The 57,360-nt window shown below is 72.5% G+C and carries 49 protein-coding genes and 2 riboswitches (1 of these 51 only partly in view); of the genes, 31 read left to right on the forward strand and 18 right to left on the reverse strand.

Going from position 1 to position 57,360, the window contains the following annotated elements:
- A partial coding sequence (locus tag ACZ6CZ_RS32810) for a maltotransferase domain-containing protein (RefSeq protein ID WP_469028567.1) occupies positions 1-782 on the reverse strand: 782 nt, incomplete at its 3' end.
- Between the two features lie 466 nt (positions 783-1,248).
- Between ACZ6CZ_RS32810 and ACZ6CZ_RS32815 the strand changes: the two genes are divergently transcribed.
- A complete protein-coding gene (locus tag ACZ6CZ_RS32815) occupies positions 1,249-3,879 on the forward strand; it encodes a glycosyltransferase family 1 protein (RefSeq protein WP_469028569.1) in 2,631 nt (876 codons plus the stop codon).
- Positions 3,880-3,921: 42 nt separating this feature from the next.
- Here ACZ6CZ_RS32815 and ACZ6CZ_RS32820 read toward each other — a convergent pair whose 3' ends face one another.
- From ACZ6CZ_RS32820 to glgX, 6 genes are all read right to left on the reverse strand, one after another.
- Positions 3,922-4,443 carry a DUF1990 domain-containing protein gene (locus tag ACZ6CZ_RS32820; RefSeq protein WP_469028573.1) on the reverse strand — a complete coding sequence of 174 codons (522 nt, stop codon included), beginning with the start codon at positions 4,441-4,443 and terminating at the stop codon, positions 3,922-3,924.
- Between the two features lie 80 nt (positions 4,444-4,523).
- Positions 4,524-6,185 (reverse strand): M4 family metallopeptidase, encoded by a 1,662-nt coding sequence (locus ACZ6CZ_RS32825; RefSeq protein ID WP_469028575.1) that lies wholly within the window; start codon positions 6,183-6,185, stop codon positions 4,524-4,526.
- A gap of 248 nt (positions 6,186-6,433) precedes the next feature.
- Complete coding sequence (locus tag ACZ6CZ_RS32830) at positions 6,434-8,482, reverse strand: M4 family metallopeptidase (protein ID WP_469028577.1); 2,049 nt, start codon at positions 8,480-8,482, stop codon at positions 6,434-6,436.
- Between the two features lie 457 nt (positions 8,483-8,939).
- Complete coding sequence (locus ACZ6CZ_RS32835) at positions 8,940-10,814, reverse strand: ABC transporter ATP-binding protein (RefSeq protein WP_469028580.1); 1,875 nt, start codon at positions 10,812-10,814, stop codon at positions 8,940-8,942.
- Positions 10,811-12,592 carry an ABC transporter ATP-binding protein gene (locus ACZ6CZ_RS32840; protein ID WP_469028583.1) on the reverse strand — a complete coding sequence of 594 codons (1,782 nt, stop codon included), beginning with the start codon at positions 12,590-12,592 and terminating at the stop codon, positions 10,811-10,813. Before ACZ6CZ_RS32840 ends, ACZ6CZ_RS32835 begins: the two co-directional genes overlap by 4 nt.
- A gap of 176 nt (positions 12,593-12,768) precedes the next feature.
- The gene (gene glgX / locus ACZ6CZ_RS32845) at positions 12,769-15,015 is read right to left on the reverse strand and encodes a glycogen debranching protein GlgX (protein WP_469028585.1); all 2,247 of its coding nucleotides are present in this window, start codon (positions 15,013-15,015) and stop codon (positions 12,769-12,771) included.
- Positions 15,016-15,193: 178 nt separating this feature from the next.
- Here glgX and ACZ6CZ_RS32850 point away from each other — a divergent pair, with 178 nt between their 5' ends.
- The 8 genes from ACZ6CZ_RS32850 to ACZ6CZ_RS32885 all read left to right on the forward strand — a co-directional run bounded on the left by ACZ6CZ_RS32850 (position 15,194) and on the right by ACZ6CZ_RS32885 (position 22,959).
- On the forward strand, positions 15,194-16,426 hold the full coding sequence (locus ACZ6CZ_RS32850; RefSeq protein WP_469028588.1) for a L,D-transpeptidase: 1,233 nt from the start codon (positions 15,194-15,196) through the stop codon (positions 16,424-16,426).
- Between the two features lie 177 nt (positions 16,427-16,603).
- A complete protein-coding gene (locus tag ACZ6CZ_RS32855) occupies positions 16,604-17,842 on the forward strand; it encodes a L,D-transpeptidase (RefSeq protein WP_469028590.1) in 1,239 nt (412 codons plus the stop codon).
- A 180-nt stretch (positions 17,843-18,022) separates the two neighbouring features.
- A complete protein-coding gene (locus ACZ6CZ_RS32860; RefSeq protein WP_469028592.1) occupies positions 18,023-18,790 on the forward strand; it encodes an enoyl-CoA hydratase/isomerase family protein in 768 nt (255 codons plus the stop codon).
- Positions 18,791-18,961: 171 nt separating this feature from the next.
- A complete protein-coding gene (locus ACZ6CZ_RS32865) occupies positions 18,962-19,570 on the forward strand; it encodes an ATP-binding protein (protein WP_469028595.1) in 609 nt (202 codons plus the stop codon).
- Positions 19,571-19,680: 110 nt separating this feature from the next.
- Entirely contained in the window at positions 19,681-20,523 is an 843-nt protein-coding gene (locus ACZ6CZ_RS32870) for a polysaccharide deacetylase family protein (RefSeq protein WP_469028597.1), read from the forward strand.
- Complete coding sequence (locus ACZ6CZ_RS32875; protein ID WP_469028600.1) at positions 20,523-21,710, forward strand: YVTN family beta-propeller repeat protein; 1,188 nt, start codon at positions 20,523-20,525, stop codon at positions 21,708-21,710. The genes ACZ6CZ_RS32870 and ACZ6CZ_RS32875 overlap by 1 nt, the downstream gene beginning before the upstream one ends.
- 169 nt (positions 21,711-21,879) lie before the next feature.
- Positions 21,880-22,092, forward strand: a complete 213-nt coding sequence (locus ACZ6CZ_RS32880) for an EF-hand domain-containing protein (protein ID WP_469028602.1) — start codon at positions 21,880-21,882, stop codon at positions 22,090-22,092.
- Between the two features lie 150 nt (positions 22,093-22,242).
- Complete coding sequence (locus ACZ6CZ_RS32885) at positions 22,243-22,959, forward strand: NADPH-dependent F420 reductase (RefSeq protein WP_469028605.1); 717 nt, start codon at positions 22,243-22,245, stop codon at positions 22,957-22,959.
- Between the two features lie 69 nt (positions 22,960-23,028).
- On the opposite strand, the gene ACZ6CZ_RS32890 is transcribed toward ACZ6CZ_RS32885, so the two are convergent.
- From ACZ6CZ_RS32890 to gcvT, 6 genes are all read right to left on the reverse strand, one after another.
- Complete coding sequence (locus ACZ6CZ_RS32890; RefSeq protein ID WP_469028607.1) at positions 23,029-23,583, reverse strand: glycoside hydrolase family 25 protein; 555 nt, start codon at positions 23,581-23,583, stop codon at positions 23,029-23,031.
- Between the two features lie 59 nt (positions 23,584-23,642).
- The gene (locus tag ACZ6CZ_RS32895; protein ID WP_469028610.1) at positions 23,643-24,674 is read right to left on the reverse strand and encodes a phosphatidylinositol-specific phospholipase C domain-containing protein; all 1,032 of its coding nucleotides are present in this window, start codon (positions 24,672-24,674) and stop codon (positions 23,643-23,645) included.
- A gap of 218 nt (positions 24,675-24,892) precedes the next feature.
- Entirely contained in the window at positions 24,893-26,260 is a 1,368-nt protein-coding gene (locus tag ACZ6CZ_RS32900) for an L-serine ammonia-lyase (protein ID WP_469028613.1), read from the reverse strand.
- Positions 26,261-26,392: 132 nt separating this feature from the next.
- Complete coding sequence (gene glyA, locus ACZ6CZ_RS32905) at positions 26,393-27,658, reverse strand: serine hydroxymethyltransferase (protein WP_469028617.1); 1,266 nt, start codon at positions 27,656-27,658, stop codon at positions 26,393-26,395.
- 14 nt (positions 27,659-27,672) lie between these two features.
- Positions 27,673-28,050 (reverse strand): glycine cleavage system protein GcvH, encoded by a 378-nt coding sequence (gcvH, locus tag ACZ6CZ_RS32910; protein WP_469028619.1) that lies wholly within the window; start codon positions 28,048-28,050, stop codon positions 27,673-27,675.
- 118 nt (positions 28,051-28,168) lie between these two features.
- On the reverse strand, positions 28,169-29,287 hold the full coding sequence (gene gcvT, locus ACZ6CZ_RS32915) for a glycine cleavage system aminomethyltransferase GcvT (RefSeq protein WP_469028622.1): 1,119 nt from the start codon (positions 29,285-29,287) through the stop codon (positions 28,169-28,171).
- Between the two features lie 74 nt (positions 29,288-29,361).
- A riboswitch (glycine riboswitch) is annotated at positions 29,362-29,475 on the reverse strand.
- Positions 29,476-29,572: riboswitch (glycine riboswitch) on the reverse strand.
- 171 nt (positions 29,573-29,743) lie between these two features.
- On the opposite strand from gcvT, the gene ACZ6CZ_RS32920 reads away from it, so the two are divergent.
- From ACZ6CZ_RS32920 to ACZ6CZ_RS32965, 10 genes are all read left to right on the forward strand, one after another.
- Positions 29,744-30,418: an AAA family ATPase gene (locus tag ACZ6CZ_RS32920; protein ID WP_469028625.1), complete on the forward strand. Its 675-nt coding sequence runs from the start codon at positions 29,744-29,746 to the stop codon at positions 30,416-30,418.
- 124 nt (positions 30,419-30,542) lie between these two features.
- Complete coding sequence (locus ACZ6CZ_RS32925; protein ID WP_469028628.1) at positions 30,543-31,334, forward strand: enhanced serine sensitivity protein SseB; 792 nt, start codon at positions 30,543-30,545, stop codon at positions 31,332-31,334.
- Between the two features lie 160 nt (positions 31,335-31,494).
- On the forward strand, positions 31,495-32,253 hold the full coding sequence (locus ACZ6CZ_RS32930) for an enhanced serine sensitivity protein SseB C-terminal domain-containing protein (protein ID WP_469028721.1): 759 nt from the start codon (positions 31,495-31,497) through the stop codon (positions 32,251-32,253).
- A 362-nt stretch (positions 32,254-32,615) separates the two neighbouring features.
- Entirely contained in the window at positions 32,616-33,614 is a 999-nt protein-coding gene (locus tag ACZ6CZ_RS32935; protein WP_469028630.1) for an ABC transporter permease, read from the forward strand.
- Positions 33,615-33,671: 57 nt separating this feature from the next.
- Positions 33,672-35,420, forward strand: coding sequence for an ABC transporter substrate-binding protein (locus tag ACZ6CZ_RS32940; protein WP_469028632.1), 1,749 nt, complete (start codon positions 33,672-33,674; stop codon positions 35,418-35,420).
- Positions 35,421-35,492: 72 nt separating this feature from the next.
- Complete coding sequence (locus ACZ6CZ_RS32945) at positions 35,493-36,500, forward strand: ABC transporter permease (protein ID WP_469028635.1); 1,008 nt, start codon at positions 35,493-35,495, stop codon at positions 36,498-36,500.
- On the forward strand, positions 36,497-37,591 hold the full coding sequence (locus tag ACZ6CZ_RS32950) for an ABC transporter ATP-binding protein (RefSeq protein ID WP_469028639.1): 1,095 nt from the start codon (positions 36,497-36,499) through the stop codon (positions 37,589-37,591). The genes ACZ6CZ_RS32945 and ACZ6CZ_RS32950 overlap by 4 nt, the downstream gene beginning before the upstream one ends.
- A complete protein-coding gene (locus ACZ6CZ_RS32955) occupies positions 37,588-39,159 on the forward strand; it encodes an ABC transporter ATP-binding protein (protein ID WP_469028641.1) in 1,572 nt (523 codons plus the stop codon). Before ACZ6CZ_RS32950 ends, ACZ6CZ_RS32955 begins: the two co-directional genes overlap by 4 nt.
- A 100-nt stretch (positions 39,160-39,259) precedes the next feature.
- Positions 39,260-40,651 (forward strand): M1 family metallopeptidase, encoded by a 1,392-nt coding sequence (locus ACZ6CZ_RS32960; protein WP_469028644.1) that lies wholly within the window; start codon positions 39,260-39,262, stop codon positions 40,649-40,651.
- Between the two features lie 47 nt (positions 40,652-40,698).
- Positions 40,699-41,358: a trimeric intracellular cation channel family protein gene (locus tag ACZ6CZ_RS32965; RefSeq protein WP_469028646.1), complete on the forward strand. Its 660-nt coding sequence runs from the start codon at positions 40,699-40,701 to the stop codon at positions 41,356-41,358.
- Here ACZ6CZ_RS32965 and ACZ6CZ_RS32970 read toward each other — a convergent pair.
- Positions 41,267-42,505, reverse strand: coding sequence for an alpha/beta hydrolase (locus ACZ6CZ_RS32970; RefSeq protein ID WP_469028649.1), 1,239 nt, complete (start codon positions 42,503-42,505; stop codon positions 41,267-41,269). The two genes, ACZ6CZ_RS32965 and ACZ6CZ_RS32970, sit on opposite strands and share 92 nt — an antisense overlap.
- Positions 42,506-42,658: 153 nt before the next feature.
- On the opposite strand from ACZ6CZ_RS32970, the gene ACZ6CZ_RS32975 reads away from it, so the two are divergent.
- A complete protein-coding gene (locus ACZ6CZ_RS32975; RefSeq protein WP_469028651.1) occupies positions 42,659-43,522 on the forward strand; it encodes a thioesterase family protein in 864 nt (287 codons plus the stop codon).
- Between the two features lie 100 nt (positions 43,523-43,622).
- Here the strand turns inward: ACZ6CZ_RS32975 and ACZ6CZ_RS32980 are convergent, their stop codons facing one another.
- A complete protein-coding gene (locus ACZ6CZ_RS32980) occupies positions 43,623-44,249 on the reverse strand; it encodes a TetR family transcriptional regulator (protein WP_469028654.1) in 627 nt (208 codons plus the stop codon).
- Positions 44,250-44,420: 171 nt separating this feature from the next.
- On the opposite strand from ACZ6CZ_RS32980, the gene ACZ6CZ_RS32985 reads away from it, so the two are divergent.
- From ACZ6CZ_RS32985 to ACZ6CZ_RS32995, 3 genes are all read left to right on the forward strand, one after another.
- Positions 44,421-44,588 carry a hypothetical protein gene (locus tag ACZ6CZ_RS32985; protein ID WP_469028656.1) on the forward strand — a complete coding sequence of 56 codons (168 nt, stop codon included), beginning with the start codon at positions 44,421-44,423 and terminating at the stop codon, positions 44,586-44,588.
- A 34-nt stretch (positions 44,589-44,622) separates the two neighbouring features.
- Positions 44,623-44,892: a DUF4190 domain-containing protein gene (locus ACZ6CZ_RS32990; RefSeq protein ID WP_469028723.1), complete on the forward strand. Its 270-nt coding sequence runs from the start codon at positions 44,623-44,625 to the stop codon at positions 44,890-44,892.
- Between the two features lie 92 nt (positions 44,893-44,984).
- The gene (locus ACZ6CZ_RS32995) at positions 44,985-46,148 is read left to right on the forward strand and encodes a cysteine desulfurase family protein (RefSeq protein ID WP_469028659.1); all 1,164 of its coding nucleotides are present in this window, start codon (positions 44,985-44,987) and stop codon (positions 46,146-46,148) included.
- Between the two features lie 29 nt (positions 46,149-46,177).
- Here the strand turns inward: ACZ6CZ_RS32995 and ACZ6CZ_RS33000 are convergent, their stop codons facing one another.
- Entirely contained in the window at positions 46,178-46,810 is a 633-nt protein-coding gene (locus tag ACZ6CZ_RS33000; protein WP_469028661.1) for an N-acetylmuramoyl-L-alanine amidase, read from the reverse strand.
- 97 nt (positions 46,811-46,907) lie between these two features.
- On the opposite strand from ACZ6CZ_RS33000, the gene mnmA reads away from it, so the two are divergent.
- Complete coding sequence (mnmA, locus tag ACZ6CZ_RS33005) at positions 46,908-48,041, forward strand: tRNA 2-thiouridine(34) synthase MnmA (RefSeq protein WP_469028664.1); 1,134 nt, start codon at positions 46,908-46,910, stop codon at positions 48,039-48,041.
- A gap of 46 nt (positions 48,042-48,087) precedes the next feature.
- Here the strand turns inward: mnmA and ACZ6CZ_RS33010 are convergent, their stop codons facing one another.
- Together ACZ6CZ_RS33010 and ACZ6CZ_RS33015 are read right to left on the reverse strand one after the other, a co-directional pair.
- Positions 48,088-48,888: an alpha/beta fold hydrolase gene (locus ACZ6CZ_RS33010; RefSeq protein ID WP_469028666.1), complete on the reverse strand. Its 801-nt coding sequence runs from the start codon at positions 48,886-48,888 to the stop codon at positions 48,088-48,090.
- Positions 48,889-48,925: 37 nt separating this feature from the next.
- Complete coding sequence (locus ACZ6CZ_RS33015) at positions 48,926-49,249, reverse strand: DUF427 domain-containing protein (RefSeq protein WP_469028669.1); 324 nt, start codon at positions 49,247-49,249, stop codon at positions 48,926-48,928.
- Between the two features lie 50 nt (positions 49,250-49,299).
- Between ACZ6CZ_RS33015 and ACZ6CZ_RS33020 the strand changes: the two genes are divergently transcribed.
- The 7 genes from ACZ6CZ_RS33020 to gatA all read left to right on the forward strand — a co-directional run.
- Entirely contained in the window at positions 49,300-49,839 is a 540-nt protein-coding gene (locus tag ACZ6CZ_RS33020) for an LOG family protein (RefSeq protein WP_469028672.1), read from the forward strand.
- Positions 49,840-49,846: 7 nt separating this feature from the next.
- Positions 49,847-50,545: an SDR family oxidoreductase gene (locus ACZ6CZ_RS33025; protein ID WP_469028674.1), complete on the forward strand. Its 699-nt coding sequence runs from the start codon at positions 49,847-49,849 to the stop codon at positions 50,543-50,545.
- Between the two features lie 98 nt (positions 50,546-50,643).
- Entirely contained in the window at positions 50,644-51,645 is a 1,002-nt protein-coding gene (locus tag ACZ6CZ_RS33030) for a methionine synthase (protein ID WP_469028677.1), read from the forward strand.
- 15 nt (positions 51,646-51,660) lie between these two features.
- The gene (gene ligA / locus ACZ6CZ_RS33035; RefSeq protein WP_469028680.1) at positions 51,661-53,856 is read left to right on the forward strand and encodes an NAD-dependent DNA ligase LigA; all 2,196 of its coding nucleotides are present in this window, start codon (positions 51,661-51,663) and stop codon (positions 53,854-53,856) included.
- A 259-nt stretch (positions 53,857-54,115) separates the two neighbouring features.
- Positions 54,116-56,350, forward strand: a complete 2,235-nt coding sequence (locus tag ACZ6CZ_RS33040; protein WP_469028682.1) for an EAL domain-containing protein — start codon at positions 54,116-54,118, stop codon at positions 56,348-56,350.
- 187 nt (positions 56,351-56,537) lie between these two features.
- Complete coding sequence (gene gatC / locus ACZ6CZ_RS33045; RefSeq protein WP_030231941.1) at positions 56,538-56,834, forward strand: Asp-tRNA(Asn)/Glu-tRNA(Gln) amidotransferase subunit GatC; 297 nt, start codon at positions 56,538-56,540, stop codon at positions 56,832-56,834.
- 2 nt (positions 56,835-56,836) lie between these two features.
- Positions 56,837-57,360 carry the start of an Asp-tRNA(Asn)/Glu-tRNA(Gln) amidotransferase subunit GatA gene (gene gatA / locus ACZ6CZ_RS33050; RefSeq protein WP_469028686.1) on the forward strand. 976 nt of this gene lie beyond the right edge of the window, so 524 of the gene's 1,500 nt are visible here — the first part of the coding sequence; the start codon lies at positions 56,837-56,839; the stop codon falls past the right edge of the window.

Genomic DNA, 57,360 nt, shown 5'->3' on the forward strand with positions numbered 1-57,360 from the left:
ACCAGCAGCGGCATCGGCTCCGACGACGTCACCAGCTCCCGCAGCGGAAACCGCGCCAGCACCTCCGCGACCTCCGGCGCCAGCGCAGCCGCGAGGCGCCAGGCGGCGGGGCGCTCCTCGTCGCGCAGGGCCGCCGCCGCGGCCAGCACCACGTCCCGCCCGTCCTGTTCGGGCACCCCGGCGGCCGCGCGCTCGTACAGCCGCGCGCCCTCCTCCAGGACCAGCCCGGTGTCGATGCCCGCCGGGATCTTGATCCCGGCGTGGTGCCGCCAGGTGCCGACCGGGTCGCTCCAGGCCTCCACCGCGTACGTCCACCGGCCGGGCTCGCCCGCGGCGACGGTGGCACCCCAGCGGTCGGTGCCCGGGGCCAGTTCGCGCATCGGCGTCCAGGGACCCGGGCGGCCCTCCGGGTCGCGCAGCACGACGTTGGCGGCGACGGCGTCGTGGCCCTCGCGGAAGACGGTGGCCGACACCTCGAACGCCTCGCCGGCCACCGCCTTGGCGGGCCTGCGCCCGTGCTGGACCACCGGCCGGACGTCGAGCACGGGTATGCGGCCGACGGCGGTGGCCCCCTCCGGCGCGGGGTGTTCGCGGGCGGGCGGTCCCGGGTCCACCGGGCGGCCCGCGGACGTCACGGCGGGGTCGGGCCCGGCGCCCTTGCGGGCCGCTGCGGGGTTCGCCCCGGCGGCCTTCCTGTTCTTCCTGCTGCCTGTCGCGCTCTGTGTCCTGCTGTTCGCCTTGTCGCTTGTCGGAGGGGCTGACGAGTGGTGCGTGGCGGGCATGACCGCTCCTGTCCGCGTCAAGTGGGTATGGGCGGATGGATGTGGGGAGGGGGTCCTGCGGGTGTGGCCGTGGTGCGCCTGCGGGCTGTACCGGAGGAGCCTTCCCACCCTATTCGGGTGGGCAATCCGGCACTGTGTTAACTACTCACCCGTACGCAGACGTACAAGTCGCGTATACGCCTGCGTAAGGACCGGCCCCGTCGGACGGCAACGGGGCCACAGGTGCGGGTGCCCCGCACCCGGCCCGCCACGCCCGCCGACGGGCCTGTGATCGCCACCACGTCCGGAACCGGACCCTGCCGCCGGACTCCCACGCCACCGGCCCGGCCGGCACCGGGAGTCCGCCGCACCGGGACCCCGTCATCCGGTACGTCCCCACCGACGCCGCGGTAACCACTACCGTCGTCACTGACGACGAGACACACAGCGCCGTGTGTCTCCACACGCAACGCGTCCGAGGTGGAATGTGAAGGCGATCCGTCGGTTCACCGTCCGTCCCGTTCTCCCCGAACCCCTCCGTCCGCTGAGCGACCTGGCGCGCAATCTGCGCTGGTCCTGGCATCCGCAGACGCGCGACCTGTTCCAGTCCGTGGACCCCGGCCACTGGGCCGCGGCCGGATGTGACCCGGTACGCCTGCTGGGCGGCGTCCGCGCCGAGCGGCTGGCCGAACTGGCCCGGGACCAGCCGTTCCTGAGCCGTCTCGCCTCGGCCGCCGAGGATCTCCACGACTACGTCACCGGCGACCGCTGGTACCAGGAGCAGGCGGCGGACCGGTCCGCCGCACTGCCCTCGGCGGTGGCCTACTTCTCACCCGAGTTCGGCATCACGGCCGCCCTGCCGCAGTACTCCGGCGGCCTCGGCATCCTGGCCGGCGACCATCTGAAGGCGGCCAGCGACCTCGGTGTGCCCCTGATCGGCGTCGGCCTGCTCTACCGGCACGGCTACTTCCGCCAGACCCTGTCCCGGGACGGCTGGCAGCAGGAGCACTACCCGGTGCTCGACCCCTACGAACTGCCCGTCACCCTGCTGAAGGAGAACGACGGGTCACCCGCCCAGGTCTCCCTCGCCCTGCCCGGCGGCCGCGCGCTGCACGCCCGCGTCTGGCTCGCCCAGGTCGGCCGGGTACCGCTGCTGATGCTGGACTCGGACGTGGAGGAGAACGACCTCGGCGAACGCGGGGTCACCGACCGGCTGTACGGCGGCGGCAGCGAGCACCGGCTGCTCCAGGAGATGCTGCTGGGCATAGGAGGGGTCCGGGCGGTGCGGACATACTGCCGGCTGACCGGGCACCCGGAGCCGGAGGTGTTCCACACCAACGAGGGGCACGCCGGGTTCCTCGGGCTGGAGCGGATCGCCGAGCTGTGCGACCAGGGGCTGGATTTCGACGCCGCTCTGGAGGCCGTGCGCGCCGGGACGGTGTTCACCACCCACACCCCCGTCCCGGCCGGGATCGACCGCTTCGACCGGGACCTGGTCGCCGGCCACTTCGGGCCCGACGCCGAACTGCCGCGCATCGACGTGGAACGCGTGCTGCGGCTGGGCAGGGAGACCTACCCGGGCGGTGAGCCCAACCTGTTCAACATGGCCGTGATGGGCCTGCGGCTCGCCCAGCGGGCCAACGGGGTGTCGCTGCTGCACGGCAAGGTCAGCCGGGAGATGTTCTCGGGACTGTGGCCGGGATTCGACCCCGAGGAGGTGCCGATCACCTCCGTGACCAACGGGGTGCACGCCCCGACCTGGGTCGCGCCGGAGGTGGTCCGGCTCGGCGCACGGCAGCTGGGCGACCGGCGCACCGAGGAGGCGCTGAGCACCGGCGGCTCCGACCGCTGGGAATCCGTCACCGGCATCCCGGACCAGGACATCTGGGAGCTGCGGCGCAGCCTGCGCGAGCAGCTGGTGGTGGAGGTGCGCGAGCGGCTGCGGGCCTCGTGGCGCCAGCGTGGCGCCGGCACCGCCGAGCTGGGCTGGATCGACGGTGTGCTCGACCCCGACGTGCTGACCATCGGGTTCGCGCGGCGGGTGCCGTCGTACAAGCGGCTCACGCTGATGCTGCGGGACCGCGACCGGCTGACGGAGCTGCTGCTGCACCCGGAGCGGCCGGTGCAGATCGTGGTCGCCGGCAAGGCGCACCCGGCGGACGACGGCGGCAAGCGGCTGGTGCAGGAGCTGGTGCGGTTCGCCGACGACCCGCGGGTGCGGCACCGGATCGTGTTCCTGCCGGACTACGGGATGGGGATGGCGCAGAAGCTGTACCCCGGCTGCGACATCTGGCTGAACAACCCGCTGCGGCCGCTGGAGGCCTGCGGCACCTCCGGGATGAAGGCCGCCCTCAACGGCTGTCTGAACCTCTCGGTGCTGGACGGCTGGTGGGACGAGTGGTTCCAGCCCGACTTCGGCTGGGCGATCCCCACGGCCGACGGCGACGGCACCGACCCCGACCACCGGGACGACATCGAGGCGGCCGCCCTCTACGACCTCCTCGAACAGCGGGTCACCCCCCGCTTCTACGAGCGCGGCCAGGGCGGACTGCCGGACCGCTGGATCGAGATGGTCCGCCAGACCCTCACCCAGCTCGGCCCCAAGGTGCTGGCCGGCCGGATGGTCCGCGAGTACGTCGAACGCCTCTACACGCCGGCCGCGCACGCCCACCGCGCGCTGGTCCCGGACACGGCCCGGGAACTGGCCGCCTGGAAGGCCCGGGTGCACGGGGCCTGGCACGCGGTGACCGTCGACCACGTCGAGACGACGGCGGCGACCGCCACCGCCGAGCTGGGCAGCACCGTGGGCCTGCGGGTCCGCGTCGCGCTGGGCGACCTCGGGCCCGACGACGTCGAGGTGCAGGCCGTCTCCGGCCGGGTCGACTCCGAGGACCGCATCACCGACGCCACCACGGTGGCGCTCAAGGCCGTGGGCAACCCCGACCTGGAGGGCCGCTGGCTCTACGAGGGCCCCCTCTGCCTCGACCGCACCGGCCCTTACGGCTACACGGTCCGCATCCTGCCCGCCCACCGGCTGCTGGCCTCGGGGGCGGAACTGGGCCTGGTGGCCGTGCCGCCGGAGGACCTGACGCAGGGGGCGGGGGTGCTGCTGCGCTGAGCACCCGGTGACCCGGGCCCGGCCGGAGCCGGGCGGCGCCCCTCAGGCGTCGTCCGGCCCGGCGCACAACCTGCGCAGCACCGCCCCGCAGCGCCGGGCGTACGCGTGCTGAAGGCCCCGGGTCGCCGCACCGCCCGCGCGGGAGTACCACTTGGCGGGGCGGCTGTAGGCGGCCACCGTGAGCCAGACGGTGCCGTCGCCGGTGCGGTCGACGACGAAGGCCTCCTCGCCGCACTCGGGGTGCCCGGGCAGGGTGCCGTAGGCCCAGCCGGCGCGGCGGGGCTGCTCGGTGCTCCACACCACCCGGCAGGGCGCCTTGATCAGCCCGGCCAGGGTGACGGTGACGTCGACGTCCGGGGCCGCGCGGCCGGCGCTCGCGTCGAGGCCGACACCCAGCGCCCGGTGCATCTCCCAGGTGAGGACCGCTTCGGCGGCCCGGCGGAACACCGCCTCGCCCTCGCCGACACGCGTGCGCACGTGCATGGGGTGGAAGCCGGGCGGGCAGGCCGTGAGGTCGTCGCGGGTCGCGCCGACCGGCTCGTACGTGAAGTGCGCCGAGGACATGGGTCACAAGGGTAGGGCGGTACCCGGGAGCGCACGCGCCCCGGGTACCGCCCTGGTGCCTGTCCCTTACCGCGGGGGCGTCAGCTGACGTTGACCGCCGTCCAGGCCGCCGCCACCGCCTTGTACTCGGCGCTGGTGGAGCCGTAGAGCGCCGACGCCGCGCTGAGCGTGCCGGTGCGGGCCGACTTGTAGTTCGTCGTCGACGTGAAGTACGTCGTCAGCGCCTTGTACCAGATCTGCAGCGCCTTGGCGCGGCCGATGCCGGTGACCGCGGCGCCGTTGTACGTCGGCGAGTTGTAGGACACGCCGTTGATCGTCTTGGCGCCGCTGCCCTCCGAGAGGAGGTAGAAGAAGTGGTTCGCGACGCCGGACGAGTAGTGGACGTCCTTGCTGCCGACGGACGAGGACCAGTAGTCCGCGGAGCCGCCGTCCTTGCTGGGCTTGTCCATGTAGCGCAGCGGGGTGCCGTCGCCGTTGATGTTGATCTTCTCGCCGATGAGGTAGTCGCCCTTGTCGGACGTGTTGTTCGCGTAGAACTCCACGCCGGTGCCGAAGATGTCGGACGTCGCCTCGTTCAGGCCCCCGGACTCACCGTTGTAGTTGAGGCCGGCGGTGTTGGAGGTGACGCCGTGGCTCATCTCGTGGCCGGCCACGTCCAGCGAGGTGAGCGGGTCGGCGTTGCCGGAGCCGTCGCCGTAGGTCATGCAGAAGCAGTTGTCGTCCCAGAAGGCGTTCACGTACGCGTTGCCGTAGTGGACGCGGGAGTAGGCGCCGACACCGTTGTTCTTGATGCCGTTGCGGCCGAAGGTGCTCTTGTAGAAGTCCCAGGTCTCCGCCGCACCGTAGGCGGCGTCGGCCGCAGCGGTCTGGTCGGAGGAGGAGGTGGACGCGGTACCGGTGCCGAAGACGTTGGTCGAGCTGGCCACCAGGGTGCCCGTGCCGGAGGTTTTGCGGGCCAGATTGTAGGTCTTGTGGTTGCCCCGCGCGCTATCGGTGAGCTGGTACGTCGATCCGGACTGCACGGAGTTGAGGGTGACCGTGCCGGAGTACAGCGTCTTGCCGGTGCCGGTGGCGTTCTCGATGCCCTGGTACTCGTAGAGCTTCTTGCCGGTGGCGGCGTCGGTGACGACGTGCAGCCGGCTGGGGGTGCCGTCGTCCTGGAGGCCGCCGACGACCGTCTCGTAGGCGAGGACGGGCTTGCCGGAGCCGGCCCAGATCACCTTGCGGGCGCCGTCCGCGGTGGACTTGGCGGAGCCCGCGGCGCGGGCGGCGGTCAGCGCCTGCTTCTCGGCCTTGGCCGCGGCGATCTGCGGCTTGAGCGAGGCCACCTTGATGGCCGACTTGTTTGCCCGGGTCACGCTCTTGGTCGTGCCCGCCGGGGAGGTGTGCACGACGAGGTCGCCGCCGAGCACCGGCAGGCCGGCGTAGGTGCGCTCGTAGCGGGTGTGCAGGGTGCCGTCGGCGTCCTTCACGACGTCCTTGACGACCAGCTTCTCCTTGGCGCCGAGGCCTATGGAGTCGGCCGTGGCGGCCGCGCCGTCCTGGGCCTGCCGGATCAGCGAGGTGCGGGCGGAGGCGGACAGCAGCGTGGGGGCGCCGGCCAGGGGCTTGGCCGCGGCGGCTCCGGCCGGGGTCTGCGCGGAGGCGCTGGTGGCGATGCCGGTGGAGAGCAGGGCTCCGGCTGCGACCGCGGTCGAGATGGCCAGGGCGGTGCGCTTGTGACGCGCGTAGAGGGGGCTCACGCAAGCTCCTTCTTGTGGGGAGTCCGGGCAGTGTGGGGTCGCTGACCGGAGGTGTGGGGTGGTGAAGTTGCTGTGCTGCGGCGGGTGAGAGGAAGACTGACACCAGGGCCGCGTACATGTCAGGACCCTGAAGTGATGTTGGCCGAAAAGTGGCTGTCCGGTAAATGTTGCGGCCGTGTGAACGGGTGCCGCCCGGGGGAGTCGGACCCCCCGGACGGCACCCTGGGACCACAGCCGCGCGAGGCGGTCTACGGGAACGTCAGCTTCCAGCTGTTGAGGGTGCCGACGTCCAGGGCCGCCTGGTCCTGGACCCTCAGTTGCCAGGTCCCGTTGGCCCTTTGCGCGGAGGCGTTGACCGTGTAGGTGGCCCGTACGTTGTCCGCGGAGTCGGACGAGCTGAAGTTCTTCAGCCGGTAGGAGGTGCCCGACGGGCCGACCAGATCGATCACCAGATCACCGCGCCAGGTGTGGGTGATGTCGACCGTCACCTGGAGGTTGCTTGGCGCGTTTTCGCTTGTGGGCCTGTTCGTGATGTTGATCTTGGAGGTGACGGCAGGCCCGTTGTCCGGTACCGACACGGGTGTGGTGTTCTCGTACGAGGTGCCGCCCCCGCCGCCGCCACCGGAGCGGGAGCCGACCGCGACGCCTGCCCAGGCGTCCTGCACCGCCTTGTACTCGGCGCTGGTGGTGCCGTACAGCTCACCCGCCGCCGCGAGGGTGCCGTTGCGGGCGCTCGCGTAGTTGGTGGTGGAGGTGAACTTGGTGCTCAGCGCCCGGTACCAGATCTGCAGCGCCTTGTCCCGGCCGATGCCGGTGACCGGGAGGCCGTCCGCGGTCGGCGAGTTGTAGCTGACGCCGTTGATCACCTTGGCGCCGCTGCCCTCGCTCAGCAGGTAGAAGAAGTGGTTCGCGACGCCGGACGAGTAGTGGACGTCCTTGCTGCCGACGGACGAGGACCAGTAGTCCGCGGAGCCGCCGTCCTTGCTGGGCTTGTCCATGTAGCGCAGCGGAGTGCCGTCGCCGTTGATGTCGATCTTCTCGCCGATGAGGTAGTCGCCGATGTCCGAGGCGTTGTTGGCCGCGAACTCCACGCCGGTGCCGAAGATGTCGGAGGTGGCCTCGTTCAGGCCGCCGGACTCACCGTTGTAGTTCAGCCCCGCGGTGGCGGCGGTGACGCCGTGGCTCATCTCGTGGCCGGCCACGTCCAGCGAGGTGAGCGGGTCGGCGTTGCCGGAGCCGTCGCCGTAGGTCATGCAGAAGCAGCTGTCGTCCCAGAAGGCGTTCACGTACGCGTTGCCGTAGTGGACGCGGGAGTAGGCGCCGACGCCGTTGTTCTTGATGCCGTTGCGGCCGAAGGTGTTCTTGTAGAAGTCCCACGTGACCGCGGCGCCGTAGTGCGCGTCCGCGCCCGCGGTGGCCGCGTTCGAGGTGGTGCCGTTGCCCCAGGTGTCGCTGGACTGGGAGAACAGCGTGCCGGTGCCCGAGGTGCCGTGGTTGAGGTTGTACGTCTTGTGACCGCCGCGCGCCCCGTCGGTCAGCGTGTACGTCGACCCCGACTGGGTCGTGGTCAGCGTCACCTGCCCGCTGTACTGGGTGTTGCCGACGCCGGTCTCGATGCCCTGGTACTCGTAGAGCTTCTTGCCGGTGGCGGCGTCGGTGACGACGTGCAGCTGGTTGGGGGTGCCGTCGTCCTGGAGGCCGCCGACGACCGTCTCGTAGGCGAGGACGGGCTTGCCGGAGCCGGCCCAGATCACCTTGCGCGCACCGTCCGCCGCGGGCCGGGCGGCGCCGAGCTTCCTGGCGCGCTCGACCGCCTGCGTCTCGGCGCTCTTGGCGCTCACGGCCGGGGTGAGGCGGGCGACGGCGATCGCGGCGTTCGTCGCCCTGACGACGTGCCGGGTGGCACCCGACCGGGCGGTGTCGACGACCAGGTCGCCGCCGAGCACCGGCAGGCCGGCGTAGGTGCGCTCGTAGCGGGTGTGCAGGGTGCCGTCGGCGTCCTTGACGACGTCCTTGACGACCAGCTTCTCCTTGGCGCCGAGGCCTATCGCGGCGGCGGTCGCGGCCTTGGCGGCGTCGCGGTCGCGCAGCAGCTCGGCGCGCTGCGAGGGGGTGAGCTTGACGGCCAGGTGGGCGGGGTTCGCCCCGCGGGCCGGGGACGGCGCCCCGGCCGGGGCGGCGGAGGCGGCGCCCGCCTGGACGGCGGCGGCGATCAGGGCGGTGACACCGGCCAGGGCGACGGCGGCGGTGCGGCGGTGCGTGTGGGGGGTGCGTCTGCGAGAGCTATCGCTTCTCAACACTGACTCCTATCGCATGGCCGCGGGTCGCGCGGCCAGGGGAGACCGGGCGGTGGGTTGGGCCGTCCGGGCAGAGCAGGGCGTTACGCGGAACCACGTGCGGGCCGGCTCGCGCGAGCGAGTGGAGCGGTGGAGCTGTGGGGTTGCTGTGAGTCGGCCGTGGGGAAGAGTGGCAGGGGATCACGGCACCTGTCAGGACCGCGTCAGAAACTTGGCCGGAAACGGTTCGTTGACCGGATGTTCATGTTCGGTATGCGGACCGTTCCACGGACGGTGAGACGCGGCGGAACGCGGCGGAACCGGGGCGGGGCGTGCCGGGCACGGCGGCGACGGGTGGCCGGAATCCGGCATCGCCGCCAGGACCACCCAGGCCGCCCCGACCGCCCCGACCGCACAGGCCGCGCAGACCGCCCAGCCCGCCCGCGACCGGCCCGGGCCGCCGGGAGCGGGCGCCCCCTCAGGCCAGGCTGTCCCGCCAGGCCCGGTGCAGGTCCGCGAAGCGGCCCGTGGCGGTGATGAGGTCGGCCGGCCGGCCGTCCTCGACGATCCGGCCGTGCTCCATCACCAGCACCCGGTCGGCGATCTCCACCGTCGACAGCCGGTGCGCGATCACCACGGCCGTACGGCCCCGCAGCACCGTCGACATGGCGCGCTGCACCGCCCGCTCACCGGGCACGTCCAGCGAGCTGGTCGCCTCGTCCAGGATCAGCACCGCCGGATCGGCGAGCAACGCCCGCGCGAACGCCACCAGCTGGCGCTGCCCGGCCGAGATGCGCCCGCCGCGCTTGCGCACGTCCGTGTCGTAGCCGTCCGGCAGGGCGCTGATGAACTCGTGGGCGCCGATGGCCTTCGCGGCCCGCTCGATCTCCTCCCGGGTGGCCTCCGGGCGCCCGATGGCGATGTTCTCCGCGACCGTGCCGGAGAACAGGAACGCCTCCTGCGTCACCATGACCACCCCGTGCCGCAGTTCGGCCAGGGACAGCTCGCGCAGGTCGACGCCGTCCAGCAGGACCCGGCCGTCGGAGGGGTCGTAGAAGCGGGCGAGCAGCTTGGCCAGCGTGGACTTGCCCGCGCCCGTCGAGCCGACGACCGCGACCGTCTGCCCGGCCGGCAGGGTGAGGTCGAAGCGGGGCAGCACCTCGCCGCCGGTGCGGTAGGCGAAGCGGACGCCGTCGAAGACGACCTCGCGGCCGGGGTGCTCACCGCGCGAGGGAGGCAGCTCCCGGGGCGCGGACGGCTCCGGCACCGACGGCGTCTGGGCCAGCAGACCGGCGATCTTCTCCAGCGAGGCGGCCGCCGACTGGTAGGAGTTGAGGAACATGCCCAGCCGGTCGATGGGGTCGTACAGCCGGCGCAGGTACAGCACGGCCGCCGCCAGCACGCCCAGCTCCAGCGAACCGCCCGCCACCCGCCGGGCCCCCCACAGCACGATCACCGCGACCGCCGTGTTGGCCACCAGCCGGGAGGCGACGACATAGCGGGCCATCTCCAGCAGCGCGTCGCCGTTGCTGCGCTCGTGGCGCCGGTTGAGGACCCGGAACCCGGCGTCGTTGGCCTCCTCGCGGCGGAAGGCGCGCACCGGCCGGATGCCGTTCATCGTCTCCACGAACTTCACGATCACCGCCGCGATCGCCGTCGACCGCGCCGCGTACACCCGCCCCGCCCGCCGCCGGTAGAGCCGCACCAGCAGGTACAGCGGACCGAAGGAGGCCACCGCCACCGCCCCGAGCCCCAGATCCAGCCAGAGCAGCATGGCCGAGATGTAGAGGAAGGACAGGACGACCGTCACCAGCTCCTGCAGCCCCTCGTCGAGCAGTTCGCGCAGCGACTCGACGTCGGTGGTGGAGCGGGAGATCAGCCGCCCCGAGGTGTAGCGCTCGTGGAAGTCGACGCTGAGAGCCTGCGCGTGCCGGAAGATCCGGCCCCGCAGATCCAGCAGCACGTCCTGGTTGACCCGGGCGGAGGCCTCGATGAAGGCGAACTGCAACGCCCCCGAGGCCAGCGCGCACAGCAGGTAGCCGGCGCCGACCGCGAGCAGCGGGCCGCGGTCGTGGTCCCGGAACGCCGGTACGGCACGGTCGATGGCGTAGGCCACCAGCAGCGGACCCGCCTGCACCGCCGCCTGCTGGAGCAGCAGCAGGAGCGTGGTGAACGCGACCCGGGCCCGCAGCGGGGCGAGCAGCGAGCGCAGCAGGGCGCCGGTCGCGCCGGGCGGGGTGGGCAGGACGTCACGGTCGAACGGGTCGCCGTGGCCGCCGGCGGTCTGCGGCGGGGGGAGCGCGTCGTCGTCCTGGCCGGAACCGGTGACCTGCGTGGTGGGGGCGGCGGTCATCGTGCGGGCTCCTCCTCGCCGGACATCAGATGGGCGTACTCGGCGCTGGTGCGCAGCAGTTCCTGGTGGGTGCCGACCGCCGCGATCCGGCCGCCCGACAGCAGGGCGACCCGGTCGGCGAGCAGCACCGTGGACGGCCGGTGGGCCACGATCAGCGCGGTGGTGCCGGCCAGGACCCGCCGCAGCGCGGCCTCCACGGCGGCCTCGGTGTGCACGTCCAGCGCGGACAGCGGATCGTCCAGGATGAGGAAGCGCGGCTCACCGACCACGGCCCGGGCCAGCGCCAGCCGCTGCCGTTGCCCGCCGGACAGGCTCAGCCCCTGCTCGCCGACCTGGGTGTCGGCGCCCTGCGGCAGCCCGTGCACGAAACCGGCCTGGGCGATGGCCAGCGCCCGCTCCAGCTCCGGGCGCCCGGCGCCGTCCCCGGCGCCCATGAGCACGTTCTCGCCGACGCTCGCCGAGAACAGGGTGGGCTCCTCGAAGGCGACGGCGACCTCGGCCCGCAGCCGTGCGCGGGGCATCGTGGTGATGTCCGTGCCGTCCAGGGTGATCCGCCCGGAGGTGACGTCGTACAGGCGCGGCACGAGCGCGGTGAGGGTGGTCTTCCCGCTGCCGGTGGCGCCGACCAGGGCCATGGACTCGCCGGGGCGGATGTGCAGGTCGACACCGTCGAGGACCGGGGGCGAGTCCGGGTCGGCGTCGGGGAAGCGGAAGGCGACCCGCTCGAAGCGGATGCCGCCGTCGTTCCCGGCCGTGCGTACGGCCGCGTGGCCGTCCTCGCTCTCCGGTTCCTCGTCCATCACCTCGAAGTACCGCTCGGTCGCCGTCGCGGCCTCCTGGCTCATGGCCAGCAGGAACCCGATCGACTCCACCGGCCAGCGCAGGGCGAGCGCCGTCGACAGGAAGGCCACCAGGGTGCCGGCGGACAGCTCGCCGTCGGCGACCTGTACGGCGCCCACCACCAGCGCCGCGCCGATGGCCGTCTCCGGCAGGGCGACGATGACCGCCCAGATCGTCGCCAGCAGCCGCGCCTTGCGCAGTTCCGTGCCGCGCAGCCGCTTCGACAGCTCCCGGAACGCCCGCGCCTGGCTGCGGTGCCGGCCGAAGCCCTTGATGATCCGGATGCCGAGCACGCTCTCCTCGACCACGGTCGTCAGATCGCCGACCTGGTCCTGGGCGCGCCGCGCCGCCTCGGAGTAGCGCCGCTCGAACAGCGCGCAGGTCACCATCACGGGCACGGCGGGCCCCAGGACGACCAGCCCCAGCACCCAGTCCTGCATCAGCATGATCATCACGCCGACCAGGATCGTCACCGCGTTGACCAGCAGGAAGGTCAGCGGGAAGGCCAGGAACATGCGCAGCAGCATCAGGTCGGTGGTGGCCCGGGAGAGCAGCTGGCCCGACGCCCACCGGTCGTGGAAGGCCACCGGCAGCCGTTGCAGACGCCGGTACAGGGCCGCCCGCATCTCCGCCTCGACGTGCGACAGCGGGCGGGCCACCAGCCACCGCCGCAGCCCGAACAGCAGCGCCTCGGTGAGGCCGAGCAGCAGCAGGTACAGCGCCCCGAGCCACACCCCGCGCGGGTCCCGGTCGGCCACCGGCCCGTCCACCATCCACTTCAGCACCAGCGGGATCACCAGCCCCGTGCAGGAGGCGACGACCGCGACGCACGCGGCGCTGGTCAGCCGCCCCCGCACGGGCCGCACGTACGGCCACAGGCGCAGCAGGCTGCGTACGGCGGAACGGTCCTCGGCGGTGGTGGCACGTGTCGTGGGCATCACCGCGAGCCTACGGACCCGCTCCGCCGCCGCCCACCGAGTTTTGGCCGGACCGGGCTCCCCCTTCGGTCCTACGACCGACGGCCGGGACCGGCACCCGGCGCGGCCGGCGGGACCCGCCTCCCGCGCAGGTCACGTCCGGTCCCACCCGCCTCCCGGCCCGGCCGCCTCCGGTCTCACCCCACCCGCAGCAGCAGCACGGACCGGCCCGGCACCGTGATCCGCGCGCCCGCCGGGTGCACCACGCCCGGCGCCTCCCGCTGGTCCTCCCGGGAGGTGTCCACCAGGACCTCGTAGCTCTCCGCCCACGGCGGTCCCGGCAGGACGACCGTCTCCGGCCGGTCGCCCGCGTGCAGGACCGTCAGGAAGCTGTCGTCGACGACCGGCACGCCCCGCTCGTCCCGGCCGGGTATGTCACGCCCGGAGAGGTACATGCCGAGGGTGGCGGCCGGTGCGTACCAGTCCCCCTCGGTCATCTCCCGGCCCTCCGCCGTGAACCAGGCGAGGTCGCGCAGCCCGTCCGCCGAATGGGCGCGGCCGGAGAAGAAGGCGCGCCGGCGCAGCACCGGGTGACGGTGGCGCAGGGCGATCAGCCGGGAGGTCAGGTCGAACAGCGGGCGCCACGCCGGGTCGTCCAGCAGCGACCAGTCCAGCCAGCTGATCTCGTTGTCCTGGCAGTAGGCGTTGTTGTTCCCGCGCTGGGTGCGGCCCAGCTCGTCACCGGCGACGAGCATCGGCACACCGGTGGACAGCAGCAGCGTGGTCAGCAGGTTGCGCAGCTGGCGGCGGCGCAGCGCCCGGACGTCCCCGTCGTCCGTCTCCCCTTCCGCGCCGCAGTTCCAGGCGCGGTTGTCGTCGGTGCCGTCCCGGTTGTTCTCGCCGTTGGCCTCGTTGTGCTTGCCCTGGTACGACACCAGGTCGCGCAGGGTGAGACCGTCGTGCGCGGTGACGAAGTTGACCGAGGCGTACGGCCGGCGGCCGCCCCAGGCGTACAGGTCGCTGGAGCCGGACAGGCGGTAGCCGAGGTCGCGCACGTCGGGCAGGGCACCGCGCCAGAAGTCCCGGACGGCGCCCCGGTAGCGGTCGTTCCACTCCGTCCACAGGGGCGGGAAGGCGCCGACCTGGTAGCCGCCGGAGCCGACGTCCCACGGCTCGGCGATCAGCTTCACCCGGCGCAGCACCGGGTCCTGGGCGATCACCGCGAGGAACGGGGAGAGCATGTCCACGTCGTGCATCGAGCGGGCCAGCGCCGCCGCCAGGTCGAAGCGGAAGCCGTCCACGCCCATCTCGGTCACCCAGTACCGCAGCGAGTCCGTGATCAGGCGCAGCACCTGCGGCTGGACCACGTGCAGGGTGTTGCCGCAGCCGGTGTAGTCGGCGTAGCGGCGGGCGTCGTGCTGCAACCGGTAGTAGCCGCGGTTGTCGATGCCCTTCAGCGACAGCGTCGGACCCAGCTCGCCGGCCTCCGCGGTGTGGTTGTAGACCACGTCCAGGATGACCTCGATGCCGGCCGCGTGCAGCGCGCGCACCATCCGCTTGAACTCGCCGACCTGCTGTCCCCGCGTACCGGAGGCGGCGTAGGCGGCGTGCGGGGCGAAGTAGCCGATGGAGTTGTAGCCCCAGTAGTTCTTCAGGCCGCGGCGCAGCAGGTGGTCCTCGTGCGCGAACTGATGCACGGGCAGCAGTTCGACGGCCGTGACGCCCAGCCGGACCAGGTGCTCCACGGCCGCCGGGTGGGCCAGCCCCGCGTAGGTGCCGCGCAGTTCCTCGGGGATGCCGGGGTGCAGCCGGGTGAAGCCGCGCACGTGCAGCTCGTAGATGACCGAGTCCGCCCACGGCGTCTTCGGGCGGCGGTCGTCCGCCCAGTCGTCGTCGTCGTGCACGACGACGCCCTTGGGCACGTACGGGGCGGAGTCGCGGTCGTCGCGCACGGTGTCGGCGACCTGCTGGTCCGGCCAGTCCCGCACGTGCCCGTACACCTCCGGCGGCAGCCCGAACTCCCCGTCCACCGCGCGCGCGTACGGGTCGAGCAGCAGCTTCGCCGGGTTCCAGCGGGCGCCCGTCCACGGGTCCCAGCGGCCCTCCACCCGGTAGCCGTAGCGCTGCCCGGGCCGCACGCCCGGCACGAAACCGTGCCAGATCTCGTGCGTCAGCTCGGTCAGCGGCACCCGCGTCTCGCGGCCCCGCTCGTCGAAGAGGCACAGCCGCACCGCCTCGGCCCCGCCCGCCCACAGGGCGAAGTTGGTGCCCGCGACCCCGTCCGGACCCACCCGGAACCGCGCCCCCAGCGGGGTCGGCGCTCCCGGCCACACCGGTGGCGCGGGCGGCGTGGGCCGGCGGGTGCCGCTCCTCACGGCTGCCGGGTGCCCGCTCCCGGCGGTCCCCTCCTCGGCCACTGCCCGCTGCTCGGCTGCGCTCGTCACGTGTCGGCCCCTTTTTTAGTGGCTCCTCGGCCTGCGGGGCGCAACCGCCCGGCAGGGATGCGCCCCGGCGGCTCTCACGGGCGCGGCGGCTCCCCAACGCGTCGTCCTCCCCACTGTTCTGCCCAGCGCTAGGGTCGCACTCACGTTTCCCCGGGGTGGGCCGGTCGTTGAACCGCTCGTGAGGCATGGACAACGGCGCGTACGACGCGCGGGGGCCGCTCTGGCGGCGGTACTGACATGGGCGGCACTGCTGGCCGGAGCCGCCGGCTGCTCCTCGGGCGGCCCGGGCGGGCTCGGCATCGGCGGGGCCCTGGGCAGACCCCCCTCGCCCGAGGACGTCATCCGGGTCGCCCCCGACGACGGCAGCAGGGGCGTGCGTCCGCAGGAGCGGCTGCGGGTGCGGGTGCCCGGCGGCCGCCTGGAGTCGGTGAAGGTGGTCAGGTCCCAGGACGCCCAGGAGTCCGCGGTCCCGGGCCGGATCAGCGCCGACGGCCTGAGCTGGGAACCGGACGAGCGGCGGCTGGCGCTCGCCGCCAGGTACACGGTCGACGCGGTGGCCCTGGACGCCCACGGCCGCCGCTGCGCGCGGCACACCACCTTCACCACCTACGTCCCCGACGAGCGGTTCATCGGGTACGTCACTCCCGAGAACCGTGCCACCGTGGGCACCGGGATGATCGTGTCCCTGGACTTCAGCCGGGAGATCACCCACCGCGCCGCCGTCGAACGCGCGGTGCGCGTCACCGCCTCGCCCCCGGTGGAGATCCGCCCGCACTGGTTCGGCGCCTCCCGGCTGGACTTCCGCCCCGAGCACTACTGGAAACCCGGCACCGAGGTCACCGTCGACCTGCGGCTGCGGGACGTCGAGGGGGCGCCCGGCGTCTACGGCCTGCAGTACAAGTCGTTCGCCTTCACCGTCGGCCGCAGCCAGGTCTCCCTGGTCGACGCCGCCCGGCACACCATGGAGGTCCGGCGCGACGGCGAACTGCTCGCCACCGTGCCGATCACCGCGGGCGCCCCCAAGACCACCACCTACAACGGGAAGATGGTGGTGATGGAGATGCACGAGGTCACCCGCATGAACAGCCGCACGGTCGGCTTCGGCGGCGAGTACGACATCCCCGACGTCCCGCACGCCATGAAGCTGACCAGTTCCGGCACCTTCCTGCACGGCAACTACTGGTCGCCCGACTCTCCCGGCCGGGTCAACGTCAGCCACGGCTGCGTCGGCCTCAGGGACGTCAAGGGCGGCAGCTCGGACACGCCCGCCGGCTGGTTCTTCGACCGGACCCTGATCGGGGACGTCGTGGAGGTCAGGAACAGCAAGGACAAAACGGTCGCCCCCGACAACGGTCTCGGCGGGTGGAACATGGGCTGGAAGCAGTGGAAAGCGGGCAGCGCGGCCGAATGAGCAGGTGAGAGCGGTCCATTGGGCCCGTTCCGGGCGTCCGGCGCCCTGATCGACTTGGGACGGAACGGTGACCTTCGGCTGACACGATGCCTCGAACCCGGCAGTTAATATGCGCCGATGCGCGCGTGGGACGCGCCGGGGTGCCGAGCCCGACGGGCTCGGCGAGGGGAGAGCAACGTGAACGTGCGGCCGATATCGGGGGCGTCGGTGGGGCGGGGCCGTAAGGGGCTGGTGCTGATGGCGGGCGCCCTGCTCATGGCGGTCACCGCCTGCGGCGGAGGCGGCTCCGACACGGAGTCCGGTGCCGACTCCGGCCAGGGCAAGGACAAGGGCGCCTCGGCGGCGCGGGACAAGCAGTCCACGGCCGCCGTCAGCATCTCGCCCAAGTCCGGCTCCACCGGCGTGGACACCAGCGGCGTGCTCAAGGTCGGCGTCACCGGCGGCAAGCTCACCGCCGTCGAGGTCAAGGACGCCAAGGGCACGAAGATCGACGGCACGATCACCGGCGGGGGCGCCGCCTGGCGGCCCGCCACCCATCTGGCCGCCGCCACCAGGTACACGGTGCACGCGGTGGCCAAGGACTCCCAGGGCCGCGAGGCCGCCGAGGACTCCAGCTTCACCACCCTGACGCCGCAGAACACCTTCGTCGGCACCTTCACCCCCGAGGACGGCTCGACCGTCGGCGTCGGCATGCCGTTCTCCATACGCTTCACCCGGGGCATCACCAGCTCGGACGCGGTGAAGAAGGCCGTGCGCATCACGACCGAGCCGGCCGTCGACGTCGAGGGGCACTGGTTCGGCAACGACCGCTTGGACTTCCGCCCCGAGACGTACTGGAAGGAAGGCACCAAGGTCACCGTCGACCTCGACCTGGACGGCGTCGAGGGCCGCGACGGCGTCTACGGCAAGCAGCACAAGACCGTGAAGTTCACCATCGGCCGCAACCAGGTGTCCGTCGTGGACGCCAAGAAGCACACCATGAAGGTCACCCAGGACGGCAAGGTCGTCAAGACCCTCCCGGTCACCACCGGCAAGCCCGGCTACGACACCTGGAACGGCCAGATGGTCATGAGCGAGAAGCTCACCGTCACCCGGATGAACGGCGAGACGGTCGGCTACGGCGGCGAGTACGACATCAAGGACGTCCCGCACGCCGTCCGCCTGACCGACTCCGGCACCTTCATGCACGGCAACTACTGGGGCGGCGACGCGTTCGGCAACTACAACGCCAGCCACGGCTGCGTGGGCCTGCGCGACGTGCGCGGCGGCTACGACAGTTCCGTCCCGGCCGCCTGGATGTTCAACCACTCCATGATCGGTGACGTGGTGGTCGTGAAGAACTCCCACGACCGCACGGTGGCCCCGGACAACGGCCTCAACGGCTGGAACATGTCGTGGGCGGACTGGACGAAGTGACCCCCGCCCGACCCACCGGGCCCGTCGCCGCGAACCGCGGCGCCGGGCCCGTCGTCGTCCGGCGACGTGAGGCGACCGTCAGCGTGCTGCGCCTGCCCGGGGAGCGACCCCCGGACCCCCGGCCGGATGTGACCGACCGCACCGCCCCCGCGCGCGTTAGTCAGCGTTAACCTGCTGCGCATGACCGTGAATCTCGAAGTCGCCGACGGCGTCGGCACGCTGCGCCTGGACCGTCCGCCGATGAACGCGCTGGACGTCGCCACGCAGGACCGGCTCAAGGAACTCGCCGAGGAGGCCACGCGCCGCGAGGACGTGCGCGCCGTGGTGATCTACGGCGGGGAGAAGGTGTTCGCGGCGGGCGCGGACATCAAGGAGATGCAGGCGATGGACCACGCCGCGATGATCGTGCGCGCCCGCGCCCTGCAGGACTCCTTCACCGCCGTGGCCCGCATCCCGAAGCCGGTCGTCGCCGCGATCACCGGCTACGCGCTCGGCGGCGGCTGCGAGCTGGCCCTGTGCGCCGACTACCGCATCGCCGGCGACAACGCCAAGCTCGGCCAGCCCGAGATCCTGCTCGGCCTGATCCCCGGCGCCGGCGGTACCCAGCGGCTGCCCCGGCTGGTCGGTCCCGCCAAGGCGAAGGACCTCATCTTCACCGGCCGCCAGGTACGGGCCGACGAGGCGCTCGCCATCGGCCTGGTGGACCGGGTCGTGCCCGCCGCCGAGGTCTACGCCGAGGCGCACGCCTGGGCCGCCAGGCTCGCGCAGGGGCCGGCGATCGCGCTGCGGGCGGCGAAGGAGGCCGTCGACACCGGGATCGAGACGGACCTGGAGACCGGACTCGCCGTCGAACGCAACTGGTTCGCCGGTCTGTTCGCCACCGAGGACCGCGAGCGGGGCATGCGCAGCTTCATCGAGGAGGGACCCGGCAAGGCCAGGTTCCGGTAGCGGCGATCCCTTCGAGGGCTTGCCGTTGACGCGCCGTCTCATCCCGTGTCCCCCGATGGGGCGGTTCGTGGCGGCCTTGACCCGCCCTTGGCCCGCCGCGCCCGGGAGGGCGGGAGCTTGCCGCCGGGCGGGCCGTCGTCGCAGTTCAGCCGGGCCGCCGGGCGGTCCGGCATGACGACGGCATATGCCGGGCGCAAGGAGTACCGCGGGAGCGCACAGGGGGCGTATTCCCGAGGAACGGCCCCGGAGGCCGTGCGGGGCCGCCATGATGGGGGCATGGCGGGGCTGGAGGGCATCGAACAGCCGCGGGGACACAGCCGTGCGGCCGCGGCGCGCTGGTCGCCCGCGGTCGAGGACGAACGGGCCCTGAAGGCACTGGAGTTGTTCGGCAACCCCACCGAGGCGGAGGTGCCGCTGCCGTCGCGGCCGGAGTCCGCCGCCACCGCCCGCCGGCTCGCCCAGGTCGTCGTGCTGCGGCAGTGGGCGCTGTCGGCCAAGATGACCGAGGACGTGGTCCTGCTCGTCTCCGAACTCGTCGGCAACGCCGTACGGCACACCGGAGCCCGGGTGTTCGGGCTCCGGATGCGCCGCCGCCGGGGCTGGGTCCGCGTCGAGGTCCGCGACCCCTCGCGCGGGCTGCCCTGCCTGATGCCGGTGCAGGAGACGGACGTCAGCGGCCGCGGGCTGTTCCTGGTGGACAAGCTGTCCGACCGGTGGGGCGTGGACCTGCTGCCGCGCGGCAAGACCACCTGGTTCGAGATGCGGGTCGCCGACCGCTGACGCGGGGCCGGCCGGCCTGCTCGGGACGCGCGGCGCGACGGCAGCGGCCGCGACCCGTAAAAGTCCCTCGAATGGTGCAATCGGCGGTTTTTCCGCTGACCACGCCTTAAATGGTGCGAGTGACCACGACCAACCGACGCGGGGTGCTCCGCGCGGGCGCCGGACTCGTGGCCGGAGGCACCCTCGCCGCCGGTTGCGGCGACACCGGCGCCGCGTCGCGACCCGCCCAGCCCGCCGAGCCGTCCACGGCAGCCGAGTCCGCCGCCGGCTCCGCCGCCGCGTCCGCCCGTACGGCCGGCCACCCGGCGGCCGCCACCCCCCGGGCGGCACCCGCGCCGCGCGCCTTCCCGGGGCAGCCCGCCCTGATCACCCACGGCCCGCGCACCCGCCCCCGGGTCGCCCTCACCTTCCACGGCCAGGGCGACCCCGCGCTCGCCCGCTCCCTGCTCACCGAGGCCGAGCAGCGCGGCGCCCGCCTGACCGTGCTCGCCGTCGGCACCTGGCTGGACGCGTATCCGGACCTCGCCCGGCGCATCCTGGACGGCGGCCACGACCTGGGCAACCACACCCAGCGGCACGCCGCCGTCAACGCCATGTCCGAGCCGGACGCCCGCGCCGAGATCACCGAGTGCGCGCTGCTGCTGCGGCGGCTCACCGGCTCCATCGGCACCTGGTTCCGCCCGTCCCGTTCGGCGGACGCCTCCCCGCTCGTCACCCGGCTGGCCCACGCCGCGGGCTATCCGCACGTGCTGTCGTACGACGTCGACTCCCTCGACTACACCCGGCCCGGCGCCCCGGCCGTCACCCGCAAGATCCTCGCCGAGGTGCGCGGCGGATCGGTCGTCAGCCTGCACTGCGGCTATCCGGACACGGTCGCCGCCCTGCCCGCCGTACTCCAAGAACTCGACCGCCGCGGACTGCGCGCGGTCACCACCACGGAGCTGCTGAGCTGATGCAACCCACCAAAGCCGTCCGCCTGCTGGCCGCCGGTGCCGCCCTCGCCGCCCTGACGCTGATGTCCGCGTGCGGCACCGGGGAACGGCACCACGAGGACGAGGCCCTCGGCAGCACGGCGCCCGTCCAGCCGCAGCGCGCCAAGCCGCGGGTCGACGTGCTGCCCGGGATGCCCCCGGTGCTCGACCCGGGCGACGTCTACTCCGCCGACCGCCCCCACCAGCTCTCCCCGGTGGTGCGGGACTTCCCCTCCCGGGTGTACGTGCCCAACACCAACTCCAACACCGTCACCGTCATCGACCCCGCGACCTACCGGGTCCTGGAGACCATCCCGGTCGGCTGGCAGCCGCAGCACGTGGTGCCGTCCTGGGACCTGAAGACCCTGTGGGTCAACAACGACCGGGGCAACAGCCTCACCCCGATCGACCCCCGCACCGGCAGGGCGGGCGCGCCGGTCGACGTGCACGACCCGTACAACCTCTACTTCACGCCCGACGGCAAGTACGCGGTCGTCATGGCCTCCATGGACCGCCGGCTGGTCTTCCGCGACGCCCACACCATGAAGACGGTGAAGGAGGTCCCCGTCAGCTGCTACGGCGTCAACCACGCCGACTTCTCCGTGGACGGCCGGTACTTCATCGTCTCCTGCGAGTTCAGCGGCGAGCTGCTGAAGGTCGACACCGCGCGGATGAAGGTCGTCGAGCAGCGCACCCTGCCGCTGCACGGGGCGATGCCGCAGGACGTCAAGATCTCGCCGGACGGCAAGCGGTTCTACATCGCCGACATGATGGCCGACGGGGTGTGGGTGCTGAACGGCGACACCTTCGCCAAGCCCTCTTTCCTGCCCACCGGCAAGGGCGCCCACGGGCTCTACGTCAGCCGCGACTCCCGTGAGATGTACATCTCCAACCGCGGCGAGGGTTCCGTCTCCGTGTTCGACTTCGCCCGGAACCGGCTCACCAAGAAGTGGCGGCTGCCCGGCGGCGGCAGCCCCGACATGGGCGGGGTCTCCTCGGACGGCAAGGTGCTGTGGCTGTCCGGCCGCTACAACTCCGAGGTCTACGCCATCGACACCCGCACCGGCGCCGAACTGGCCCGGATCAAGGTGGGCAGCGGCCCGCACGGCCTCGCCGTCTACCCGCAGCCCGGCCGCTACTCACTGGGCCACACCGGCATCTTCCGCTGACCCGCCCGGCCCGCCCGCCCAGCCCTCCCGCCCTGCGCGAGGACCGCCCCGTCCCGCGCGGGTCCGCCCGGCCGGTGGTCGCCGCACCGGCCGTCCGGGCGGCCCGTTACCCTGACCTGCGTCAGTACGACGGCAAGACAGAGCACACGCGACACAAAGGGGCGGATCGGTGGCGGACATCGAGGAAGCACGCAAGGAGTTCCAGCGGATAGACGCGGACGGCGACGGGTACATCACCGCCGCCGAGTTCAAGTCCGCCCTGGCGCAGGGGGGTGACTGGAACGTCACCGAGGCGGTGGCCGAGGCCATCATCCGGACCCGCGACCTCGACGGCGACAAGCTGCTGTCGTTCGACGAGTTCTGGGTGCACCTGAACAAGTGACGCCGGCGAAGGGGGCGCCTCTCCGTGCGGAGGGGCGCCCCCTTCGGCGTCCCCGTCCCCGTCTCCGTCACCGTCCCCGTCCCCGTCACCCGGATGCCGCGACGGCGGAATACCGTCCGGGCCGCCGTAGTTGACGCCCCTGACCGACGCATGCATGTGCATGCAACCGTATCGGCGTCCAGCCGTATGCACTGGGAAAGGCCTGTCATGAAGATCGGCATCATCGGCGCGGGGAACATCGGCGGCAACCTCACCCGGCGGCTCACCGCGCTCGGCCACGACGTCTCCGTGGCCAACTCCCGCGGCCCCGAGACACTCGCCGCACTGGCCGAGGAGACGGGCGCGACCGCGGTGACCGCGCCGGAGGCGGCCCGGGGCGCCGAGGTCGTCGTGGTCACCGTCCCGCTGAAGGCGGTACCCGACCTGCCCGCCGGGCTGCTGGACGGCGCGGCCGAGGGGGCCGCCGTCATCGACACCGGCAACTACTACCCGCAGCGCGACGGCCGGATCGCGGAGATCGAGGACGAGGGGGTCACCGAGAGCCGCTGGACCGAACGGCACATCGGCCACCCGGTGATCAAGGCCTTCAACGGCACCTACGCCCAGGACATCCTGGAGCGCCCCCGCCCGGCCGGCGACCCCGACCGCATCGCCCTGCCGGTGGCCGGTGACGACGAGGCGGCCAAGACGGCCGTCCGGGCCCTGATCGAGGAACTGGGCTTCGACACGGTCGACGCGGGCGGCATCGACGACTCCTGGCGCCAGCAGCCCGGCACCCCGGTGTACGGGCTGCGGGAGGGCGTGGAGGGCGTCCGCAAGGCCCTGACGGCCGCCACGCCGGAGCGGCCGGCGGACTTCCGCGCCTGACGCACACCCGGCCGGGGCGGGCGCCGCCCGCTCCGGCCCCGCTCCCGGGCATGATCCGAACGAAAGGCCCTAGGCCGCGGCCCAGTGCCGCAGCGCGGCCTTGTCGGCGAAGGCGGCCACGTTCTTGTCGTGGGGGTCGCTGCTGTACTGGTGGAACAGCCACTTCGCCTTGATGCGGGGCTTGCCCGCGGTGACGTAGTCGGCGATCCACAGGCCGTCGCCGGCGTAGGACGTGGTGTCGAGGTTCAGCCAGAAGTCCCGGTTGCAGTACAGCACGACCCGGTGGTGCGGCCGCAGCTTCTTGACCTTGCGCAGGAAGCTGTCCTTCTCCGCGTTGCTCGCGCGGGTCCCGTCGCCGGTCGTCTCCCAGTCGACGGCGAGGATGTCGCCGGCCTTCTCGGGGGCGTGCTTGACGAAGTACTCGGCCTGGGCGGTGAGGTCGCCCGGCCACAGGAAGTGGTAGAAGCCGGCGACCAGTCCGGCGTCGCGGGCGGTCTTCGTCTGGGCGGACAGCCGGGGGTTGACGTACGAACGGCCCTCCGTCGCCTTGATGAAGACGAAGGAGGAGCCGTCCGTGCCGTACGAGGACGGCTGGAAGGCGCTTACGTCGATGCCGTGGAGCATGCAGGAGTTGTGCCCCGTGCACCCGCTCCCGGAACCTCGGCCGCGCCTCGTGCGTCCGTTCAGCCCCGGGTCGTCACCGAACTCAGCACCGCGGCCGGCTTCGCCGACCAGTCGGAGGTGATGATGCTGGCGTGCCGGGCGGCCAGCAGGGACAGGCGGGCGGCGACCTCCGCGTCGGTGGGGGCGGTCGAGGAGATCGCCGGGGAGACGCCGTGCGCGCCGGTCATGATCAGGATGTAGTGGTTCGCGGAGTAGAAGGAGGTGTCGTAGCCGTTGTTCACGTACGTCGCCGCGTCACCGTCGAAGAACACGAACCAGGGCCGGATCGAGGCGTCGTAACGGCTGGTGCGCGGGTCGCCGGCGGCCGCGCCGAGCACCACGGGGAAGGCCTGGGCGGCCCCGATGCGGCCGGCCGCGGACAGGTCGCGCAGGTGGTCGCCGTACTCCTGGTCCGTCCAGTAGTGGTCGAAGGGGTTGGACTGCTCCACCGTGCCCGGGATCAGGTCGAACAGGAACTTGCCCCGCAGGGCGTCGCGCGAGGGCCAGGCGTTCGCCCGGGCCGCCGCGTCCAGCGTGGGGTACGACGAGCCCAGCAGGTCGGCGGGGGTGAAGACGCTGGAGCCGAGCTTCTGGGCGACCAGCGTGTCGAACTCGTCCGCGCCGAGCCCGGCCCGGTCGTTGAAGCCGGACTTGAACTCCACCTTGAAGACGATCGGCGGGTGGTCGGGGTGCAGCTGGTTCCAGGCGGCGATGTCGTCCAGGCAGCCGCCCAGGTCCTGGTTGCGGCTCTTGCCGTACAGCTCGGCCGGACTCTTCGCGGCCTCGCAGTTGTTGTCGTTGCCGAGCGGGTTGCTGTGGCTGACCCGCCACCGCTTGGTCAGGCTGTCGGCGTAGACGTCCAGTTCGAGCAGCGAGGCGCCGGAGTCCAGCGCCTGCGCGAAGTACGTGTACTTGGCCTTGTCGTACGCGTTGTGCGTACCGATGGCCGTGGTCTGGGAGAAGCCGGGCGACGCCGCGTGGGCATTCGCCGGAACCGCTGCCAGTGCGGCGGCGGCACTCAGCAGCGCCGCCAGTCGTCTCACCGTACGCACGTGAAGTCCCCTTCGCTGTCGCCGAGTTGGCGGCAGCGTAGAGGCAGGGCATTACTCTCCGGTAGCCCTCAGGGGAACATCGGGGGCGTCGGCGCTCGACGATGTTCACCCCGAGCCAGAAGCCGAACCCGTCGACGGCGAAGACATCCGGGCATGGGGGCGAGGGAAGGCCCTGGCAGCGCTGGACGTTGCGAACGCGCTGGTCAGGGCCTATCCGTCTAGCACTCGATGATGTTCACCGCGAGCCCGCCCCGGGCCGTCTCCTTGTACTTGACGGACATGTCCGCGCCGGTGTCCTTCATGGTCTTGATGACCTTGTCCAGGGACACCTTGTGGGAGCCGTCGCCGCGCATGGCCATCCGGGCGGCGGTGACCGCCTTCACCGCGGCCATGCCGTTGCGCTCGATGCACGGGATCTGCACCAGGCCGCCGACCGGGTCGCAGGTCAGGCCCAGGTTGTGCTCCATGCCGATCTCGGCGGCGTTCTCCACCTGCTCGGGGCTGCCGCCGAGCACCTCGGCGAGGGCGCCCGCGGCCATGGAGCAGGCGGAGCCCACCTCGCCCTGGCAGCCGACCTCGGCGCCGGAGATGGAGGCGTTCTCCTTGAACAGCATGCCGATGGCACCGGCGGCGAGCAGGAAGCGGACCACGCCGTCCTCGTCGGCGCCGGGGACGAACTCCATGTAGTAGTGCAGGACGGCCGGGATGATGCCGGCCGCGCCGTTGGTGGGGGCCGTGACCACCCGCCCCCCGGCCGCGTTCTCCTCGTTCACGGCCATGGCGTACAGGGTGAGCCACTCCATGGCGTGCGCCTGCGCGTCGCCCTCGGCGCGCAGCTGGCGGGCCGACATGGCGGCCCGGCGGCGCACCCGCAGCCCGCCCGGCAGGATGCCCTCGCGGGACATGCCGCGCGCGACGCAGGCCCGCATCACCCGCCAGATCTCCAGCAGGCCCGCGCGGATCTCCTCCTCACCGCGCCACGCCCGCTCGTTCTCCAGCATCAGCGCGGAGATCGACAGGCCGGTCTCCCGGGTCAGGCGCAGCAGCTCGTCACCGGTGCGGAAGGGGTACTTCAGGACCGTGTCGTCGAGCTTGATGCGGTCGGCGCCGACCGCGTCCTCGTCGACGACGAAGCCGCCGCCGACCGAGTAGTACGTCTTCGACAGCAGCTCGCCGCCCTGGGCGTCGTGGGCCCACAGGGTCATGCCGTTGGCGTGGTAAGGAAGCGCCTTGCGGCGGTGCAGGACCAGGTCGTCGTCGAAGGAGAAGGCTATGTCGCGTTCGCCGAGGAGGTTCAGGCGGCCGGATTCCTTGATCCGCTCCACCCGCTCGTCCGCGCCCTCCACGTCCACCGTGCGCGGCGAGGCGCCCTCCAGGCCCAGCAGCACCGCCTTCGGGGTGCCGTGGCCGTGGCCGGTCGCGCCCAGCGAGCCGTACAGCTCGGCGCGCACCGACGCCACGGAGTCGAGCAGGTCCTCGTTGCGCAGGCGGCGGGCGAACATGCGGGCCGCGCGCATCGGGCCGACCGTGTGGGAGCTGGACGGGCCGATGCCGATCGAGAACAGGTCGAAGACCGAGATGGCCACGGGTGACTCCTCCATGCGGGGGTGGTGCAAAAGGGGGCGGTGCGGGGTGGGCACCCACCGGGCACCGCGCCCACCGGCTGGTTCCAGTGTGCGCGGTGCCGGGCGTTTCGTACGTACTGGCTCAGATCCGGCTTACTTGTTCAGACCCGGGTACAGCGGGTGCTTGTCCGCCAGGGCCTTGACGCGCGTCTTCAGGGCCTGCGCGTCGTACGACGGCTTCAGCGTCTCGGCGATCACGTCCGCGACCTCGGCGAAGTCCTCGGCGGTGAAGCCGCGGGTCGCCAGGGCGGGCGTGCCGATCCGCAGGCCCGAGGTCACCATCGGCGGCCGCGGGTCGTTGGGGACGGCGTTGCGGTTGACCGTGATGCCGACCTCGTGGAGCCGGTCCTCGGCCTGCTGCCCGTCCAGCTCGGAGGCGCGCAGGTCCACCAGGATCAGGTGCACGTCGGTGCCGCCGGACAGGACGTTCACCCCGGCCTCACGGGCGTCCGGCGCGGTGAGGCGCTCCGCGAGGATGCGCGCCCCCTCCACCGTACGCTGCTGGCGCTCCTTGAAGCCGTCCGAGGCGGCGACCTTGAAGGAGACCGCCTTGGCCGCGATCACGTGCTCCAGCGGACCGCCCTGGAAGCCCGGGAAGACGGAGGAGTTCAGCTTCTTCGCGAAGTCCTTCTTCGCCAGGATGATGCCGCCGCGGGGGCCGCCGAGGGTCTTGTGCGTGGTGGAGGTGACCACGTCCGCGTACTCGACCGGGTTCGGGTGCAGCCCGGCTGCGACCAGACCGGCGAAGTGCGCCATGTCGACCCACAGGAACGCCCCGCTCTCGTCGGCGATCCGGCGGAACTCGGCGAAGTCCAGCTGCCGCGGGTACGCCGACCAGCCGGCGATGATCACCTTGGGGCGGTGCTCCTTGGCGAGCCGCTCGACCTCGGCCATGTCGACCAGGCCGGTCTGCTCGTCGACGTGGTAGGCGACCACGTCGAACTGCTTGCCGGAGAAGTTCAGCCGCATCCCGTGGGTGAGGTGGCCGCCGTGGGCCAGGTCCAGGCCGAGGATGGTGTCCCCGGGCTGGGCCAGCGCGAACAGGGCCGCCTGGTTGGCGGAGGCGCCGGAGTGGGGCTGCACGTTGGCGTACTCGGCGCCGAACAGCTCCTTGACCCGGTCGATGGCGATCTGCTCGGCGACGTCGACGTGCTCGCAGCCGCCGTAGTAGCGGCGGCCGGGGTAGCCCTCGGCGTACTTGTTGGTCAGGACCGAGCCCTGGGCCTCCATGACCGCGACCGGAGCGAAGTTCTCCGAGGCGATCATCTCGAGGGTGGACTGCTGGCGCTCCAGCTCGGCGTCGACCGCGGCGGCGATCTCCGGGTCCAGCTCGTGCAGGGACGTGTTCAGGACAGTCATTCGGTTACGGCTCCTCAGCCGGCGGTGTGGGCGGCGTACTCGTCGGCGGAGAGCAGGTCGGCCGGCTCCTCGGTGACGCGCACCTTGAACAGCCAGCCGCCCCCGAAGGGCGCCGAGTTCACCAGCGACGGGTCGCTGACCACGTCCTCGTTGATCTCGGTGACCTCGCCGCCGACCGGCGAGTAGAGGTCGGACACCGACTTGGTCGACTCCAGCTCGCCGCAGGTCTCACCCGCGGCCACCGTGGAGCCGACCTCGGGAAGCTGGGCGTAGACGACGTCGCCGAGCGCGTTGGCCGCGAACTCGGTGATGCCGACCGTCGAGACGCCGTCCTCGGCGGCCGACAGCCACTCGTGCTCCTTGCTGTAGCGCAGCTGCTGGGGGTTGCTCATGGCCTGAATTCTCCTGTACGCGGGTCAGTGCTGGTGAATGAGGGGCTGCTGGGGAGGCCGGTGCGCGGGCGGTGTGTGCGCGAGGTCACGTCCGAACCCGCGCGGCCACGCCCAGTGTCTACTTCCGGCGCCGGTAGAAGGGCAGTGCCACGACCTCGTACGGCTCGTGACTGCCCCGGATGTCGACGCCGACACCCGCCGTGCCCGGCGCCGCGTACGCCGCGTCGACGTACGCCATGGCGAGCGGCTTGCCCAGGGTGGGGGAGGGCGCGCCCGAGGTGACCTCGCCGATCACCGCGCCGCCCGCGACCACCGGGTAGCCGGCGCGCGGCACCCGGCGGCCCTCGGCGACCAGGCCGACCAGCACCCGCGGCGGGTTCTCCTGCGCCCGCCCGGCCGCCTCGGTGAGCGCCGCGCGGCCGACGAAGTCGCCCTCCTTCTCGAACTTCACCACCCGGCCGAGGCCGGCGTCGAAGGGGGTGAGCGAGGTGGTCAGCTCGTGCCCGTACAGCGGCATGCCCGCCTCCAGGCGCAGCGTGTCCCGGCAGGACAGGCCGCACGGGACCAGCCCGGCGCCCTCGCCCGCCTTCGTCAGCGCCTGCCACAGCTCGACGGCGTGCTCCGGCTTCACGAACAGCTCGAAGCCGTCCTCGCCGGTGTAACCGGTGCGCGCGATGAGCGCCGGGACGCCCGCGACGGTGCCGGGCAGCCCCGCGTAGTACTTCAGGCCGTCCAGATCGGCGTCGGTGAGGGACTTCAGGATGCCGGGGGACTCGGGGCCCTGGACGGCGATCAGGGCGTAGGCGTCCCGGTCGTCGCGGACCTCGGCGTCGAAGCCGGCCGACCGCTCGGTGAGCGCGTCCAGCACCACCTGGGCGTTGGAGGCGTTGGCCACGACCAGGTACTCGGCCTCGGCGAGCCGGTAGACGATCAGGTCGTCCAGGATGCCGCCGTCCGCCTGGCAGATCATGGTGTAGCGCGCGCGGCCGACGCCGACGGAGGAGATGTTGCCGACGAGGGCGAAGTCCAGCAGCGCGGCCGCGCCGGCGCCGGTGACGGTGATCTCGCCCATGTGGGAGAGGTCGAAGAGGCCGGCCCTGGTGCGCACCGCGAGGTGCTCGTCGCGCTCGGAGCCGTAGCGCAGGGGCATGTCCCAGCCGGCGAAGTCGGTCATCGTCGCACCCAGCGCGCGATGCACGGCATCGAGCGCGGTGTGACGGAGTTCGGTACTGCTCATCGGTCGGTCGTCTCCCAGGGCGATGGGGTCCCCCGCGCGCGAGCGCAGCCGGGCGTGGGGAAGGCGAGGAACGTTCCTCCCCATCTGTCATCGGAACCTGAGAGGTTCGCCATGACCCCCGTCAGGGACGGTCACGGTTTGCACCTTGGGTGGGACCGCCGTCGCGGCGGCCCGCTTTTCAGATGTGCCTCGCCCGCGCGGTAACGGTGCCTGAGAGATTCAAGGGAGGGACTTGCTCCTTCGGCGCCCCAGCGAGACGGCTGGGGACTCTCCCGCGCGGATTCAAACGGCCGGTATGCAGTTGGCGGCCACATCATTGCACGCCTCGCCGCCGCCCGACAGCGCGGACGATTCGTGACCGCTCTGTAGCGGTACGTGCATGGAAACGGGAGACCTGCCGCATTACCTTCTCTTTACGCTCGACGGGCAGGGACCCTGCGAGTCCAGGGGAGGACGATGACGGTGGACAGGACGACGGCCTACGCCACGACGACGGGCATCGCGGTGCCCGGCCGGCCCTCGGCACCGGCACACGAGCGCCGCGGCGACCGGCCCCGGCCGGTCGTGCGCGACCTGCGCGAGCGCGCCGGCCGCAGCCCGCACGGCCTCCTCTTCGGCCCCCGCGACCTGGTGGTGATCACCGGACTGCCCGGCAGCGGCAAGTCCACGCTGATGGACCGGGCCGTGCCGGGCACCCGCATCGACTCCCAGGACGCCCGCGACCGCTGGGCCGCCCGGCTGCCCCGCCGCCTGCCCTACGCCCTCTACCGCCCGCTGGTCCGCCTCGCCCACTACGCCGCCCTGCGCCGCGCCCTGCGCACCGGCGGGGGAGTGGTGGTGCACGACTGCGGCACCCAGGCCTGGGTGCGCGGCTGGCTCTCCCGCGCCGCCCGCCGCCGCGGCGGCACCCTGCACCTGCTGCTCCTCGACGTCGGCCCGGACCTCGCGCTGGCGGGCCAGCGCGAGCGCGGCCGGGGCGTGTCCCGGTACGCCTTCCGCCGCCACCGCAGGGCCCTGGCCCGGCTGCTGCGCGCCGTGGAGCACGGCGAACCGCCCCCCGGCTGCGGCTCGGCGGTGCTGCTCGACCGGGACGCGGCGGGCGCGCTGCGCCGCATCGGCTTCGCCGGGTGACAGCGGCCGGGGCACCGCGGCGGCCGTCGCCGTGCGCCCCGGTGACGGCCGTCACCGTGAACACAGTCACAGCCACCCGCTAGCCTTTCCAGCCACAGCAGCGTTCCCAGCAGGCGGTAGGCAGATGGACTTCCCGGCGGACCTTCCCGCGGACTTCCCGGCACAGGCGCACCCCCATCCGCACGGCGGATGGCCCGGCAACGAGCTGGAGGAGGTGCTCTCGGCCTCCCTCGGCGTACCCGGGGCCGGCGGCCGCATCGTCGAGGTCCTCGGCCGCAGCTTCCTCTGGGTCCCGCTGCCCGGCGGCGGCGGCCCGCACAGCGGCCCGCTGGACCTGCCCACCATGGACATCGACGGCCAGGTGTACGTGCCGGTCTTCAGCTCCGAGGAGCAGTTCCGCCAGGTGGCCGGCTCCCACATGTCCTACACCGTCGCCCCCGCCGTGGAGTTCGCCCGCGGGCTGCCCCCGCAGGTCGGCCTCGCCGTCAACCCCGACGGCGTGGTCGGCGTGCCGCTGCCGCCGGAGGCGGTGGCCGAGCTGTGCCGGGCCGGCCGCACCCCGCTCGACGGGCCCGCCGGCGGCGGCCGGGTCCGCCTGTTCGAACCCGACTGGCAGGACGACCCGGTCGACTTCCTCGCCGCGGCAGGCGCCGAGTTCGCCGCGACCGGCGTGGTGGTCTCGGCCCGCCGCTGCCTGGCCGCCGTCGAGACGGCCGACCCGGCGCTGTTCGTGGGCGTCGAACTCGCCCAGTGGGAGGGCGACCTGCGCGCGCTGCCGCTGGAGGCCCTCGGCAAGGCCCTCGCCCAGGTCCCGGTGCGGTGGCCGGTCAACCTCGTCCTGCTGGACGTGGCCCAGGACCCGGTGGGCGACTGGCTGAAGACGCACGTCCGCCCCTTCTACCAGTACGGCCAGTAGGCCCGCGCGCACGGACGGCGTGCGGTCACGGCGGACACCCGCCGCCGGCGGACACCGGGCCCCGAGCCACCGGGCGCTTAAGCTGTTCCCCAACGCGGGGAACTTTTCTGAAGAGGCGGTAGGACAGGTGAGCGCGAGCCGCAGCGGCAGCGTCGAGCACATGCTGCGCCAGGTCACGCCCGGGCGCTACGACGCCTACGAGGCACTGCTGCGCGCCCTCGCGACCGCCGGTTCCGGCCAGGTCTGGATGCTGCTGTGGCACGGCCAGGCCGGCTCCCCGGACGCCCAGTACGGCACGATGGAGGTCGACGGCCACGGGTACGCCCCGTGCGTCACCTCGGCGCAGGAGCTGTCGGCCAGCGGCTGGAACCGGTCCTACGAGGTGGCCGACGCCGTCGACGTGGCCCGCACCCTCTACCCGGAGCACCACGGCCTCTGGCTCAACCCGCACGCCCCCGGCGGCGGCGTCGGCATCCCCTGGCTCGACCTGCGCCGCATCGCCACCGGACTGGACCGCCAGCCCGCCGGCCCGCTGCGGCTGTCGGAACCGGGCATCGAGATCCCGCAGTTCTACGCCCTGCTCGCGCAGAACGCCCACCGCACCCCCGCCGTCCGCTCGTTGCGCCGCGCCTGGGTGCAGCCGGCGCTCGGCGCGCCCTACCTGGCCATCGGCCTGGACGTGTACGACACCTCGCCGGCGTCCGTGGACTCGGTACGGGCGATGATGCAGCAGTCCGTCGGCGCGGTCCCGGAAGGGCTGCCGGTCTCGACGGTCGCGATGACCGACGACTACGACCCGGTGGTGATGTGGATGCGTGCCGCGGCCCGTCCCTTCTACGACCGCGAGGCCCACGCCGCCCAGCCCCCGGCCCCGGCCGCCGGGTACGGCTATCCGCCCGCCCGCGGCGGCGCGTACTGACCCAGAGGCACATTCCGGGCTTCTGGGACTTTCTGTGCATCCGTCAGCAGATTTTACGCGCCCGACACACATCTGCGCGCGTAGAAGACGGCCGTGGGCGCGAAACCGTGCAAAATCGCCCTTCCCTCCCAAGTCTCCCGCGTCCGAGGTCCGTTACCCACTGTTCGGATAACGGAATCCCCTGCACTGCATCACGGTTGCGCATACTTTCGCCGTCACATCTGGCGGGTGATCGCGGCCACGCTGAAGACTCGCCAGTCAGACACGAGGTCGGCTGACCTCGTGCTCGAGTGCAAGTCGACAAAGCCGCAATCCGCGGCAGGCGCAGGCCGGTCACCACCGGCGAGAGGGGTCGGGTCACAGTGACCGCACCGATCGAGACCACCGGAGCGGCAGCCGAGGCACAGCCGGAAGCTGTGCTGGCGGGTGCCGACAAGGGGCAGATCGAGGGTCGTTCCCTAGGGCAGATCGCCTGGTCACGGTTCAAGAAGGACAAGGTCGCCGTCGCGGGCGGGGTCATCGTCATCCTGCTCGTCCTGGTCGCGGTGCTCGCCCGCCCCCTCCAGTCCCTCCTGGGTCTGGACCCGAACGCCTTCAACCAGGACCTCATCGACGCCAACACCTCGCTCCCCAAGGGCGGCATGGGCGGCATGAGCGCGGACCACCCGCTCGGTGTCGACCCCAAGTTCGGCCGGGACATCGCCACCCGCATCCTGGAGGGCTCCTGGGTGTCGCTGGTCGTCGCCTTCGGCGCCACCATCCTGTCGAACGTGATCGGCGCGGTCATGGGCGTCGTGGCCGGCTACTACGGCGGGCGCGTCGACGCGGTCATCAGCCGCCTGATGGACACGTTCCTAGCCTTCCCCCTCCTGCTGTTCGCCATCTCCATCTCCGCCACCCTCCAGGGCGGCGCCTTCGGCCTGGACGGCCTGCCGCTGCACCTGAGCGTGCTCGTCTTCGTCATCGGCTTCTTCAACTGGCCCTACCTGGGCCGGATCGTCCGCGGCCAGACCCTCGCCCTGCGCGAGCGCGAGTTCGTCGACGCCTCCCGCGGCATGGGCGCCAGGGGCCCGTACATCCTCTTCCGCGAGCTGATGCCCAACCTGGTCGGTCCGATCATCGTCTACTCGACGCTGCTGATCCCGACCAACATCCTGTTCGAGGCGTCCCTGAGCTTCCTCGGTGTCGGCATCCAGCCCCCGCAGGCGTCCTGGGGCGGCATGCTCCGCGAGGCGGTCAACTTCTACAAGGTCGACCCCGAGTTCATGATCGTCCCCGGACTCGCCATCTTCGTGACCGTGCTCGCGTTCAACCTGCTCGGTGACGGTCTCCGGGACGCTCTCGACCCGCGCAGCCGCTGACGTCTGCCACCGAGAGCCCGAATTTTTTTTCCAACAATGGAGGGGAAAGCGCCCATCATGCGAAGGTCAGCGCTGGCCGCTATCGCGGCCATCGGCTCCGCAAGCCTGCTTCTCGCAGGCTGCAGCAAGGCCGATGACAACAAGGACGAGAACGGCAAGTCGGCCGGGGCCAACGCCGCGACCAAGGGCGTCGTCAACGCGTCCGACAAGAAGGGCGGGACGCTCACCTACGAGCTGTCCGACGTCCCGGACTCGTTCGACCCGGGCAACACGTACTACGCCTACATGTACAACCTCAGCCGGCTCTACGCCCGCCCGCTGATGACCTTCCAGCCCGGCGCCGGCGAGGAGGGCAACACCCTCGTCCCGGACCTCGCGGCGAGCAAGGGCGTGCCGAGCGACGGCGGCAAGACCTGGACGTACAAGCTGCGTGCGGGCCTGAAGTACGAGGACGGCTCGCCGATCACCTCGAAGGACGTCAAGTACGCCGTCGAGCGCTCCAACTTCGCGCGTGACGTGCTCTCCCTCGGCCCGAACTACTTCCAGCAGTTCATGGCCGGCGGCGACAAGTACAAGGGCCCGTACAAGGACAAGAGCGCCAAGGGCCTGTCCTCCATCGAGACCCCGGACGACACCACGGTCGTCTTCCACCTGAAGCAGGCCTTCCAGGAGTTCGACTACCTGGTCGCCGCCCCGCAGACGGCCCCCGTGCCGCAGGCGAAGGACAAGGGCGTCGACTACGTCAAGGGCATCGTCTCCTCGGGCTCGTACAAGTTCCAGAGCTACGAGGACGGCAAGCAGGCCGTGCTCGTGCGCAACGACAACTGGGACGCGAAGACGGACCCGCTGCGCAAGCAGCTGCCGGACAAGATCGTCGTCAAGCTGAAGGTCAACCCGGAGACCATCGACCAGGACGTCCTCGCCGGCAAGGCGATCGACCTGGCCGGCACCGGTGTCCAGGCCTCCACCCAGGCCGACGTCATCACCGACCCGGACAAGAAGGCCAACACGGACAACACCTACGGTGGCCGTCTCGTCTACATGGCGATCAACACCAAGGTGAAGCCGTTCGACAAGGTCGAGTGCCGCAAGGCCGTGCAGTACGCCATCGACAAGGTGTCGGTGCAGACCGCCGAGGGCGGCCCGGTCCGCGGTGACGTGGCCTCCACGGTCCTGCCCCCGGACATCCCGGGCTACGCCAAGTCCGACGTCTACGCGACCGCCGGCAACAAGGGCGACGTGGCCAAGGCCAAGGACCAGCTGAAGGCCTGCGGCAAGTCGTCGATCTCGACGAACATCTCGGCCCGCTCGGACCGTCCGCAGGAGGTCGACGCGGCCACGGCGATCATCAACTCGCTGAAGAAGGTCGGCATCAACGCCAGCCTCAAGCAGTACCCGTCGGGCAAGTACTTCACCGACTACGCCGGTGTGCCGAAGTTCACCGAGAAGCAGAACCTCGGTCTGATCATGATGCAGTGGGGTGCCGACTGGCCCTCCGGCTACGGCTTCCTGCAGCAGATCCTGAACGGCAAGGCCATCAGCCAGTCCGGTAACACCAACCTGGCGCAGTACGACAGCAAGGACGTCAACGAGCTGCTGGGCAAGGCGATCGGTACGCAGGACACCACCGAGCGCAACAGCCTCTACACGCAGATCGACAAGAAGACCATGGACGATGCCGTTCTCGTCCCGCTGACCTACTTCAAGGTCCTGCTGGCCCGCCCGCAGACGTACACCAACCTGGTCTCCACGGCGGCTTTCAGCGGTCAGTACGACTACCTCAACATCGGCGTCGCGTCGAAGTAGCAGCCCCGGAAGGCAGGTGAAGGCATTGGTGCCCGCGGGCTTCGCGGCCCGCGGGCACCAGCGCCGGTCCCCGTGATCTCGTACATCCTCCGCCGGACGTTCGCGGCAGTGATCCTGCTGCTGGTCGTCTCCGCGGTCACCTTCGCCATCTTCTTCCTGCTGCCGCGGCTCGCCGGCCAGACAGCGGACCAGCTGGCGCAGCAGTACATCGGCAAGAGTCCGTCGAAGGCGGACATCGTCGCTGTCAAGCACAACCTCGGTCTGGACCAGCCTGTCTACGTCCAGTACTGGCACTTCATCAAGGGGATCGTGGCCGGCGCCACCTATGACCTCGGCCCCACCACGGTGCACTGCGACGCACCCTGCTTCGGTTACTCCTTCAAGAACCACCAGGCGGTGTGGCCGGAGCTGACCTCCCGCCTGCCGATCACCCTGTCGCTCGCCGCGGGCGCCGCCGTGCTGTGGCTGGTCTCCGGCGTGGTGGCCGGTGTCATCTCCGCGCTCAGGCCGCGCTCGGTCTACGACCGCGCCTTCATGGGCATCGCGCTCACCGGCGTCTCGCTGCCCATGTTCTTCACGGGCAACCTGGCCATCCTGCTCTTCGAGCACCAGTGGCCGATCTTCGGCAGCGACTACGTCCCGTTCACCGAGAACCCCTCGCAGTGGGCCAACACCCTCATCCCGGCGTGGTGTTCACTGGCGCTGCTGTACTCCGCCATCTACGCCCGGCTCACCCGCTCGGGCATGCTGGAGACGATGAACGAGGACTTCATCCGCACGGCCCGCGCCAAGGGCCTGCGGGAGCGCACCGTCATCACCCGGCACGGACTGCGGGCCGCCCTCACCCCGATCATCACGGTCTTCGGCATGGACATCGGTCTGCTGCTCGGCGGCGCGGTGATCACCGAGTCGGTGTTCTCGCTGCCCGGCATCGGCCAGTACGCGGTACAGGGCATCACCGACAACGACCTGCCCAAGATCCTGGGCGTGACGCTGCTCGCCGCCTTCTTCGTCGTCTTCGCAAATCTCGTGGTGGACGTGCTCTACGCCGCCGCCGACCCGCGGGTGAGGCTCTCGTGACCGAACTCTCCAAGACCGGTGCCGCCGTGGGGGAGCCCACCTCCGCCGGCCCGGCGCCCGAGGCCTTCCTCGAGGTCCGCGACCTCAAGGTGCACTTCCCGACCGACGACGGCATCGTCAAGTCCGTCGACGGGCTCAGCTTCTCGCTGGAGAAGGGCAAGACCCTCGCCATCGTCGGCGAGTCCGGCTCCGGCAAGTCGGTCACCTCGCTGGCCATCATGGGCCTGCACCGGCTCGGCGCCCGCGGCAAGAACGTGCGGATGTCCGGCGAGATCTGGCTGGGCGGCCAGGAACTGGTCGGCGCCTCCCCGGACGCGGTGCGCAAGCTCCGCGGCCGCGAGATGGCGATGATCTTCCAGGACCCGCTGTCCGCGATGCACCCGTACTACAAGATCGGCGACCAGATCGTCGAGGCGTACCGGGTGCACCACTCCGTCAGCAAGAAGGTCGCCCGCAAGCGCGCGATCGAGATGCTCGACCGGGTCGGCATCCCCGAGCCGGCCAAGCGCGTCGACGGCTACCCGCACGAGTTCTCCGGCGGTATGCGCCAGCGCGCCATGATCGCCATGGCGCTGGTCAACAACCCCGAACTGCTCATCGCGGACGAGCCGACCACCGCGCTCGACGTCACCGTGCAGGCGCAGATCCTCGACCTCATCCGGGACCTGCAGAAGGAGTTCGGCTCCGCGGTCGTCATGATCACCCACGACCTCGGTGTGGTCGCCGAGATCGCCGACGACGTCCTGGTGATGTACGGCGGCCGGTGCGTGGAGCGCGGCCCGGCGCACGAGATCTTCGAGCAGCCGCAGCACCCCTACACCTGGGGCCTGCTCGGCTCGATGCCCCGCATCGACCGTGAGACCTCCGAGCGGCTCATCCCCGTCAAGGGCCAGCCGCCGAGCCTCATCAACGTCCCCTCGGGCTGCGCCTTCCACCCGCGCTGCCCGTACGCGGACCTCCCCAAGGGGAACGTCACCCGCACGGTGCGCCCCGAGCTGGAGCTGGTGGAGGGCGGCCACTGGTCCGCCTGCCACCTCTCGGCCGAGGACCGCACGCGGATCTGGACCGAAGAGATTGCGCCGAAGCTGTGAGTGAGACCAAGAAGACGGACGCGGCCGTGATCCCGCAGCAGGCGCAGGCTCCCGCGGACGGCCCGGCCGAGCGCGAGGTGCTGCTGAAGGTCGAGGGCCTGAAGAAGCACTTCCCGATCAAGAAGGGCATCCTCCAGCGCCAGGTCGGCGCGGTGAAGGCCGTCGACGGCATCGACTTCGAGGTGCGCAAGGGCGAGACCCTGGGCGTGGTCGGCGAGTCGGGCTGCGGCAAGTCCACCATGGGCCGGGTCATCACCCGGCTCCAGGACCCGACCGGCGGCTCGATCCACTTCGAGGGCCAGGACATCACGCGGCTGAAGAGCGGCCAGATGCGCCCGCTGCGCCGCGACATCCAGATGATCTTCCAGGACCCGTACGGCTCCCTGAACCCGCGGCACACCATCGGCTCGATCGTCTCGGCGCCCTTCCGGCTCCAGGGCGTGCAGCCCGAGGGCGGGGTGAAGAAGGAGGTGCAGCGGCTGCTGGAGCTGGTGGGCCTCAGCCCCGAGCACTACAACCGCTACCCGCACGAGTTCTCCGGCGGCCAGCGCCAGCGCATCGGCATCGCCCGCGCGCTCGCCCTGAAGCCCAAGCTGGTCGTCGCCGACGAGCCGGTCTCCGCGCTGGACGTGTCGATCCAGGCCCAGGTCGTGAACCTGATGGACGACCTCCAGGAGGAGCTGGGCCTCACCTACGTGATCATCGCGCACGACCTCTCGGTGGTGCGTCACGTCTCCGACCGCATCGCGGTGATGTACCTCGGCAAGATCGTCGAACTCGCCGACCGCACCTCGCTGTACGAGGCGCCGATGCACCCGTACACCAAGGCGCTGATGTCGGCGGTCCCGGTGCCGGACACCGGGCGCCGGGACACCAGGAGCGAGCGCATCCTGCTGCGCGGTGACGTGCCGTCCCCGATCGCCCCGCCGAGCGGCTGCCGGTTCCACACCCGCTGCTGGAAGGCGACGCAGATCTGCACGACCACCGAGCCGCAGCTCGTCGAGCTGAAGCCCGGCCAGCGGGTCGCCTGCCACCACCCGGAGAACTTCGCCGACCAGGCTCCGCAGGACACCGTCCTGCTCTCGGTGGCCAAGCAGGCCGTCGAGCTGGTCCCGGACGCGGTGCTGGAGGAGTCGGCGGAGACCTCGGCGGCGCTGGCCGCGGAGACCGCCGGCGCCGCGGACGCGACGCCGGCCACCGCCGAGCGGGAGACCGCGGACGGCACGGACGCCGAGGCACCGGCCGTCCCGGCCACCGCCGAGGAGTCCGGCGACGCCACCGGGGCCCCGGCCGCCACGACCGGTCCGGGCGCCAAGTCCGCACCGGCGCCGGTCGCGGCCGGCAGCGGTGCCGCGGTGGCCGATCCGGCCGACACCGACGCCGCCACCGGTGCCGGCGCCGGTGCCGACACCCCGGCCGAGGAGCCCGAGGCCGTCGCGGAGGAGACCGCCCGCGCGGCCGGCACCGCCGCGTCCCCGGCCGAGGAGCCCGCCGCCGACGCCCCGAAGACGGACGCCCCGAAGGCGGACGCCTCGAAGACGGACGCCCAGGAGTCAACCGAGAAGTAGCACATGACAGGTGGGCAAAGTCATGTACATGCCCGAGCGGGAGAGTGCAGAGTCGTCCGTGTCCGTCCACCGACCGGCACACGTTCGAAAGGGACGACTCATGGCACTCTCCCGCTCGGCACGTCTGGGGGCCGTGGCCACCGCCGCGGCCTCCTTACTGACCGTCGCCGCCTCCTCCGCCCCCACCCCCGGCGCACCAGGCATCGGCGACCCCTACTTCCCCGGGCTCGGCAACGGCGGCTTCGACGCCCGCCACTACGACCTCGGCGTCGCCTACGATCCCGGCACCGGCCGCCTGGACGGCCGTACGACCCTGACCGCGCGCGCCACCCAGCGGCTGTCCTCCTTCGACCTGGACCTGCAGCGGCTGGTGGTCACCCGGGTCGAGGTGAACGGCACACGCGCCGCGTTCACCCGGGACGGGGACGAACTGCGCATCACTCCGCGCGACCGGCTGGCGAAGGGCCGCACCTTCACCGTCACCGTCACCTACGGTGGGGTGCCCGTCCCGCTCAACGGGCCCATCATCTTCGGCTCCGACTACGGCTGGATGAAGACCGACGACGGCGTCTTCGTCGCCTGCGAGCCCAACGCGGCCTCCACCTGGTTCCCCTCCAGCGACCACCCCTCCGACAAGGCGACCTACGACATCCGGATCAAGGCGCCCGAGGGTCTGACCGCCGTCTCCAACGGCCGGCTCGTCTCCACCCGCCACCGCGGCGGCTCGACGTACACCCACTGGCGCGAGTCCCGGCCCATGGCCACCTACCTGGCGACCGCCACCATCGGGAAGTTCGACGTGCACACCGGCCGCACCCCCGGCGGCACCCCGGTCTACGTCGCCATCGACCCGGTGCTGGAGAACAGCAACGGCGTCGACGTGTACGCCGTCACCGCCGCCGTCACCGACTACTGGTCGCGCGTCTTCGGGCCCTACCCGTTCGAGGAGACCGGCGCGATCGTCGACGACATGCCGCAGGCCGGGTTCTCCCTGGAGGTGCAGAGCAAGCCCGCCTACTCGGCCGTGCGCAACGAGACCACGATCGTGCACGAGCTGGCCCACCAGTGGTTCGGCGACTCCGTGAGCGTGGCCCGGTGGCGGGACACCTGGCTCAACGAGGGCTTCGCCACCTACGCCCAGTGGCTGTGGGCCGAGCACCAGGGCACCCGCACCGCCCACGACTCCCTCCGGGCCGCCTACGACGCCCGCCCCGCCGACTCCGCGTTCTGGCAGCTGAAGGTGGCCGACCCGCAGCGCGACACCATGTTCGCCTCTCCCGTCTACCAGCGCGGCGCGATGACCCTCCAGGTGCTGCGCGAGCGCATCGGGGACGACGCGTTCTTCCGGCTGCTGCCCGCCTGGACGGCCCGCCACCGCTACGGCAACGCCACCACCGCCGACTTCGTACGGCTCGCCGAGCGGATCAGCGGGCGGCAGCTCGGCGACCTCTTCGACTCCTGGCTGCTCACGCCAGGGAAACCGGCCCTGTGAGCCTGGGTTTGTAAGGCGGATGCGTCCCGACAGGTAAGAATGTAGGGGTGCAGCTCCAGCAACTCTTCAGTCCCTCCGTCCAGCACACGCTCGATGTCATCGGCATCTTCGTCTTCGCGATCTCCGGCGCGCTGCTGGCCGTCCGCAAGAACTTCGACGTGTTCGGCATCGCCGTGCTCGCCGAGGCCACCGCGCTGGGCGGAGGGCTGTTCCGGGACCTGGTGATCGGCGCCGTGCCCCCGGCCGCCTTCACCGACCTCGGCTACTTCATCACCCCGCTGTTCGCCGCCCTCCTGGTGTTCTTCCTGCACCCGCACGTCGAACGCATCCAGACCGGGGTGAACGTCTTCGACGCGGCGGGCCTGGGCCTGTTCTGCGTCAGCGGCACCACCAAGGCGTACGCCTACGGCCTCGGGCTGACCGCGTCGGCCGCGCTCGGCCTGGTCACCGCGGTCGGCGGCGGCGTGCTGCGGGACGTGCTCGCCAACGAGGTGCCGTCGCTGCTGCGCTGGGACCGCGACCTCTACGCCGTCCCGGCGATGGTGGGCGCCGTCATGGTCGCGCTGTGCATCCGCTACGGCGCCCTGACCCCGTACACCGGCGGGCTCGCCGTCGTCACCGCCTTCGTCCTGCGGCTCCTCGCGATGCGCTTCCACTGGCGAGCGCCGCGTGCCTGGAACCGGCGCTCGACCGTGACGGAGGAGTAGCGCTGCGGTCCTGGCCCGCGGGGCGGTTCTGGCCCGTCAGCAGGGTCAGCCAGCGGAACACCGCGGGCAGCTGCGGCCGCCACAGCGCCATGCTGTGCCCGCCCGCGCCGCGCGGCAGGAACTCCACGTGCACGGTCGTCGGCGCCTTGGCGAGGGAGGCCAGCGCCAGGCCCGCCTGGTAGCCGTCGCCGGACTCCCCGGACAGGTACAGCGCGATCCGGGGCGGCTCGGGCGCCCGCTTCAGCAGCAGGTAGGGGTTGTTCGCCGCGCGCAGGGCGGGGCTCTGCGCGGCCAGCGAGTTGCGCTCCGCGATCGGGTCGTTGTAGCCGGAGAGGCCGGCCGCGGCCCGGTAGCGGCCGGGGTGCGCCACGGCCAGCTTGACCGCGCAGTGCGCGCCCGCCGAGTACCCGGCCACCGCCCAGCCCGCGGGCGCCGGCTGGGTGCGGAAGCTGTCCCCGACCATCCTCGGCACGTCGACGCTGAGCCAGCTGTCGGCGTTCACCGTGCCGGGGATGTTGGCGCAGCCGGTGTCCACCCCGGCCAGCAGGTCGGTGCGCGGCGCGACCAGCACGAAGGGCGCCACCCGGCCGGCCCGCATCAGCGGCAGCAGCTGCTGGTGCACCCGCAGCGAGGTGAACCAGGCCTTCGCCGAGCCGGGGTGGCCGGGCAGCAGCTCCACCACCGGGAACCTGTGGTGCCGGTAGGCCGGCTCGTCGTACTGCGGCGGCAGCCAGACGTAGACCTCGGCGTCGACGCCGGAGACCCGGCCCGCGAGCCGGGTGACGCGGACCCCGCCGGCCGCGCGCATGGAGGCTCCCTCGGCGGTCCGGAACCGTGTCCGCAGCCGGGGCAGCCGCTGCACCGCGATGCCGCCGGTGCCGTCCCGGCCGAGGTCGGCGGCGCGCTGGACGTGGTCGCCGGTGCCGAGCAGGTCCGCCCAGCTGTCGTACAGGTCGTTCTCGTTGTTGACCAGCACGAACACCAGGGTGACGGCGGTGAACTGGGCGAAGAGCAGCAGCAGCGTCCGCGCGGCGGCCCGCGCGGGCCGCGGCCCCCGCACCCTCGACCACAGGGCGAGCGGCAGCAGCAGGGCGACGACGGTCAGCACCACGGCCGTGCAGAGGAACGGAGTCCCGGTGAGGCTCATGTCCTCCATAGGGGGAGATCCGGCGACCGGACATGCCGACGTGTCCGGAGGCTTACCGAGAAATTGCCACAACGTCACCCGGCAGGCGGGACGGCGGGCGGGGGGCAGCGGGCAAAGCTACCGCTTAGTAGTTGTCTGTTGTAGCGTTCACCCATGCCAGAAGCAGCTTCCGCACCCTCCCCGTCGCGGGCGGTGACCGGTGACAGCGAGTTCGACCGTGACACGGCGGTCAGCCGGCGCGAGCCCGGTGTCTACGACGTCGGCCTCTCGGCCGGCTGGACGATCCTGGGTGCCGTCAACGGCGGCTACCTGCTGGCCGTCCTCGGCCGCGCGCTCGCGGACACCCTCCCGCATCCCGACCCCTTCACCATCTCCGCCCACTACCTGACGGCGTCCCGCCCGGGCCCCGCGGTGATCCGCACCGAGACGGTCCGCACCGGCCGCACCCTGTCCACCGGGCAGGCCTCGCTCGTGCAGTACGACGACGACGGCAACGAGGTGGAACGCATCCGCGTCCTCGCCTCCTACGGCGACCTCGACGCCCTCCCCGACGACGTCCGCACGACCGCCACGCCCCCCGAGCTGCCGCCCCTGGAGCAGTGCTTCGGCCCCCAGGACGCGCCCGCGCCGGTCTCCGGCGGCTCCGCCATCGCCGACCGCCTGATGCTCAAGCTGGACCCGGCCACCCTGGGCTGGGCGCTGGGCGCGCCCTCCGGCAAGGGCGAGATGCGCGCCTGGTTCGGGCTCGCCGACGGCCGCGACGCCGACCCGCTCTCCCTGCTGCTCGCGGTGGACGCCCTGCCGCCCACGGCGTTCGAGATCGGCCTGTCGGGCTGGGTCCCGACGGTGGAGCTGACGGTCCACGTCCGCCGGCGCCCGGCCCCCGGCCCGCTGCGCGTGTCGATCACCACCCGCAACCTGGCCGGCGGTTTCCTCGAGGAGGACGCCGAGGTCTGGGACAGCGAGGACCGTCTGGTCGCGCAGTCCCGGCAGCTGGCCCGGGCCAAGCTCGGCTGAGGCGTTCCCCTCCGCGAGCGATGCGGCGCGGCCCGGGCCCGTGCGGGCCCGGGCCGCGCTGTGTCGTCCGGCGGGACGGCGCCCGCGGCCGGTCGGCCGTTCAGTCCAGCCAGTGCCGGCGTCCGATGCTGATCAGGCGCAGCTGCCGGGTCGCGCGCCGGGTGACCCGCTCCCGCTCCTCCTCCGGTGCGTCCAGGCCCTCCAGGAAGAGAGAGGCGGTGATCAGCATCTGGTCGACGTAGAGGTGGGCCAGCATCAGCAGGTCGTCCTCGCTCCAGCCCGCCGCCTGCGGGTCCTTGGCCAGCTCGGCCTTCACCTCCTCGGCGAAACGCGCCAGTTGGGCCTGGATGGCCTCGCGCACGGGCTGCACCCCGCCGTGCCGTTCCCGGGCGACGAAGCGGACGTGCGCCGGGAAGGCCCCCACGTGACGGGCGATCAGCTCGGTGGCACGCGTGATGCGTTCCTCGCTGTCCCCGGCCGTGGACACCGTCGTGCGCACCATCGCGTGCAGGCTGCCCAGCGCCTCGTCGACCAGGGCCACGCCAAGGTCGGCGGTGGAGCGGAAGTGCCGGTAGAAGGCGGTGGGGGCGACGCCGACGGCCCGGGTGACCTCGCGCAGCCCCAGACTGCTCAGGCTCTGCTCCTCCAGCAGGACCAGCGCCGCGTCCAGGAACGCCTGCCGGGTCTTCTGCTTCTGGGCCTGCCGGATGCCGAGGGTGTGACTCATGTCATCCAGTTAACAACTGTTCTCTGGAATTGGGAAGCCGGGGAACACGCTAGACTCGAAAGTCAGTGAACAACTGTTACTACAGTCGTTCACCCAGATGTCACGCACGACATCGCGCACAGCAACCCGCAAGGCATCCACACGAGGCATCTCGGAGGGGGATCTCATCCCATGCTGTTCCTCGTCGCCGCTCTGCTCCTGCTCGGCGTGGTGCTGGGCACCGTGGCCCACGCACCGCTGACCTTCACCGTCGTCGCCGCCGCCGTCATCGCCGGCTGGCTCGGCATCTTCGCGCTGCGCGAGCGCCACGCCCGCCGCCGCGGCCCGTCCGCGCTCTGACCGTCCCGTCCGATCCGTCAGGAGCTGACCCATGCTGCACCTCACCGCACCCGCGACCCCCGCCCGGACCGCGCCCCGCGACGCCGACGGCATGGCCGTCGCGTCCTTCATCCTCGGCCTGCTCGGCCTGCTCGTGCTCAACGTCTTCCTCGGCCCGATCGCCATCGCCCTGGCCGGCGCGGCCGTCTGGCGCGGCACCGCCCGCCGCGGCCGCGCCCTGCTCGGCCTCACCCTCGGCGTCGCCGACCTGCTGGTCCTGGTGGCCTTCATGCAGGCCGACCACACGGTGTCCTGGAGCTTCTAGCCGCCCCCGGCCCGGCCGGGGAGGAGGGTGGGAAGCGGCCGGGGACGAGCCGCGACCACCGCCGCGGGCGGCCCCGTAGAATCGGGCTCACCATGGCCTACCTCGACCACGCCGCGACGACCCCGATGCTCCCCGAGGCGGCGCAGGCGCTGACCGCCCGCCTGAGCGTCACCGGCAACGCGTCCTCCCTGCACGCCTCCGGCCGCCGGGCCCGCCGCACGGTCGAGGAATCCCGCGAGACCCTCGCGGACGCACTGGGCGCCCGCCCCAGCGAGGTGGTCCTCACCTCCGGCGGCACCGAGGCCGACAACCTCGCCGTCAAGGGCCTGTACTGGGCCCGCCGCGCCGCGGACCCCGCCCGCACCCGCGTCCTCGCCAGCCCCGTCGAGCACCACGCCGTCCTGGACGCCGTCCACTGGCTCGGCGAGCACGAGGGCGCCACCGTCGAGTACCTCCCCGTCGACCCGTACGGCCGGGTCCACCCCGAGGCGCTGCGCGAGGCCGTCGCCCGCAACCCCGGCGACGTGGCCCTGGCCACCGTGATGTGGGCCAACAACGAGATCGGCACCGTCCAGCCGGTGCGCGAACTCGCCGACGTGGCGAACGAGTTCGGCGTCCCGCTGCACGCCGACGCGGTGCAGGCCTTCGGCCAGGTCCCCGTCGACTTCGCCGCGTCCGGTCTCGCCGCGATGACCGTCTCGGGGCACAAGATCGGCGGGCCCTACGGCATCGGCGCCCTGCTGCTCGGCCGCGAGTACACCCCCGTGCCCGTGCTGCACGGCGGCGGGCAGGAGCGGCACGTGCGCTCCGGCACCCTCGACGTCCCGGCCGTCGCCTCCTTCGCGGTGGCCGGCCGGCTGGCCGCCGAGCGGCGCGAGTGGTTCGCCCGCGAGGTCGGCGCGCTGCGCGACGCCCTGATCGACGCCGTCCGCGCCGCCGTCCCCGACGCCGTCCTCGGCGGCGACCCGGTGGACCGGCTGCCCGCCAACGCCCACTTCTCCTTCCCCGGCTGCGAGGGCGACTCGCTGCTGCTCCTGCTCGACGCCCAGGGCATCGAGTGCTCCACCGGCTCCGCCTGCACCGCGGGCGTCGCCCAGCCCAGCCACGTCCTGCTGGCCACCGGCACCGATCCCGACCTGGCCCGCGGCACCCTGCGCTTCTCCCTCGGCCACACCTCGACCCGGGCGGACGTCGAAGCGGTCGCCGAGGCGATCGGCCCGGCGGTGGAGCGGGCCCGGGCGGCGGGGCTGACGTAAGCGGCCGGTTCCGCGCCGCCGGGCCGGACTCAGGCCGTCCGCACCAGCCGCAGGTACCGGTCCCAGTCCCAGTGGCGCCCCGGGTCCGTGTGGTCCGTGCCCGGCACCTCCACGTGCCCGATGACGTGCTCCCGGTCGGCGGGCATGCCGTAGCGCCGGCATATCGCGGCCGTCAGCCGGGACGACGCCGTGTACATCGCGTCCGTGAAGGAGGAGGGGTCCTCCACGAACCCCTCGTGCTCGATGCCGACACTGCGCTCGTTGTACTCCCGGTTGCCGGCGTGGAAGGCCACGTCCAGCTCGCGGATCAGCTGGGTGACCCGCCCGTCCCGGCGCACGATGTAGTGCGCCGCCGCCCGGTGCGCCGGGTCCTGGAAGACCCGCACCGCGCTGCGGTAGCCGCCCTGGGTGACATGGACGACGACCCGGTCGACGGCGTAGTCCTCCGGCCGGTCCGCGCGCCGGTAGTTCGCCGGGGACGCGGGCACCCAGCGCGCGCCGCGGAAGTCCACGGCCCCCGCCACCCGGTCCTTCTCCACCCCCGGCAGCCGCCACCACAGCCGGGACAGCTCGTCCCGCGCCAGCACCGCCGAGCCCACCGCGGCGGCCGCCCCGCCGACGAGCAGCGCCCGCCGCCCCAGCCGCTCGTCCCCGTCGCCCATGGCCACCCCCCCGCCTGTCCGCTCGCTTCCCGTCCCCTCCTGGCGTCAACGGATGTCCGGCCGCCCCGGTTCCCGCGCCCCGTACCCTGGAAGGGTTATGACTGACACCCCGCGCACCCGCCCCCTCCGCGTCCTCGCCGCCATGTCGGGCGGCGTGGACTCCGCCGTCGCCGCCGCCCGCGCGGCCGAGGCGGGCCACGACGTGACCGGCGTCCACCTCGCGCTGTCCGCGAACCCGCAGTCGTTCCGCACCGGGGCGCGGGGCTGCTGCACCATCGAGGACTCCCGCGACGCCCGCCGCGCCGCCGACGTCATCGGCATCCCCTTCTACGTCTGGGACCTCGCCGACCGCTTCCGCGAGGACGTCGTCGAGGACTTCGTCGCCGAGTACGAGGCGGGCCGCACCCCCAATCCGTGCCTGCGCTGCAACGAGAAGATCAAGTTCGCCGCGCTCCTCGACAAGGCGCTGGCCCTCGGCTTCGACGCCGTCTGCACCGGTCACTACGCCCAGGTGATCGTGCGCGAGGACGGCACCCGGGAACTGCACCGCGCCTCCGACATGGCCAAGGACCAGTCCTACGTCCTCGGCGTCCTGGACGACCGCCAGCTCGCCCACGCGATGTTCCCGCTCGGCGACACGGTCACCACCAAGGAGGAGATCCGCGCGGAGGCGGAGCGCCGGGGCCTGGCCGTCGCCAAGAAGCCCGACTCGCACGACATCTGCTTCATCGCCGACGGCGACACCCAGGGCTTCCTCGCCCGGCGCCTGGGCCGCGCGCCGGGCGACATCGTCGACGAGTCCGGCACCACGCTGGGCACGCACGAGGGCGCCTACGGCTTCACCGTCGGCCAGCGCAAGGGGCTCAGGATCGGCACCCCGGCGCCCGACGGCAAGCCGCGCTACGTCCTCGACATCTCGCCGGTGACCAACACCGTGACGGTCGGCCCCGCCGCCGCCCTCGACGTCGTCGCCCTCACCGCGGTGAGGCCGCGCTGGTGTGGCGCCGCCCCGGCCGGCCCCGGCACCTACACCGCCCAGCTGCGCGCCCACGGCGGCGAGAGCGAGGTGCGCGCGGAACTGGCCGGCGGGGAGCTGCGGGTCGCCTTCACCGAGCCGGTCCGCGGCGTCGCCCCCGGCCAGGCGATCGTGCTGTACGACGGCACGCGCGTGGTCGGCTCGGCGACGATCGCCGCCACCACGCGCGCGACGACGGCCGCCTCCGCCGTCTAGTGCCGTGCCGGGCGTCGCGAGCCGGTGAACCTTTCCGGTCGCAGCACTAGCCCCGCGCCCGGTGCTCGCCGAGGAACTCCGTGAGCACCGGGGCGAGGACGTCCGGCTCCACCGCGTGCGTCTGGTCCGCCAGGACCCGGTACGACCCGTGCGGCGCGGCCTCGGCGACCGTGCGGGACGCCTCGCGCAGCCACTCGGGACTCGCGCCGCCCGCGACGGACAGCACCGGGACGGTGACGGAGGCCAGCAGCTCCCGGGGCACCAGGCCGTCGCCCAGGACGGCGTCGTCGTAGGCCAGGGTGGGCGCGACCGCCTCCATGCCCGCCCACATGGGTGACTGCCGGGCGCCCTGGATCATCTCCTCGGCCAGGCCGGTGACCCGCAGGAACAGCTCCACCGCGTCCCCGCGACGGTCCTCGGCGAGCGCCTGCGCGAGGTGCTCGGTGTACGCGGCGCGCTCCTGCCCGGCGCCCTCCTCCCGGAAGTCGGCGTACGGCGTCTCGTAGACCGCCGCCCGGCGCACCGGCAGCCCGGCAGCCGCCGCCCGCAGCACCAGCGCGCCGCCCGAGGAGATGCCGTACAGCGCCGCCTCGCCGCCCACCGCGTCGAGCAGCGCCGCCAGGTCCTCGATCTCCCGCTCCACCGCGTACGGCGCCGTGTCGCCGCTGGCGCCGCGGCCCCGGCGGTCGTAGAGGACGACGTCGAAGCGGCTCGCGAGCAGCCGGGCCAGGGGCGCCATCGTGCCGCCCGTGGACATCGCGCCGCTCACGAGGACGACCGCGGGGCCCTCACCGGTGCGCTCGTACGCGATCGGGGTGCCGTCGCGCGAAAGAGTCTTCTTGTCCATGCCCGTGGAGACTGCCCTACGGCGCCGGACTCATCGCTCACGACACGTCGGCGTCGTAGAAGCAGAGGTGGTCCTTGATCCGCTCCACGCCCTCCTTCGGCTCGGGATAGCCCCAGGCGAGGTCGGGCGCGCCGGGCAGCGACCAGTAGGAGGCCGTGCCCTTGAAGGGGCAGTGGGTGTGCGTCGCGGAGGGGGTCAGGAGGTCAAGGCGCACGTCCTCGGCGGGGATGTAGTACCGCACCGGACAGCCCGTCTCCCGCAGCTGAAGCGCGCGTTCGGTCTCCGCGAGGACCTGGTCGCCGTGCACCACGCGCACGTGCCGCTCGCTCTGCTCGATCGTGATCGTGTGTCCCTTGGCCATACCCGTACAGCGCGCGGGGACGGCCGGTTCTTCCCGCGTACGGTGGTCGCATGCGCATCTGTGTCTTCCTCTCCGCCGCCGATCTCGACGACCGCTACACCGGCGCCGCGCGCCAGTTCGGGCACCTGGTCGGCAAGGGCGGCCACACGCTGGTGTGGGGCGGATCCAACGTCGGCCTGATGAAAGTGGTCGCCGACGCCGTCGAGGAGGCGGGCGGGCGGCTCGCCGGCGTCTCCGTGCGCTTCCTCGCGGCGAAGGCCCGGCCCGGGACCGACGAGATGGTGATCGCCGAGGACCTCGCCGAGCGCAAGCGGCTGCTGCTGGAGAACGCCGACGCGGTGGTCGTCATGGTCGGCGGCACGGGCACCCTCGACGAGGCGACGGAGATCCTGGAGCTGAAGAAGCACGGCCACACCGACAAGCCGGTCGTCCTGCTCAACACCGCCGGCTTCTACGACGGCCTCAAGCAGCAGTTCCGCCGCATGGAGGACGAGGGCTTCCTGCCGCGCCCGCTGACCGAGCTGGTGTTCTTCGCCGAGGAGCCGGTGGGGGCGCTGGCCTACCTGGAGGAGAGCCGGGGCATCGAGTGATGCGAGCATGGCGGGCATGGCTACACATGTGATCACCGGGGCCGGTTCCGGCATCGGCGCCGCCGTCGCCCGCCGTCTGCACGCGCGCGGGGACGACCTCGTGCTGCACGCGCGCGACGCCGGCCGCGCCAAGGAACTGGCCGAGCGGTTCCCCGGAGCCCGCACCCTGGTCGGCGACCTCGCCGACCCCGACCGGCTCTCCTGGGCCTTCTCCCACCAGACGCTCCCCGAGCGCGTGGACACGCTGCTGCACATCGCCGGGGTCGTCGACCTCGGCCAGGTCGGCGAGCTGAGCCCCAAGTCCTGGCGCCACCAGCTCAACGTCAACCTCATCGCCCCCGCCGAGCTGACCCGGCACTTCCTGCCCCAGCTGCGCGCCGCCCGCGGCCAGGTGCTGTTCGTCAACTCCGGCGCCGGCCTCAGCGCCCACGCCGGCTGGTCCGCCTACGCCGCCTCCAAGCACGGCCTGAAGGCCCTCGCCGACTCGCTGCGCCAGGAGGAGCGGGACAACGCCGTCCGGGTCACCTCCGTCTACCCAGGCCGCACCGCGAGCCCCATGCAGGCCAAGGTCCACCAGCAGGAGGGCAAGGACTACGACCCGGGCCGGTGGATCGACCCCGAGTCGGTGGCCACCACCGTGCTGACCGCCCTGGACCTGCCCAGGGACGCGCAGATCGACGACGTGACGGTACGGCCCGGTTCCTGACGCCCCGGCCCGGCCGGACGCCGCCTGCGCCGCACCCCCTGCGCCGGACGCCGCCTCCGCCGGTCCGGTCCGCCGTGCCGCCTACGTAGGCTGCACCCGTGAACGACAACATTCGCTTCGGCGCCGCCACCGGCATCGGGTCCCTGCCCGGTGGCGACGCGCGGGAGGCCGCCAGGACCGTCACCGGCAGCTTCGAGGACTTCCCCCACCTGCCCGAACTGCCCGCCCGGGGCCCCGGAGCCGACATGATCGGCCGCACCGCCGGGATGCTCGTAGAGCTGTACGCGCGCGTGGAACCCAGCGGCTGGCGCATCGGGGACCGCCCCGGCCGGGACACCAAGCGGGCCCGGTCCTGGCTCCGGGAGGACCTCGACGCCCTGGAGGAGTTCACCCAGGGCTACGAGGGGCTGCTGAAGGTGCAGGCCGTGGGGCCGTGGACGCTGGCCGCCGCCCTGGAGCTGCGCAACGGCGAGTCCGCCCTCGGCGACCCCGGCGCCTGCCGCGACCTGGCCGGCTCGCTCGCCGAGGGACTGCGGGAGCACCTGGCCGAAGTGGCCCGCCGCGTCCCCGGCGCCCGCCTCGTGCTCCAGCTCGACGAACCGTCCCTCACCGCCGTGCTGCGCGGCCAGGTCAGGACCGCCAGCGGCTACCGCACCCACCGGGCCGTGGACCGGCAGGTCGCCGAGGCCACCCTGCGGGACGTGATCGGCGTGCACGCCGGCGGCCCCGTCGTCGTCCACTCCTGCGCGCCGGACGTGCCCTTCGCCCTGCTGCGCCGGGCCGGTGCCGCCGCCGTCTCCTTCGACTTCGCACTCCTCACCGAACGTGACGACGACACCATCGGCGAGGCCGTGGAGGCCGGAACGCGGCTGTTCGCCGGAGTGGTGCCGGGCACCGACGGCCCATTGTCGGACCCTGCCGGTAGCGTCAGTGGTGTCAGGACGCTGTGGCGCAGGCTGGGGCTGCATCCGGGGCTTCTCGCGGAGGCGGTCACCCTCACCCCGGCGTGCGGTCTCGCGGGCGCTTCCCCGGGGTACGCACGCGAGGCGCTCGCCCACTGCGTCCGGGCGGCGAGATCACTCGCGGACAACCCAGAGTAACGGGAGGACGACACGGTGGCCGGCGACAAGCAGCAGGCGGAGACGGCGGTGCCCGCGCAGGCACGGGAGCGGCACGCGCAGCTCGCCGAGCAGATCGAGGAGCACCGCTTCCGGTACTACGTGAAGGACGCCCCGGTCGTCAGCGACGCGGAGTTCGACCGCCTCCTGCGCTCCCTGGAGGCGCTGGAGGAGGAGTACCCGGAGCTGCGCACCCCGGACTCGCCGACCCAGAAGGTCTCCGGGTCGTACGAGACGGAGTTCACGGCCGTCGCGCACCGCTCCCGGATGCTGTCCCTCGACAACACCTTCAACGACGACGAACTCGCCGCGTGGGCCGAGCGCATCGCCCGCGAACTGGGCGAGCAGGAGTACCACTTCCTGTGCGAGCTGAAGGTGGACGGCCTCGCCGTCAACCTCACCTACGAGCGCGGCCGCCTCACGCGCGCGGCCACCCGCGGCGACGGCCGCACCGGCGAGGACATCACTCCCAACGTCCGCACCATCGCCGAGATCCCGGACCGGCTGAAGGGCGACGAGGTCCCCGACCTGGTGGAGATCCGCGGCGAGGTCTACTTCCCGATGGAGAAGTTCGAGGAGCTCAACGCCCGGCTGGTCGCCGCCGGTGACAAGCCCTTCGCCAACCCGCGCAACGCGGCCGCCGGTTCGCTGCGCCAGAAGGACCCGCGGGTCACCGCCACCCGCCCGCTGCACATGGTCGTCCACGGCATCGGCGTCCTGGAGGGCTTCAGCGGGCTCACCCGCCTCTCCCAGGCCTACGACCTGCTCAAGACCTGGGGCCTGCCGACCTCGCCGTACAACCGGGTGGTCGACGACCTGGCGGGCGTGCGGGAGTTCATCGCCCACTACGGCGAGCACCGCCACTCGGTGGCGCACGAGATCGACGGCGTCGTCGTCAAGCTCGACGAGATCCGCCTCCAGGGGCGCCTGGGCTCGACCGCGCGGGCGCCGCGCTGGGCCATCGCCTACAAGTACGCGCCGGAAGAGGTCAACACCCGGCTGATCGACATCAAGGTCGGCGTCGGCCGCACCGGACGCGTCACCCCGTACGCGCAGGTCGAGCCGGTCACGGTGGCCGGCAGCGAGGTCGAGTTCGCCACCCTGCACAACCAGGAGGTGGTCAAGGCCAAGGGCGTCCTCATCGGCGACACGGTGGTCATCCGCAAGGCCGGTGACGTCATCCCGGAGATCCTCGGCGCGGTCGTCGACCTGCGCGACGGCAGTGAGCGGGAGTTCGTGATGCCGGGCGAGTGCCCGGAGTGCGGTACGCCGCTGCGGCCCATGAAGGAGGGCGACATCGACCTCCGCTGCCCCAACGCCCGTGCCTGTCCGGCCCAGTTGCGGGGCCGGGTCGCCTACCTCGCCGGCCGGGAGTGCCTGGACATCGAGCACTTCGGCCAGGTCGCGGCCGCCGCGCTCACCCAGCCGCTGGAACCGGCCGACCCGCCGCTCGCCGACGAGGGCGACCTGTTCGACCTCACGGTGGAGAAGCTGCTGCCCATCAAGGCGTACGTGCTCGACCCGGACAGCGGACTGCCCAAGCGGGACCCGAAGACGGGCGAGGAGAAGGTCGTCACCGTCTTCGCCAACCAGAAGGGCGAGCCGAAGAAGAACACCCTCGCGCTGCTGGAGAACATCGAGGCCGCCAAGACCCGCCCGCTGGCCCGCTTCCTCAACGGGCTGTCCATCCGCCACGTCGGACCCGTGGCCGCGCAGGCGCTGGCCCGCGAGTTCCGCTCGGTCGAGCGCATCGAGCAGGCCACCGAGCAGGAACTGGCCGCCGCCGACGGCGTCGGCCCGATCATCGCCGCCGCGCTCAAGGAGTGGTTCGCCGAGGACTGGCACCGCGAGATCGTCCGCAAGTGGAGGGCCGCCGGGGTTCCGCTCGAGGACCGCTCGAGCGGCGAGGACGAGGGCCCGCGTCCGCTGGAGGGCCTGACCGTCGTGGTGACCGGCACCCTGGAGAACTTCACCCGGGACGGCGCCAAGGAGGCCCTCCAGAGCCGGGGTGCGAAGGTGACCGGTTCGGTCTCCAAGAAGACGTCGTTCGTCGTCGTGGGTGACAGCCCCGGATCGAAGTACGACAAGGCCGTGCAGCTGAAGGTGCCCGTGCTGGACGAGGACGGCTTCACGGTCCTGCTGGACCAGGGACCGGACGCGGCGGCGAACGCCGCGCTCGCGACCGGGGAGTAGCGGTTGAAGGCCATCCGATCGGCGCATATCAGATGCATACGGGTGGCCCGGGCGCAATCGGGCAACCGTCCACGACCGCTGCCCGTGAAAGCCTTCCGCGGCCTACTGTTGAGGTGTGCGCCTGCCGTGCCCAGCTGCGGTTGGGGGCATCGTCGTGCTCTCGCGGAGCACGGGGACGGGTCTCCAACGCGGAGCTGCTGATGGCTGTCGGGCATCGGGCCGCGTGGCGTGGGCACCGCCGGCTGTGAGAGGGACGGGAATGGAACCGACCGAGAGCGCCGCTCCCGATGCACGGCTGCGCCCGCGCCGCCGTACGGGCGCCTGGCGGGAGAGCCGCTGGGGCGCGCTGGCCGCCCGGCGCACCGGCGGCCGGCAGGCCGGCCCGGGCACCGTGAGCGAGGTGCGGGCCGCGCCGCCCCGGCACACCGGACCGCCCGCTCCCGGGCTGTCCGGCGCCGAACCCGAACGGCACCTGTCCTGGCCCGCGTTGCCCGCGGGCGTCGTCGCGGCCGCCGGGATCGTCCTCGGCGCCGGCTTCCTGCGCGCCCTCACCGGCCACCACGCCCTCTTCCCGTCCGGCACCGCCGGCTGGGCGCTGGCCGTGCTCACCGGCGTCATCGTCGGCCATCTCGTCATGCTCGGCCGCGCCCGCTGGTGGGGCGGCACCGGCTCCGGCGCGGCCCTCACCCTCGCCGTGCTGCTGCTGTACGGCTGGGTCCCGGCCGGCATGGTCAGCCTCACCGTCGTCGTCCTGGTCGGCACCGCCCGGCGCCACCGCTGGCGGCAGGGCGTGCTGCACGGCGCGGTGGACGTCCTCGGCATCGCCGCCGGCGCCCTGGTGCTCGCCGCCTTCGGACGCGTGCCGACCGTCGAGTCGCCCTGGCACGCCGACAGCTGGACCGTCACCACGGCGCCCGAGGTGGCCCTGGTCGCCGTCGCCTACCTCGCCGTCACCCGCGTCCTGCTGTGGTACCTCCAGGCGCCCCGCGGCGGACTGCCCACCGTCGCCCGCACCGCCCTGGTCCGACAGGGCCTGGTCGCCCTGGCGCTGCTCGGCATCACCCCGCTGGTGTGCGTGGTCGCCGCCGCCGCGCCGGTCCTGCTGCCGCTGTTCGCCATCCCGCTGTTCGCCCTCGACTCCACCCTGTGGATGGCCCGCGCCCGCGCCGAGGAGCAGCTGCGCGACCCGCTCACCGGGCTGCCCAACCGGCAGTGGCTGCTGGAGCGGATCTGGAAGGCCCTCGACGACGCCGAACGGATCGACGCCCGCGCCGCCCTGATGCTGATCGACCTCGACCGCTTCCGGTCGGTGAACGACACCCTCGGCCACCTCGCCGGGGACCGGCTGCTGCTGCAGATCGCCGACCGGCTGCGGCTCGCCCTGCCGCGCGGCGCCGAGGCGGCCCGGCTCGGCGGCGACGAGTTCGCCGTCTTACTGCCCGTCGCCGACTCCACCACGTCGGCCACGCGCGTCGCCCGCGGCCTGGTCGCCGCCCTCAGCTCCCCGCTGGACCTCGACGGACTCACCCTCGTCCTGGAGGCCAGCGCGGGAGTCGCCGTCTTCCCGGAGCACGCCCTGGACGCCGAGGGGCTGCTGCGCCGGGCGGACGTGGCGATGTACCAGGCGAAGCGGGGCCGCACGGGCGTCGAGGTCTACGAGTCCAAGCGGGACTCCAACACCCCGGACCGGCTGGGCCTGCTGGGCGATCTGCGCCGCGCCCTGGACGCGCACGAGGTGGAGCTGCACTACCAGCCCAAGGTCCGCTTCGACGGGCAGGTGGCCGGTCTCGAGGCGCTGGTGCGCTGGGTGCACCCCGAGCGCGGGAAGGTGCCGCCGGACGAGTTCATCGCCATCGCCGAGTCCTCCGGGCTGATGCCCCACCTGACGGAGTACGTGCTGGACACCGCCCTGGCGCAGGTGGCCGCCTGGCGGGCGCAGGGGCTGCGGGTGCCGGTGGCCGTCAACGTCTCCCCCCGCGATGTCCACACACCCGGTTTCGCCGGCTCCGTCGCCGCCCGGCTGGCCCGGCACGGGGTCCCGGCGGGGGCGCTCCAGCTGGAGATCACCGAACACGTGCTGCTGGAGGACCCGCAGCGGGCGGCCGACACCCTGGCCGCGCTGACCGCGCACGGCGTGACGATGTCCCTGGACGACTTCGGCACCGGCTACTCCTCGCTGGTGCACCTGCGCCGGCTGCCGGTGAGCGAGCTGAAGATCGACCGCTCCTTCGTCGCCCGGCTCGCGGTGGACACCGAGGACGCGGAGATCGTGCGCTGCACGGTCGACCTGGCCCATTCGCTCGGCCTGCTGGTCGTCGCCGAGGGCGTGGAGGACGACGAGACCTGGGAGCGGCTGCGCGACCTCAGGTGCGACGCCGTACAGGGCTGGCTGGTGGCCGCCGCGATGCCGCCCGAGGAGACGACGGCCTGGCTGCGCGCCCGGGGCTCCCGCGGCTGGCAGCGCCCCCGCGCGGCCCTCCCGGCCGCCGAATGACCCACGTCCGCACGGCCCGCCCGCCCCGCCGCCACCGCTGCCGCCGCCGCCACGCCGCCCCCGGGACCACCGCCGCGCGCGCCGCCGGGCGAGGGCCCGGGGGAAACCGTTTCACGGGCATCACGCCCGGACCCATAGGATTGGGACCGGCCCGAAAGCACACACACTCACCCCAGAGGATCGCTGCATGCCTGGCATCACGCGCGAGGAGGTCGCCCACCTCGCCCGGCTGGCGCGTCTGGAGCTGAAGCCCGAAGAGCTCGAACACTTCGCGGGACAGCTGGACGACATCATCGGCGCGGTCGCCCGCGTCAGTGAGGTCGCCGACCAAGACGTACCGCCGACCTCGCACCCGCTCCCGCTGACGAACGTCATGCGGCCGGACGAGGTCCGTCCCTCGCTCACCCCCGAGCAGGCGCTCTCCGGCGCCCCCGCCCAGGAGCAGCAGCGTTTCAAGGTGCCGCAGATCCTGGGGGAGGACTGACCATGACGGACACCACCATCATCAGGCTCACGGCCGCCGAGACCGCCGAGAAGATCGCCTCCGGCGAGCTGACGGCCGTCGAGGTCACCGAGGCCCACCTCGCCCGTATCGAGGCCGTCGACGAGAAGGTGCACGCCTTCCTGCACGTCGACCGCGAGGGCGCCCTCGCCCAGGCCCGGGCCGTCGACGAGAAGCGGGCGCGCGGCGAGAAGCTCGGCCCGCTGGCCGGCGTGCCGCTCGCGCTGAAGGACATCTTCACCACCGAGGGCATCCCGACGACCGTCGGCTCCAAGATCCTCGAGGGCTGGATCCCGCCGTACGACGCCACGCTGACCAAGCGGCTGAAGGCCGCCGACGTGGTCATCCTCGGCAAGACCAACATGGACGAGTTCGCCATGGGGTCCTCCACCGAGAACAGCGCCTACGGCCCCACCGGCAACCCCTGGGACCTCACCAGGATCCCCGGCGGCTCCGGCGGCGGCTCCTCCGCCGCGCTCGCCTCCTTCCAGGCCCCGCTCGCCATCGG

This window comes from Streptomyces sp. NPDC041135, from assembly GCF_055592085.1.

Bases quoted from the DNA above. Each gene is read 5' to 3' on its own strand.
- ACZ6CZ_RS32820 (WP_469028573.1), bottom strand. From the start codon at position 4,443: ATGTCCTCGGCGCACTTCACGTACGAGCCGGTCGGCGCGACCCGCGAC.
- ACZ6CZ_RS32835 (WP_469028580.1), bottom strand. From the start codon at position 10,814: ATGACCGCCGCCCCCACCACGCAGGTCACCGGTTCCGGCCAGGACGAC.
- ACZ6CZ_RS32840 (WP_469028583.1), bottom strand. From the start codon at position 12,592: ATGCCCACGACACGTGCCACCACCGCCGAGGACCGTTCCGCCGTACGC.
- ACZ6CZ_RS32860 (WP_469028592.1), top strand. From the start codon at position 18,023: ATGACCGTGAATCTCGAAGTCGCCGACGGCGTCGGCACGCTGCGCCTG.
- ACZ6CZ_RS32865 (WP_469028595.1), top strand. From the start codon at position 18,962: ATGACGACGGCATATGCCGGGCGCAAGGAGTACCGCGGGAGCGCACAG.
- ACZ6CZ_RS32870 (WP_469028597.1), top strand. From the start codon at position 19,681: ATGGTGCGAGTGACCACGACCAACCGACGCGGGGTGCTCCGCGCGGGC.
- ACZ6CZ_RS32875 (WP_469028600.1), top strand. From the start codon at position 20,523: ATGCAACCCACCAAAGCCGTCCGCCTGCTGGCCGCCGGTGCCGCCCTC.
- ACZ6CZ_RS32885 (WP_469028605.1), top strand. From the start codon at position 22,243: ATGCATGTGCATGCAACCGTATCGGCGTCCAGCCGTATGCACTGGGAA.
- ACZ6CZ_RS32890 (WP_469028607.1), bottom strand. From the start codon at position 23,583: ATGCTCCACGGCATCGACGTAAGCGCCTTCCAGCCGTCCTCGTACGGC.
- glyA (WP_469028617.1), bottom strand. From the start codon at position 27,658: ATGACTGTCCTGAACACGTCCCTGCACGAGCTGGACCCGGAGATCGCC.
- gcvH (WP_469028619.1), bottom strand. From the start codon at position 28,050: ATGAGCAACCCCCAGCAGCTGCGCTACAGCAAGGAGCACGAGTGGCTG.
- gcvT (WP_469028622.1), bottom strand. From the start codon at position 29,287: ATGAGCAGTACCGAACTCCGTCACACCGCGCTCGATGCCGTGCATCGC.
- ACZ6CZ_RS32920 (WP_469028625.1), top strand. From the start codon at position 29,744: ATGACGGTGGACAGGACGACGGCCTACGCCACGACGACGGGCATCGCG.
- ACZ6CZ_RS32925 (WP_469028628.1), top strand. From the start codon at position 30,543: ATGGACTTCCCGGCGGACCTTCCCGCGGACTTCCCGGCACAGGCGCAC.
- ACZ6CZ_RS32930 (WP_469028721.1), top strand. From the start codon at position 31,495: ATGCTGCGCCAGGTCACGCCCGGGCGCTACGACGCCTACGAGGCACTG.
- ACZ6CZ_RS32940 (WP_469028632.1), top strand. From the start codon at position 33,672: ATGCGAAGGTCAGCGCTGGCCGCTATCGCGGCCATCGGCTCCGCAAGC.
- ACZ6CZ_RS32960 (WP_469028644.1), top strand. From the start codon at position 39,260: ATGGCACTCTCCCGCTCGGCACGTCTGGGGGCCGTGGCCACCGCCGCG.
- ACZ6CZ_RS32970 (WP_469028649.1), bottom strand. From the start codon at position 42,505: ATGAGCCTCACCGGGACTCCGTTCCTCTGCACGGCCGTGGTGCTGACC.
- ACZ6CZ_RS32975 (WP_469028651.1), top strand. From the start codon at position 42,659: ATGCCAGAAGCAGCTTCCGCACCCTCCCCGTCGCGGGCGGTGACCGGT.
- ACZ6CZ_RS32980 (WP_469028654.1), bottom strand. From the start codon at position 44,249: ATGAGTCACACCCTCGGCATCCGGCAGGCCCAGAAGCAGAAGACCCGG.
- ACZ6CZ_RS32985 (WP_469028656.1), top strand. From the start codon at position 44,421: ATGCTGTTCCTCGTCGCCGCTCTGCTCCTGCTCGGCGTGGTGCTGGGC.
- ACZ6CZ_RS32995 (WP_469028659.1), top strand. From the start codon at position 44,985: ATGGCCTACCTCGACCACGCCGCGACGACCCCGATGCTCCCCGAGGCG.
- ACZ6CZ_RS33000 (WP_469028661.1), bottom strand. From the start codon at position 46,810: ATGGGCGACGGGGACGAGCGGCTGGGGCGGCGGGCGCTGCTCGTCGGC.
- mnmA (WP_469028664.1), top strand. From the start codon at position 46,908: ATGACTGACACCCCGCGCACCCGCCCCCTCCGCGTCCTCGCCGCCATG.
- ACZ6CZ_RS33010 (WP_469028666.1), bottom strand. From the start codon at position 48,888: ATGGACAAGAAGACTCTTTCGCGCGACGGCACCCCGATCGCGTACGAG.
- ACZ6CZ_RS33015 (WP_469028669.1), bottom strand. From the start codon at position 49,249: ATGGCCAAGGGACACACGATCACGATCGAGCAGAGCGAGCGGCACGTG.
- ACZ6CZ_RS33020 (WP_469028672.1), top strand. From the start codon at position 49,300: ATGCGCATCTGTGTCTTCCTCTCCGCCGCCGATCTCGACGACCGCTAC.
- ACZ6CZ_RS33025 (WP_469028674.1), top strand. From the start codon at position 49,847: ATGGCGGGCATGGCTACACATGTGATCACCGGGGCCGGTTCCGGCATC.
- ACZ6CZ_RS33040 (WP_469028682.1), top strand. From the start codon at position 54,116: ATGGAACCGACCGAGAGCGCCGCTCCCGATGCACGGCTGCGCCCGCGC.
- gatC (WP_030231941.1), top strand. From the start codon at position 56,538: ATGCCTGGCATCACGCGCGAGGAGGTCGCCCACCTCGCCCGGCTGGCG.